Genomic DNA, 56867 nt, shown 5'->3' with positions numbered 1-56867 from the left:
TGGCCCGGTCAGACCGATGCCGGTGGGTTCTTCGCGGACAAGCACGTCAACGTCGTCATCCCGATGGAAGGCGCGTTCAGCTACTACACCGACTGGCGGCGACCCGACGCCGGCCTGGCGAAGAACCTCGAGAACAACGGCAACAACATGTGGACGACGTTCCTCACCCAGGAGCTGCCGCCCGTGATCGACGCGGCCTTCGGCACCAACGGCGTCAACTCCCTCGCCGGGATCTCGATGGCGGGAACCTCGGTCCTCGATCTGGCGATCCAGGCGCCCGACCTGTACCGCAGCGTCTCCGCCTACAGCGGGTGCGCGATGACCAGCGATCCGATCGGCCGGGCCTTCGTCTCCCTCGTCGTGCGGATGGGCGGCGGCAACACCGAGAACATGTGGGGTCCGGAGACCGACGCGGCCTGGCGCGAGCACGATCCCTACGTGCAAGCCCATCGTTTGCCGAATATCCCGATCTATATTTCCGCGGGCACCGGATTGCCGGGACCACACGACACGTTGTCGAATCCGCGCGTGCATATCAACGGAAAGAATCCGACCTCGATTCTGACGAATCAAATGCTCGTCGGCGGGGGCATCGAGGCCGCGACGGCGTATTGCACCGCGAATTTGGCGCAGCGGACCCGAGAACTCGGCCGCACGAATATCACCTACAACATCCGGCCGACCGGTACTCACTCGTGGGGCTACTGGGAGGACGACCTCCACGCGTCCTGGCCGATGATGGCGACAGCCCTGGGCATATGAGCGCCGAACTCCGGGTGCGCTCCCGGCGGCTGAGTCCGCGCGACGCGGTGTTCGTCTACGACGAGACCGACCGGCATCTGTCGAACATCGTCGCGGTCTACTTCGCCGACGCGTCGGGCCACGCCCCGCTGACGATCGAGCGGGTACTGGACTGGGCACGCGCGAGCATCGGGCACGCGGAACTGTTCCACCGGCGCTTGCGGCACGTCCCGATGGACCTCGATCTGCCCTACTGGGAGCCCGACCCGACCCTGTCCGTGCGCGACCACGTCAGCCTGGACATCCCGGGTTCGTGGGATGACGCCCGCGCCCGGATCGCCGAGATCACCTCCGCCCGAATGGATCTGACACGACCACCATGGGAGATCCATGTGCTGGACCGCGTCGAGGGCGTACCGGCGATGCCGGGCACGACCACCGTCGTGGCGCTGAAGTTCCACCACAGCGTCGGCGACGGCGTCGCGACCCGGGCACTCGAGCGGCGACTGTTCGGCACGGAGCCCGCGCCCGCGATCCGGCTCGACCAGCCGCGGCCGCTGACCACCGCCGTGCGCACCGCGGGCGCGCTCGCGGCGGCGCCGGCGCGCTTCGTCGCCGGTCTGCGCCGTGCGCGCAAGGCGCAGGACGAACTGCGGGCCCTGATCGATGCGGGCACCGTCCACGATCCCGTCGCCGAGCGCCCGGCCACCCGATTCAACCGGGACATCGACGCGGAGCTGACCTTTCACCTGTCGCCGATCCCGATGCTCGAGGTGCTCGCCGCCAAAACCGCGGCGCCCCATCGGGTCACGATCAACGACCTGATGCTCACCGCGATCTCCGGCGCACTGGCCGCCTACCTCGCCGAGCACGACGAAACGCCCGACGGCGCGCTGGCCGCCATGGTGCCGATGTCGATGCGCGGTGTCGCCGAATGGGATTCGGCGAATCAGCTCAGCCAGATGATCGTCGACCTGCACACCGATATCGGCGACCCGATCGAGCGGCTGGCCGCGATTCAGCAGTCGGCGGGCCGCGCCAAACAGCGCACCGCCGACCCGGTGGTGCAACGCACCGACCGGCGGGTGGAGACCGCGCCCGCGTTACTCCTGCGCGCCGCCGGATGGGCAAGGGCGCAACGGCGTTTCGACGACGCGGCGACGGTGCCGTTCTGCAACACCACGATCAGCAACGTGCCGCCGGTGACCGACACCCTGGTCTTCTGTGGCAGGCCGGTTCGCCGAGCGGTCGGGTCACTGCCCATCCTCGACGGCGACGGCCTGCGTCACCTGATCACCTCGCAGGGTGACGAGATCGTCATCGCGGTCACGACGAACGCCACGATGATGCCGGACCCGGAGCATTACGGCGAGTTGATTCTCGCCTCGTTCCGCGCACTTGCCGCCGCCCTGCACACCCTCGGGAAAGTGGCGCCTACCAGCGCGTGAGCGGCGGCCGCCCGACCACGCCCGCATACGCGATCACCGAATTCGCGCGGCGGATACCGGCATGAGATCCTGGTGATCAACCGTCCAGATCTGGCTAGCGCTGCAGGCAGCTGCTGCGGCGCACCGGGAGGCCGCGTTCCTCGAAGGCGCCGAGCAGGAGCTGGCCGCGGCGCGCGCCCGCGGAGACATCGGCGCGTGCCAGATCGGGAACGTAGGTCGCCGCGCCGATGACGGATTCGCCGACGAGGGTCCAGAAACGGCGAGCGGGCAGACCGGAGCAGCGAGTGAGGACCGATTGCAGCGGGATCAGCGACGACGCGCAGCGTTGGGCGAGCCAGACCGCCATGGCGGCTTCGCAGGGGAAGGCGACCGCGCCCGGCTCGGGATCGCAGTCGACGACGCGAATCGTGGTGTCGGTCAAGCCCGCCCAGTCGATGCCGCCGTCGTTGTCGTGGTGGATCCACAGGTTGTCGCGACCGGGATCCCACGCCTGCGCGTCCATCACGAACAGTGCCGTGACGCGGCCCGCCACGGCGTGGATGAGCGCGGTGGCCACCACTTCGGCGGCGATCTCGTCGTTGATCATCTCCGCGGCGTGACGTCGGTACATCAGCTCGACGCGACCCTCGGACAGCCCGTTGGGCACATGCCACCATCGCCGTTTGCCCTGCCCGCTCATCGCCGCGACGGCATACACGCGCGGATGCTCGGGTTGCAGCGATTGCAACCTGGCACAGGCGCGGTCGAACGCGGCGGTGGTGCGGGAAGTAGCGGTGGTGACGGGCTCGGACATCGAACCTCCTCGAACGTTGGTTCCCGTGACGATGATGTCTCGGAACATAGGTTAGGCTTACCAGACTTCACAAGTCGTGTCCGGTTTCGAGGCAGGAGAAGTTCGTCGCCGTGATCCACCCTGGCACCGTCAGACGTCGTCGTCTGACCGGGCTTCTGCTGCTCGTTGTCTTGCTCACCGTGGCGGTGGTGGCGAGCATTGCCATCGGCACCCGCTCGCTCGCACCCACCACGGTGTTCGACGCCGTCACACACGCTTTCGGCTGCGACGGCGGCCCGTTCCGATGCCCGGCCCGCTCCACCGCCGAGGAAATCGTGCGTGAGCTGCGTCTGCCGCGCACCGCATTGGCCCTGTTCGCCGGGATGGCGTTGGGCGTGGCGGGCGCGCTCATCCAGGGGTATACCCGGAATCCGCTCGCTGATGCCGGATTGTTAGGACTGAATGCGGGCGCGGGCTTTCTGGCCGCGCTGAGCATCTTTCTGTTCGGGTTCACCGCACCCGCGCAATACATCTGGTTCGCCTTCGCCGGCTCGGCGATCGCGGGGGTGATCGTGTTCGGGGTCTCCTCGATCGGCGGGGGCAAGGCGAGCCCGTTGAGCCTGATCCTGGCCGGCGCGGCGGTCACCGCCTTCCTCCAGGCGATGACGAACGCGATCATCGTGCTCGACAACGCGGCGCTCGATACCTATCGGTTCTGGGTGGTCGGCAATGTGGCCGGGCGCGAAGCGGAAGTGTTCTGGGAGGTCCTGCCGTTTCTGGTGATCGGCATCGGCATGGCCATGGCCGCGGCGCCCAGCCTGAATCTGCTGAGCCTCGGTGACGATGTCGCCCGCGGACTCGGCGTCGACGTCACCCGGGCGCGGGCCTTCGGCCTGTTGGCGGTGGTGCTGCTCAGCGGCGGGGCGACCGCGGCGATCGGGCCGATCGCGTTTCTGGGGCTGGTGGTTCCGCACATGGCCCGGACCATCACCGGACCGGACAACAAGTGGCTGATCCCCTACTCCGGGCTCCTCGGCGGGCTGCTGCTGCTCGTCGCCGACGTCGCCGGACGGGTGATCGCCCGGCCCGGTGAACTCCAGGTCGGGGTGATGCTGGCCGCGATCGGCGCGCCGTTCTTCATCGTGTTGGTGCGTCGCAAGAAGTTGGTGGCGCTGTGAGTGGGGTCGAGGTGGGCAAGGCCGCCGACCGGGTTACCGCCGAATCCCCGAGCGCCGACCGAGCGGATCACGCGGTGACCGAGCTGCGCCGGGTGCGCCCCGCGCTGCGGGTCGGGCCGGTGTCGTTGGTGCTGCGGCCGGTCGTGTTCGGCATCGTGGTGGCATTGGCGGTCGCGGTGTTCGCACTGTTCTGCCTGGACATCGCCGTCGGCGATACGCATATCCCCCTGGGACGCGTACTCGACGTGCTCGGCGGCGGCGGCACCAGATCCCAGCGCTTCATCATCATCGAATCGCGATTGCCACGGGCGCTGACCGCCGTGGTCGTCGGAGCCGCGCTCGGATTGTCGGGCGCGCTGATGCAGTCGATCCTGCACAACCCACTGGCCGGGCCGGACGTCCTCGGCATCACCACCGGCGCCAGCGTCGGCGCCGTCGCGGTGCTGGTCGGCAGCGGTGGTGCGACGACCGGCCTGGTCGCGACCGTCGGAGCCCCGATCGCCGCGCTGACCGGCGGCCTGTTGACCGCGGTCGTCATCTATCTCCTGGCGTGGGGTCGCGGGGGCGGCGGCGAGCGTGGTGTCACCGGGTTCCGGCTCGTCCTGATCGGCATCGGCGTGAACGCGGTCCTGATGTCGGTGATCAGCTGGCTGCTCACCCGTGCCAGCCTGACCGATGCCGCCCGTGCCCAGCTCTGGCTCACCGGGTCGCTCAACGGAGCGGACATGTCGAAGGTCGTGCCCGCCGTCATCGCGCTGTCCGTGGTGACCGTGGTGTCGCTGGTGTCGGCGCGCACGCTGGCCGCGCTGCGTCTCGGCGAGGACTCCACCCGGGTGCTCGGTGTGCGGATCCAGTCGCAACAGGCGCTGCTCATCGGCGCGTCGGTGGTGGCGGCCTCGGTGGCGACCGCGGCTGTCGGGCCGGTCGGATTCGTCGCCCTCGCCGCACCGCAGATCGCGAGAATGGCGCTGCGGACCGCAGGCGAGCCGCTGATCGCCTCGGCGTTGACCGGCGCCGCACTGGTCGCGGGGGCCGACGTCATCTCGCGGGCGCTACTGCCGGTGGACCTGCCGGTCGGTATCGTCACCGCCGCGCTCGGCGGACCGTTCCTGCTCTACCTGCTCGTCCGCATGAATCGGAAGGCCACGCTCTCATGACCAGCCCCGCCCACCGCCTCGCCGCCGACGCCGTTTCCCTCGGCTACGGCGAGCGAGTGATCGTCGACGAGCTCAGCCTCGACATCGCGCCCGGCGTGGTCACCACGGTCATCGGCCCCAACGGCTGCGGCAAGTCGACACTGCTGAAATCACTGGGCAGGCTGCTGCGCCCCAGCGCGGGACAGGTCGTCCTCGACGGTAAGGCCATCTCGTCGATGAAGACCAAGGACGTGGCCAGGGTGATCGGCATGCTGCCGCAGACTCCGGTCGCGCCCGAAGGGCTCACCGTCGCCGACCTGGTCGCGCGGGGACGTCATCCGCATCAGTCCTGGTTGCGGCAGTGGTCGGCCGACGACGAGACCGAGGTCGCGGCCGCGCTGGCCCAGACCGGTATCGCCGACCTGGCCGACCGGACCCTCGACGAACTCTCCGGCGGCCAACGCCAGCGCGCCTGGATCTCCATGGCCCTGGCCCAGGGCACCGACATCCTGCTTCTCGACGAGCCGACCACCTACCTCGATCTCGCGCACTCGCTGGAAGTCCTCGACCTCGTCGACCGCCTGCACGCCGAGTTCGGGCGCACGGTCGTGATGGTGCTGCACGATCTCAACCTCGCCATCCGCTACAGCGACGAGCTCGTGGTGATGCGCGCGGGCGCGATCGTCGCGCGGGGCAAACCGGCCGACATCGTCACTGCCGAGCTGCTCGCGGAGGTCTTCGGGCTCGAGGCCACCGTTCTGACAGATCCAGTCTCGGGGCGGCCGATGATCGTCCCGATCGGGACCCGGCACGTGCGCGGCGCGGTCGGGTATGACGAATGACACACAGCAAACACCCCGTTACGACAATCTGTAGTACGCATGTTTGTCGTTGAGGCCGTAAAATCGGTGGGATGGCAGGTCTCGGCGAACTCGAAAAAGCGGTCATGGACCAGTTGTGGTCGGCCGATGAGCCACTGACGGTGCGGCAGGTCCACGAAGCGCTGGCCGCGCGGCGCGAGCTCGCGTACACCACAGTGATGACGGTGCTCCAACGTCTGGCGAAGAAGGACCTGGTGGTTCAGCGACGCGACGATCGCGCGCATCGATACGCACCGGTTCACAGCCGCGACGAATTGGTCGCGAGCCTGATGGTCGACGCCTTGCAACAGGCCGACGCCGCAGGTAGTCGCGCCGCGGCGCTGGTGCACTTCGTGGAGCAAGTGGGCAAGGACGAGGCCGATGCGCTGCGCGAAGCACTCGCCAAGCTCGAATCCGACGAAAACAGCGGCTAGACTCCCTGGCGGCTCTCACAATGGAGTGAGCGCCCCTGGCCCCACAACGCAGTGAGCAGAGTCGATGAACGCAACCGCGGCAGTCTTTGCTGGTCTCGCCTTGCTCCTCGCAGGGCCCGTACCAGCGCTGCTCAGTCGCGCTACCTGGGTCCACCGCAGCCCGCGCGCGGCGCTGGTGTTGTGGCAGGCGATCGCGCTGGCCGCTGTGCTCAGCGCCTTCGGATCCGGGCTGGCCATCGCCAGCCTGCTGCTCGTCCCCGGCCCCGACGGTAGGCCCACCACCTCGCCCACCCAGGAGATCGACGCGCTCGGTCTGCCGCTGTGGACGCTGTACGTGCTGGTCTTCGCCCTGACCCTGATGGTCGGCGCCCGGCTGATGTTCTCGATCGTGCGCGTCGGTGTGCACACCCGGCGCCGCCGCTCCCGTCATCGCATGCTGGTCGACCTGCTCGATCAGAGCGGTCCGATGCGCCGCGCCGCCGACATCCGCGTGCTGGCCGCCACCGAACCCATCGCCTACTGCCTGCCCGGCCTTCGCCAGCGGGTCGTGATCAGCGAAGGCACGCTGACCAGCCTCGACGACTCCGAGGTCACCGCCATCGTGAGCCACGAGCGCTCGCACCTGCGCGCACGCCACGATCTGGTGCTCGAGGCGTTCACCGCCGTGCACGAGGCCTTTCCCCGGGTTGTCCGCAGCAAGGCCGCGCTCGGCCAGGTGAAACTGCTGATCGAACTGCTCGCCGACGACTCCGCGGTGAAGGTCACCGGCCCCAAGCCGCTCGCCCGCGCCCTGATCGCCTGCGCCAAATCCACCGCACCACAGGGGGCGCTCGCCGCAGGCGGACCGACCACTCTGATCCGCATCCAACGACTCGCGAGCACCACCGGAGACGTGAGAGTCGCCACCGCCGCCTACCTCGGCTCGGCCGCGATTCTGGTCGTGCCCACACTGGCCGTCGCGGTGCCGTGGCTGCAGGAGCTCAACCGGCTCTTCCACGGCTGACCTGGCGATCCGCCGCCAGTTATCCCCCGCGCGTCCGGCACGACAACCGCCCCATCGCTCCCCGATTCGCGGCGGCACAGACCTTGCCACAACCGCTTCGCTGACCAGCCTGTTTACCCACCCGAGCCCGAACACGCCTATCCTGGGAGACCGGTCCTTCCTGCTGGGCCGCACCCCGCTCACGCCGAGGCGCGTATTCGGGTAATCGGCGCCGATCATCGTTCGGCGCGATTCGCAGCCCAACGAAAGGCCACCTTGACCAACTCTGCCGTGCCCAACGAACCGACCTTCGCCGAACTCGGCCTGCCCGTCGAACTGGTGCAGACCCTGCGCAACGCGGGCATCGACAAGCCCTTCCCCATCCAGGCCGCCACGATCGGCGACGCTCTGTCCGGGCGCGACGTGCTCGGTCGCGGCCCGACCGGCTCGGGCAAGACCCTGGCCTTCGGCCTGCCGATGCTGACCCGCCTGGCCCAGGGTTCGCCCTCCAAGCCCGGCCGCCCGCGCGGCCTCGTGCTGGTACCGACCCGCGAGCTGGCCACTCAGATCGAGAAGGCCCTGGAAGACGCCGCCCGCTCGCTGGGCCTGCGCGTGGCCTCCGTCGTCGGTGGCGCACCGATCAAGCGTCAGGCCGATCGCCTGGCGCGCGGCGTCGACCTGCTCATCGCGACCCCCGGCCGTCTCGACGACCTGATCAAGCAGCGCAACGCCGACCTGTCGGACGTGTCGATCACCGCGCTCGACGAGGCCGACCACATGGCCGACATGGGCTTCCTGCCCCAGGTCACCCGGCTGCTCGACCGCACCCCCAAGCAGGGCCAGCGCCTGCTGTTCTCGGCCACCCTCGACGGCGACGTGGACAAGCTGGTCAAGCGCTACATGCACAACCCGGTGACCCACTCGACCGCGCCCGCCGAGGCCTCGGTGAGCACCATGACCCACCACCTGCTCTACGTGCGCGACAAGAACATCAAGCGCACCGTGGCCACCGAGATCGCCGCGCGGGAGGGCCTGACCATCATGTTCGTGCGCACCAAGCACGGCGCCGACCGCCTGGCCAAGCAGCTGCGCGGCGCCGGTGTCGACGCGGGTTCGCTGCACGGCGGCAAGGCCCAGAACAACCGTGTACGCACCCTGGCGGCCTTCGCCGACGGGTCGGTGCCGGTGCTGGTCACCACCGATGTCGCCGCGCGCGGCATCCACATCGACGGCGTCTCGCTGGTCGTGCACTTCGACCCGCCCGCCGAGCACAAGGCCTACCTGCACCGCGCGGGCCGCACCGCGCGCGCCGGTGAAGACGGCGTCGTGGTCACCCTCGTCACCGACGAGGAGCGCAAGGACGTCGCCGCGATGACCCGCAAGGCAGGCGTGCGCACCGACGGTGTCGACGTACGCCCCGGCGACCGGAACCTGGTGGAGATCACCGGCGCCCGCAAGCCCAGCGGGATCGCACTGGCCGCGCCGGTCGCCCCCGCGCAGCCGACCCGCTCGGCGAACGGGGGCGGGCGTACTCGTCGTCCGCGCACCGGTGGCGCTCCGGCCGCCGAAGCGGGACGTGGTGGCGCTCCGCGCCGCGAGCGTCCGGCGCACGAGCCGCGCACCCGCGCCGGTGGACACGCCCGCACGGGCGACACGCCGACGAATTCTCGTCGTCGCGCCGCGCGTCCGGCCGCTCCCGCCGTGCACCGCAACCGCACGGCAAACTGAATCAACGCGTGGCCGAACCGATTACGGTTCGGCCACGCGCCTGTTTCCAGGTACCCGAACACCGCGACTCCCGTTCGTAGATCAGCGCCGACGAGGGCCGGATCCCGCACACTGAGCCGGTGACGAACCACGAGATCGCCACCATCGTGTGCGCGCTGATCGCGGCCATGTTGATCGCGCTGGGCGCCGTAGCGCAGCAGCGGGCGGCCGCGGCAGTGCCCGAAGGCACGTCCCTGCTCGGCGGACTGCTCCGCAGCCCACGCTGGTGGTCCGGAATCGTCGGCGACACCGGCGGTTACGCGATGCAGGTTCTCGCGCTCGCGTTCGGCGCGGTGCTGGTGGTGCAACCGATTCTGGTGAGCGCCTTGGTCTTCGCGCTCCCCCTGTCCGCGCGACTGAACGGGCAGCGCATCACCGCGCGCGCCGCCACCACCGCGCTGATCCTCGTCGCGGCGCTCGCGCTGTTCCTGATCGTGGGCGATCCGACAGCGGGCGAGGACACCGCACCCTTCCGGGAATGGTTGGTGCCCTTGGCGATTCTGCTCGGCGTCATCGTGGCCGCGACCGTCGCCGGGCTGACGATCAGCAGCCGATCGGGACAGGCGCTCGCTCTCGGTCTCGCCGGTGGCGCGCTGTTCGGAATGGCCGCCGCACTCACCGATCGCGTGGTCACCCTGTTCGGTGACGGGATCGGCGCGGTGCTCGGCGGGTGGCAGACCTGGATGCTGGTGGCGGCGGGACTGCTCGGCGTGTACCTGCAACAGCGCGCGTTCCAGGCCGGGCCGCTGTCGGCCTCGCTCCCCGCGGCGACCATCGCCGAACCCTTGGCCGCCGCGTTCCTCGGTCTCACCGCTCTCAACGAGCATTTGCGCACCAGCGGTCTCGGACTGGTCGTCGTCGGCGTCTGCGTCGTGGTGATGTGCGCGGCGACCGTGGCCCTGTGTCGCACCAGAGCGGTCACCGCCGAGCCCACGCGCTGACACGTCGCGGGATTTGCACGCCGCGGTGCTCACAGGGCTACTATCAATCAAGTGCGATTTCTTCCGGGACCCCAGCCGCCGTACGACCTGACCTACGACGACCTCTTCCTGGTCCCGAACCGGACCGATGTCGCGTCCAGGTTCGATGTGGACCTGGCCAGCGTCGACGGGACCGGTACCACCATCCCCCTCGTGGTCGCGAACATGACCGCGGTCGCGGGCAAGCGGATGGCCGAGACCGTCGCTCGCCGCGGTGGCATCGTGGTACTCCCCCAGGATTTGCCCATCCCCGCGGCCGCCGACACCATCGCGTTCGTCAAGAGCCGCTCGCTCACCGCCGACACCCCGGTCACCCTCGACCCCGATCGTTCGGTGTCCGACGCGGTGGCGCTGATGCACAAGCGCGCACACGGCGCCGTCGTGGTCGTCGAGGGCGGCAAGCCGGTCGGCGTGGTCACCGAGGCCGCCTGCGCCGATGTCGACCGGTTCGCGCGCCTGCGCGAGGTGGCGTTCACCGATTTCGTCCAGGTGGCCGTCGAGGCCTCCCCGCGCGACATCTTCGACCGCCTCGCCGAAGCCCACGCCCAGCTCGCGGTGCTCACCCACCCCGACGGCACCCTCGCGGGCGTGATGACCCGCACCGGCACCGTCCGCGCCGGCATCTACACCCCCGCGGTCGACGCGAACGGCAAGCTGCGCGTCGCCGCCGCCGTCGGCATCAACGGTGACGTGGCCGCCAAGGCGAAGGCCCTGGCCGAGGCGGGAGCCGATGTGCTCGTCCTCGACACCGCGCACGGCCACCAGACCAAAATGCTCGAATCCCTGCGCACCGTCGCCGATCTCGGCCTCGGCCTGCCCCTGGTCGCGGGCAACGTGGTCTCCGCCGAGGGCACCCGCGAGCTGGCCGAGGCGGGCGCGACCATCATCAAGGTCGGCGTCGGCCCCGGCGCCATGTGCACCACCCGCATGATGACCGGCGTCGGTCGCCCACAGTTCTCCGCCGTGGCCGAATGTGCCGCCGCGGCAAAGGAACTCGGTGTGCACGTGTGGGCCGACGGTGGCGTCCGGCACCCCCGCGACGTGGCGCTGGCGCTGGCCGCGGGTGCGTCGAACGTGATGATCGGTTCCTGGTTCGCCGGCACCTACGAGTCCCCCGGCGACCTGCGCATCGACCGCGACGGCAACAAGTACAAGGAAAGCTTCGGCATGGCGTCCAAGCGTGCTGTCGCCGCCCGCACCGCCGCCGACAGTAGCTTCGACCGCGCCCGCAAGGCACTGTTCGAAGAGGGCATCTCCAGTTCGCGGATGCGTCTGGATCCCGAGCGTCCCGGCGTCGAGGATCTCATCGACCACATCTGCTCGGGTGTGCGCAGCTCGTGCACCTACGCCGGTGCTCGCTCGCTGCCGGAATTCCACGACAAGGCCGTGCTCGGCGTCCAGTCCGCCGCCGGCTTCGCCGAAGGTCGGCCGCTGCCCAGCGGCTGGTGAACCTCGCCCGCAGCGGCCGATCGAACCCTTCGATCGGCCGCCGTCGGGATGCCGGGGGCCGCGCCGCTGACACATCATGGTTGGGCACGGATTACTATGGAGTTGCCGATCACGGCACATGCTCCACTCCCGCCTCGAAAGGATCCAGTTGTCACCCGCGTCCAAGGGCGCCACACAGGAGGGCTCCTCTACGGAGCCGGGTGACAAACCCGGCGTCCTCCTTTCCGCAGCGTCCGTTCGATCCCCCGGTTTCCCTCCCGCGCCCCCACTCGGGTGGTGCTGAGGATGTCCATCGTTCTGACCGTGCTCAGCCTGCTCGGCTTCGTCGCACTCACCCTCGGAACGGCACTGTTCGTCGCCGCCGAGTTCTCCCTCACCGCACTGGAACGCAGCACCGTCGAAGCGGCCGCTCGTGAAGGTGACACCCGGTCACGGCTGGTGAAACAGGCCCATCACACCCTGTCGTTCCAGCTCTCCGGCGCCCAGCTCGGCATCACCATCACGACGCTGATCACCGGCTTCATCGCCGAACCCGTCCTGGCCCGGTTGCTCGATCCGCTGTTGCACGGCATCGGGTTGAGCGAAAACGCTTCGCACGGCATCGCCTTGGCGCTGGCCCTGATCATCGCGACCTCGCTGTCGATGATCTATGGCGAATTGGTGCCCAAGAACATCGCGATCGCCGAGCCGATGAAGGTCGCCCGGCTCACCTCGGGCCCGATGATCGGCTTCTCCGCCCTGTTCAAGTGGCTCATTCGTTTTCTCAACGGTGCCGCCAACTGGGTGGTCCGCAGGCTCGGCATCGAACCCGCCGAGGAACTGCGCTCGGCCCGCTCGCCCCAGGAACTCGGTTCACTGGTACGCACCTCCGCCATGCGTGGCGCGATGGATCAGCGCACCGCGCAGGTGATGGACCGCTCCCTGGAATTCGGTGAGCGCAGCGCCGAGGACCTGATGACACCGCGCGTGAAGGTCGAGTCGCTGGACCGCCACGACACCATCGCCGATCTCATCGCCGCCGCGGCGCGCACCGGCTACTCGCGGTTCCCGGTGGTCGACGGCGACCTCGACAACACGCTCGGCGTGGTGCACGTCAAGCAGGCGTTCACCCATCCGGGTGAGCTGCGCAAGCAGATTCCGCTCAGCGACCTCGCCGTCGCGGTGCCGATCGTGCCCGCCAGCCTGGACGGCGACGAAGTCCTCGAGCGCGTCCGCGCCGACGGCATGCAGGTGGCCCTGGTCGTCGACGAATACGGCGGCACCGCGGGCATGGTGACCATGGAGGACCTGATCGAGGAGATCCTCGGCGACGTGCGCGACGAGCACGACGAGGAGGAGCGCGATGTGCGCCGGGTCTCCGACGGCTGGGACTGCTCGGGTCTGATGCGCATCGACGAGGTGTCGCGCGCGACCGGCTACGACGCGCCCGAGGGCGAATACGAAACCCTCGGTGGTCTGGTACTGGCCCAGCTCGGCCGCATCCCGGTGACCGGTGACGAAGTGGTGCTGCCCGCATCCCGCGGTTCCGGGGGCGGCTGGATCGCCCGGGTGGAACGGATGGACGGACGGCGCATCGACCGGGTGCGGTTGATCCCCGTCGACGCGGCCAACCTCTCGGCACGGGAGAACGCTCATGGGTGACCTGTTCGGAATCTTGCTGACCGTCGTCCTGCTGGCGGGCAACGCGTTCTTCGTCGCCGCCGAGTTCGCCCTCATCTCCGCCCGCCGCGATCGGCTGGAAGCCCTTGTCGCCCAAGGCAAGAAGAAGGCCCAGACGGTGATCGAGGCGGGCGAGAACCTGTCGATCATGCTCGCCGCGGCTCAGCTCGGCATCACCATCTGCTCGATCCTGCTCGGCCGCGTCGGTGAGCCCGCGATCGCGCACCTGATCGAGCGCCCGTTCGAACTGCTCGGCCTGCCCGATCAGTTGCTGCACCCGGTGGGCTTCGCGCTCGCGCTCACGGTGGTGGTGATCCTGCACATCCTGCTCGGCGAGATGGTGCCCAAGAACATCGCCTTGGCCGGTCCGGAACGCTCGGCGCTGCTGCTGGTGCCGATCCACCTGATGTGGTTGCGGATCGCGCGACCGCTGATCGCGCTGTACAACCTGGCCGCGAACATGACGCTGCGGATGATGCGGATCGAGCCGAAGGACGAGCTCGACGCCACGGTCTCGACGGTGGAACTGGCCGAGATGATCGGCGAATCCCGCTCCGAGGGGCTCCTCGACGAGGAGGAACACCGCAGGCTCACCCAGGCTCTCGGCACGTCCGACCAGGTCGTCGGCGATGTGATGGTGCCGTTGGCCCAAGCCAGGTCGGTGCCGCTGATCGGCAACGGCACCACCCTCGGCGAGGTCGAGGAAGCGGTGTCCGAAACCGGCTTCTCCCGCTATCCGGTCGCCGCCTCCGACGGTTCCCTGGTGGGTTACCTGCACATCAAGGACGTCCTCGACGAGGTCGCCGACGACAACGCGGGCCCCGACACCGTCATCCCCCGCACCGATATCCGCCCGCTGCCCACGGTGAGCACCGGAACTCCGCTGTACGAGGCGTTGGCCCGGTTGCGCCGTACCAGTAGCCATCTGGGACGGGTGGTCGACAGCCGCGGCAACACCGTCGGCGTGGTCGCCCTGGAGGACCTGATCGAAGAGTTCGTCGGCACCGTGCGCGACGGAACCCACCGCCTCGCCGAATAGCCCGATCTCGTACTCGACGCCACACACGCTCCGGCGCATCGCGAAACGGCCCGACCGACTGGTCGGGCCGTTTCCGTGTTCCGAGGCCACCACCAGCGGTTCACTCTTGACTATTGGTAACTCATCGGTTACCAATTAAGGGGTGGACGTGTTCGAAGCACTGGCCGACTCCGTGCGCCGCGACCTGCTCGAACGGCTCGCCGGCGCACCCGCCAGGGTCGTCGATCTCGCCGCGGAATACCCCATCAGCAGGCCGGCGATCAGCAAACATCTCCGGATCCTCACCGATGCGGGCCTGGTCTGCGCCGAACCGCACGGCCGCGAACGCCACTATCGCCTCGCCCCCGCGGGGCTCACGCCGTTGCACGACTATCTGGAAAAACTACGACCGCCACAGCCGCCGATTCCGGAGCACGCGCTCGACGGTCTCGACCTCGAAGTCCGCCGCACCACCCGGGAACGCCGAGCCACGACCAGCACCGACAGCGACAGCGACAAGGAGCAGACCGCATGACCACACCCACCGCGACCGGACACCGCCGCGACCTCGCCGACGGCATCTACTGCGAATGGACCCGAACCTTCCGCGCACCGATCGAGGACGTCTGGGCCGCCGTCACCGAGCCGCAGCGACTGGCACGCTGGCTCGGCACCTGGACCGGCGACCCGGCGTCGGGCGAAGTGAAGTTCCAGATGATCTTCGAGGGGGAGATGCCCCCCGAGCGATTCCGGATCGACGAATGCGATGCCCCGCACCGGCTGCGGGTCACCACATCGATGCCCTACGACGGGGAGAACCCCGAACACTGGCAGCTGCGCCTCGACCTCACCGAGGAAGGCGGCGTCACCACCCTGACCTTCGCCCAGAACGTGCCCGACCCCACCATGGCGGAGAACGTCGGACCGGGCTGGGACTACTACCTCGACCGTCTGATCGCCGCCGAGGCCGACCGCGACCCGGCCACGGTGAATTTCGAGGACTACTACCCCGCGCTGTCCGAGCACTACCGCGGGGAATTCGGACGCGCCGACTGATCGCGGACTCGGCTATACCTGTTCGCCGGGTCGGCGCTCGAGGGTCCCGAGGCCGTGGATCAGGATGCTGACGGCGACGTCGATCAGTTCGTCGAGCGGCAGCGGTGTGTCGGCGAGCGTCCAGTCCACCATCAGCTCGGTCATACCGCCGGCGAACAGCATCGCCGCGATCGCCAAGCGATCGGTGGCGGGTATATGGAAATAGGTGTCGGCGAAACCGGCGATCAGCTGGGCGAATTCGTGCATGACCGCGCGCCGGTGCACCTCGAGCTCGGCGCTGACTCCGACGACCTCGATGAAGATGACGCGGGCACGGCGCGGGTCGGCGGCCACGGTCCGAACGAAGGCGTCGACACTGGCGTGAGCCTGGGGAGCCAGATCGGGCTCGGCCCCCGCGAGCGCCGCCAAGGTCGCGGCGCGGACCTGTTCGATCTGACCGTCGTAGACCGCGCGCAGCAGCGCCTCACGATGAGTGAAGGACTCGTAGAAATACCGTTCGGTCAAACCCGCGTGGTCGCAGATCTTCTTCACCGAGGACGCCGGATAGCCGATGGTGCCGAACAGTTCCAAGCCGGCCGCGAGGAGAGCGGCTCGACGCTCAGCGCTTCGACTCGCCTTGTCCCGTCCGCCGTAACGGCGCGACGGAACTCGGTTCTCGGACGGAGCGTCGGTCTCGGTCACTGTCCTCCCGCATCCGGCTACCTGATCTAGAAGGTCTCCATCCTAGTCATCGGCCCGCGGCGGGATCGCGATCGTCCCGTAGTCGAGTCCGCCGTGGGTGAAGGTCGGCACGACCGGCCACTGCCGCTTCCAGTTCGCGCATTCGGAGGAGGGAACGACTTGCAGCCAGCGCGGATCGCGCGGTGACCGGGAAGCCATGGTCTTCTCCTTGACCATGGAATCGTACTGATCCAGCGAGTCTTCGAGAGTGTTCGCGTTGAGGACGACTTCGCGGCCGTAGAACTGCGCCTGCTGCCGGACCCCGGGAATCTTGGACAGTTCCGGTTGCCAGCTGTCGGCGGCCATCCCGTTCTCCGAGGACACCCACACACCGTCGGGCGTGTTCACACACAGCGAGTGGTTACCGTCGGTGTGGCCGGGTGTCCACAGCAGGCTCACCCCGATACCCAACTCGACGTCACCGTCGAGGACCCGCAGTCGCTCGGCGGGGACGCCGTCCATGCCACCGTCGACGTACCACGCCCACTGCATCGGGTGCACCGATTCCAGCGTGCCGAGTTCGGTGCGCTGCACGAGCATCCGCGCGTTCGGGAACAGCGGGTCACGCGGGCCCGACTCACCGTCGATCGGCTCGTCGCTGCCCATGATCATGCGGATGTCCTGCACATGCAGATGGTCGAAGCTGACGTAGTCGACATCCTCGTTGCGCAGGCCCAGGCGGGGCAGCACCGCCTCGGGATCGTTGTAGTACTTGACGAACAGCGATTCCGCGCGCAAGGTGCGCGAGAGTTTCTGCAGCTTCGCGTAGAACGGGGCCTTGCCCGATCCCGCCGCGACGGTGGGCTCCCAGACCAGCGTTCGGAGAGCGCCGTCGAATCCCTCGAATTGGACCACGAACATGCGGTTGATGATCGAGATCATCGGGTTGGGGCCGATCGAATAGCCCTGGAAGGCGAATCGCTGCGGATACGGGGCGGCGGCGATGTCGAAGCTCTTGACCGCCCGCACCTGCCCCTGCCGGAGGAACCGCTCGCGGTAGCGGAGCGCGCCTTCGCGCACCGCCTCGAGCCGGTCGCCGCGCGGCCACACGTCATGGACACCGGCGAACTCCGGTATCGGCCGAATATCGCCGAGCGCGTCGGTCGTGGTCATTTCGGGGTTCCTGTCGTAGGCGTGGACGGAGGTTCGGTGGGGTCACAGACCTTGTGTTCGTAGTCGGCCCGGCTCGATGAATCATTTACGGCGGCAACTTGATCCGGAACCATGCCGAGAAGGACACGGTCGCGCAGGGCGGCCGGGAGGACGTTCACCGCGCGCAGCAGCGGTCCGATGTAGCGGGGCACTGTCACCTCGAATCGAGGGTGTTCGATCGTCCGGGCGACGGCGCGGGCGACATCGGCGGGCTGGAGCAGCGCCACCGCGCCGGTGTCGGTGCCGGTCGCCAGTTCGGTGTCCACCACGGTCGGCATGACCACCGAGAGTTCGACCCCGCTGCCGCGCAGTTCAGCGCGCACCCCGCTCAGGTAGCCGAAAACGGCGTGCTTGGTCGCGGCGTAGGAGGACTCACCGGGCGGGGCGAGCTTCGACGCGGCGGAGGCCACGGTGACGATGTGCCCGGCGCCGCGGGCACGCATGGCCGGTGCGGCGAGGGTCACCCCGTTGATGACGCCGTGCACGTTCACGTCGAACTGGCGCCGCCGGGCGGCCTCGGGTTCCCGGTCGAACGGGCCGACCCACATCACCCCGGCGTTGTTGACGAGCACATCGAGTGGTCCCCACTCCTGCTCGACGGCGGCGAGGAACGCCGCGAACGAATCCCGGTCGGCGACATCGAGGCCGAAGCCCCGCACCCGCGCACCCAGTTCGGTGGCGGTGGCGCGTGCCGCCGATTCGTCGATGTCGCCGATCGCGACGCGCGCACCCGCGCGGGCGAGCTGCGCGGCGATCTCCCTGCCGATCCCACGGGCGCCGCCGGTCACCGCGATGACCTGCTCTGTCATTGGCTGTCCCTCTTTTGACATGAAGTCATGTCAACAAAGTACAGGACCGTCGAGCCTTTTGACATGAGTTCTTGTCAGTTGCCCTGTTGTCCGAGCATGATGCAGCCGGTCGCGTAGCAGTGCGTACGTCTCCTGCTCGCCGGGCACCCACCGTGGCCTGGTCGGGCGGGTGGGTCGCGCGTGTGGACACCCCGTTTTCTCCCTGCGGTACCGGCTCGCGCCCGAGGCCCCGTTTCCCGCGGCACACGAGGACGCGCTGCAGGGCTACCGCCGACTACTCGCCGGCGGACATCGACCCGCCGACATCGTCGTCGCGGGCGACTCCGCGGGCGGGCACCTGGTCGGCAGGTTCGTCACCGAAGTCGACGGCGCGATCGGATGCTCGCGTGATCTCAGCCGGCGACCGAGAGGACCCTCACCGGTGTAGCAGCGGCTGGGCGCTGTGCGTGCCCGCCCGCCGCCCGGAGAAGACGCAGTCGGCCAGCGAGAGTCCACTGATGTAGGAGTTCGAACAGACCCCGACCGCCGCGCGCCCCGCGGCGAAGAGTCCCGGCACGACTCCCCCGTTCTCGAGGCGGACAGCGCCGGTGTCCTCGTCCACCAGCAGGCCGCCGAGAGTGAGCATCGGCATCGGGTAGGTCAGCCGCGCCTTGAACGAGATATCCAGCAGGGCAAACGGTCCGGTGCGCAACGGGCGGCGGATGTCGTCGGGCTTACCCAGCGGATCGGGGCGGTCGTCCTCGATGGCACGGTTGTGCGCGTCGACGGTTGCACGCAGGGCGGACCGGTCGATCCCGGCACGTGCGGCCACTTCCTCGACGGTGCTCCCCGAGACGCGCCCGATCCGCAGCAAACGCTCGGTCTGCATGCGCTGGAACCACACCGACTGCGTACCGATCTGACCGCGAGCTTCGGCCTCCAGCTCCGCGTCGACGAGCAGCCACGCGCGATGACCCGGACTGGCGGCGATGGCCGCGCCGAGAGCCGCGCCGTAGCGGGACTCGTCGATCATGCGCTCGCCCAGGGCATTCACCGCGATCGCTCCGAAGAAGGCGCTGGGCGGCGCGATGAACCGCCAGGTCGACAGCGCGTCCATTTTTCCACTCGCCGCACCGATGTCGAGCGCCATGGTGATGCCGCTGCCGTCGTCACCGGCGCTCCCCAGCGGCAGTCCCTGCGACCACGGATACGCGGGGGCGTGCCGGGCGACCATCTCCCCGTTCGCGATGAACCCGCCCGTGGTGAGTACCACGCCGGATCTCGCCTGGATCCTGACCGGCGCACCGTATCTGCGCTCGATCCGGGCGAGCAGCTTTTCCACCGCCCGGCGCAAACCCTGGTGGTACACACCGGGTTTCGCCGAGATCCGAGCGAGCGCGGCGAATCGGCGACGTACCGCCGCGGGCGCGGCGGCGATCGTGAGCGCCTCGATGCCCGTCACGCGCCCGTCCTCGACAACGAGCCGAGTCGCCCTGGTGCCGGTCCGGACGCGAACGCCGTGCTCGGACGCCGACGCTGCCAGCGGCCCGAACAGCGCCTTGCCCGAGACGCCGGGGCCGTGCGTACGGTGACCGCGTTGACGCGGTGTCGCGAGATCCCGGTAACCGCCGGAGTTCTCGCTGCCCGAGTAGTACAGGTAGTAGTCATCGGTCGGATAGGACGTCTTGTACGGGCACACCGAGGGCTGGAAGGGCACGCCGTGCCCGGTCAGCCAGTCGATCATCGCCGAGGACTCTTCGCAGAATCGGCGCAGCGTCGCGGCGCTCACGGCGTCACCGACCTCGGCCTGCAGATACGCCAGCATGGTGTCGACGTCGTCGTCGATGCCCGCGTCGCGTTGCACCCAGGTGCCGCCGCCCGCGTACACGATGCCACCCGACAGCGCCGTAGCGCCGCCACCCAGATACCGGTCCATTGCCAGCACATCGGCGCCGGATTCCCGCGCGGCCAGCGCGGCGGCCACTCCCGCTCCGCCGTATCCGACGACCACGACATCGGCTGCGTCATCCCACGCCCGCACTTGTCCACCCTTCCGAGCACGGGCCGACCGCATCGTCGCCCGACCACACCGTTATCGGCAGAACTATAACGTGTTCTAGATTTTCGGCACGCGTCGAGTCGCGGAACAGCGGGCAGTCAGGACATCAGCCCACGGCCGGTGGTGAGGGGCAGATCAGTGGCGGTCAGCAGGCCGGGGCGGGCTTCGACCACGGCCGAGACGGCACTGACCAGGCGGGCGGCGGTGCCGACCACACCGGCGAGAGCGTGGTCACCGTCGCTGGTGAGCTGAAGGTCCAGTCGGTAGTCCGGTTCGCCCTGGATTTCGACCCGATAGCCACCCTTTCCGGTCGGCTGCGGCCAATCGGGAGCCAGATCTGGGTGCAGGCGGGTGACGTGCTCGAGGGTCAGTACCTCGCGGTCGGCGCGGATGCCGTGGACTTGGAAGCGCAGAGCGGCGGCCGTACCCGCGGCGATGGTGCGGTCGCCGACGGTGAGGTCACCGGTGGCCGGTAGCCGTTCGAAATGTTGTGTGACGGAATCGAGTTCGATATCGAGCGCTGCGGCGAGCTGCCGGATGACGCTGCCCCAGGCAAGGGTGAGGATGCCGGGTTGCAGCAGCATGGGCAGGACGTCGAGATCGCTGCCGAACCCCATGATGTCGAAGACGACCTTGGGATTGTCGTAAGTGGAGTAGTCCATGATCTCCGAGCAGATGATGCGGTCGATCCGTTCGGAGCCGCTGGAGAGCAGCAGCGGCAGCCAGTCGTTGGCCCAGCCCGGGTCGATGCCGTTGACCCACAGGGACGCGCCGCCCTCCTCGGCGGCCGCGACGATCGGGGCGATCGCCTCGTCGGGCAGGGTTCCGTACGGGTATTGCAGGAAGACAGGGCTGCTGGAGACCACGTTGATGCCGGCGCGCAGGAACCGTTTCAGGTCCTCGACCGATTCCATCAGCCGGTCGTCGGCCATGGCGGTGTGCACGATGCAGTCGGGTTTCATGGCCAGCAGGGCGTCGGCATCGGTGGTGGCGATGATGCCGGTGTCGACGGAGAGCCCGGCGAGTTCGCCCGCGTCCTTCCCGGCTTTGGCGGAGCTCGATACCCAGACGCCGACGAGTTCCAGTTCGGGCCGGGCGATGATGGAACGCAGTGCTCGCGCACCGACGTTGCCGGTGCTCCATTGGATTACACGGTAGGTCATGTCAGATCCTTTGCGCGGGAGTGGATCACAGGTCGGGCAGGCCGAGTTCGAAGTTCGGGCTTTCGATGCCGCCGTCGACTTCGACGATCTTGCCGGTGACGTAGCTGCCCGCCCGTGAACTGAGGTAGACGATGGCCGCCGCAATTTCCCAGGGCTCGCCGAGTCGACCCAGCGGGGTCGCGGCTTCCATCGTGGCCTTGATCTCGGGCTGACTCGCAACGACATCCAGCGCGGAGGTCAGTACCGACCCGACCGCGATGGCGTTGACGCGGATGCGTGGCGACAGGTCGGTAGCGGCCAGCCGGGTCCAGTGCGCGAGGGCGGCTTTGGCGGTGCCGTAGGCGAGGAAGCCACGGCCCGCGGTGCGGCCCATCATCGAGGAGATGCTGACCACCGAGGCGTTGTCCGACTCCAGCAGGTGCGGCACCGCGGCCTGGGTGAGGACGTGCGCGGTGGACACATTGAAGCGGAAAGCGTCCTCCAGGAACTCCGGGGAGGTGGTCATGAAGGTGTTGGGCATGGTGCCGCCGACATTGTTGACCACGATGTCGATGCGGCCGAGTTCGGCGGCGGCGGTGTCGGCGAAGGCTTTCACCGCGGCCAGGTCGGACAGATCCGCCGACACGGTGACGGCACGGCGGCCCAGGGCGCGGATCTTCCCGGCGACCTCATCGAGCTGTTCGGTGGTGCGGGCGGCGATGGCGACGTCGGCACCGGCTTCGGCGAGCGCGAGCGCGGTGGCCGCGCCTATGCCGCGGCCCGCTCCGGTGACGATGGCAACGCGACCGTCGAGCCGGAAGGTATCCAGGATCATGGCGCAAGTTCCTCTCCGAATGTCGCCGCATGTGTCTGCGGTCACACGCAGTTTTAAGAACTATTGCTTAACTGTCAAGGATCAGTTCTCATTCTTGCCGTGGGACGGCTACTGTGCGGACTGTGGCAGGGACAGCAGCGCGGGAACGCATCATCGTCGCGGCGGAGCGTCTGATCGCCGAGCACGGACGGTCGGTACCGCTGCGCGATATCGCCGCCGCCGCAGGTCAGCGAAACAATTCCGCGATCCAGTATCACTTCGGATCCCGCGACGGACTCATCGAAGCAGTGGTCGAGTTCCGGCTGGCGACGTTGGAGGTGCGGCGACTGGAACTGCTCGCCGAACAAGCGGGCGCGAGCCGACCGCCGGGCCTGCACGGGCTACTCGAAGCCCTGGTGGTGCCCATGTTCGAGCTCGGCGAGCGGCACGGGATCCGCCACTACGCGCGATTTCTCGAACAGATCCACCCGCACCCGGCCGTCTCCGACGCGGCCAACCTGGACAGTGCGGGCCGCACGTCGGTGCGCGTCATCATGCAGGGCTTGGACCGAGAGCTCACCACCCTGCCACCACGGCTGCGGGTGCGCCGATTGCGAGCACTGACCACGATGCTCTTCGCACTCCTGGCCGACCACGAACGTGCGGCGGAGGCGGGTGAGGCGCGGGCCGCGGACGCGCGGGCATGGGCAGAGATCATCGACATGCTCGCCGGATCATTGTCCGCTCCCGTCAGCACCCCCGGCGCGCTGACGCACGAGGCCGGGGCCGAGTTCGGAGACTGACCCCGAGCGCCCAGCACACCACCCTTCACCGGCCGTGCTGTGGCCCGCGGCCGCCTGTCAGGGCGAATCCACCAGGGAAAGCCGGTGCGGGAGAATGTCCAGGTGAGCAAGGACTGCGACCTCGACAACGCTCTCGACCTGCGGGTATTGCCGGCGGTCGAGTGGCGGGTCGCCGCGCGCGCACACCGAGACCGGCTCGATCGGCTGGTCGGGCCGTATCTGGAGCGGCGGGCGGCGGGAACCACCCACCCGGTGATCGATTTCTTGTTTACTTATTACGGCAACAAGCCGTCGCAGCTGCGTCGGTGGCATCCGGGGTTCGGGGTCGGGCTGCGCGACGCGGGTGACTATCGGGGTGCGCGGGGGTACTGCGAGCTGCCGGACGAGCCGGGTGTCTTCACTGCCGACCCGGCGTATCTCGCCAAGCGGCGCGACACGATCGGGTTCGTGTCCGGACTACTCGCCGCGACAGCGAGTCGTCCGGCGCAGTTGTCGTGTTTCGGGCTGCACGAATGGGCGATGGTCTATCGCACCGATGACGTGCGGCATCAGCAGGTTCCGCTGCGTCTGGGACACGCGGGGACGGATACGGTGGTGGAGTCGATGTCGTTGCGGTGCACGCACTTCGACGCGTTCCGGTTCTTCACCCCGGAGGCGGTGGGGCGCAATGCCGAACCGCTCACTCGTGCGGACCAGGTGCAGCGGGAGCAGCCGGGGTGCCTGCACGCGAATATGGATCTCTACAAGTGGGGTTTCAAGCTCGCGCCGCTGATCTCCTCGGACCTGCTGCTCGATTGCTTCGAACTCGCCTGCACCGCACGCGAACTCGACATGCGCGCCAGTCCTTACGACCTGTCCGACTTCGGGTACGAACCCGTCCGCATCGAAACCCCCACCGGCCGAGCCGATTACGTCCGCGCCCAGGCAGCCGTTGCCGAATCCGCGGAGGCACTGCGCGATCGCCTGCGCCTGGCCTGCGCCGAGTTGTCCTCGGCGCAGGCCGGATTCGACGCTAGCGACTAGCCTCGATCAGCGGACCGGGGCTCGCCCTTGTCGAGGGTCGGACCTTGCGGCTCCTCCGCCGACGGTTCGGTGACGAGGGCAAAATCCCCGTCGTGCAGTTCGGTGCCCTGGTCGACCGCACCCTCGACCAGCTCGATGCCACGATCCATGCGCAGGATCAGCGGGTCGTCGCGCAGATCCTTGTACAGCGACACGCACATCGCCACCATCACCACCAGGAACGGCAGTGACACCACGGTGGTCAACGCCTGGAGGCCGGTCAATGCGCCGCCGAGATTGTCGGAATCGGCGATCACCAGCATGATCGCGGCGACCGCGCCGGTGGCCGCGCCCCAGAAGATGACGACCCACTTCGACGGTTCGATGCTGCCGCGTTCGGACAGGGTGCCCATCACGATGGAGGCCGCGTCGGCACCGGAGACGAAGAAGATCGCGACGAGGATCATCACGACCACCGTGGTCACCGAGGTGATCGGGTACTGGTCGAGCAGGTGGAACAGGGCGAAGTTGGAGTCGACCGAGCCGTCGGGTTCGGTGAGGTCACCGTTCTGCGCCTGTTCGAAGATGCCCGCGCCACCGAAGATCGCGAACCACAGCAGGCTCACCACGCTCGGCACCAGCAGCACGCCGGTGACGAACTGACGAATGGTGCGGCCGCGGCTGATCCGCGCGATGAACATGCCGACGAACGGCGTCCACGAGATCCACCAGGCCCAGTAGAAGATGGTCCAGCTCGACAGCCACGTCTGCATCGCGTCGTCACCGGCGCCGGTGCGCGAGGCCATGGTCGGCAGGTACTCGATGTAGTCACCGATCGAGGTGGGCAGGATATTGAGGATGAACAGTGTGGGGCCTGCGATGAACACGAACGCCGCGATGGCAAGGGCCAGCACCATATTGATGTTGGACAGCCACTGGATGCCGCGTTCGACACCCGAGACCGCCGACAGCACGAAGGCCACGGACAGGCCCGCGATGATCGCCACCAGACCGATCTTTCCGATGCCGTCGATCCAGCCGTTGAACTCCATGCCCGCGCCGATCTGCAGGGCGCCGAGGCCGAGGGAGGCTGCCGAGCCGAACAGGGTCGCGAAGATCGCCATCATGTCGATCGCCCGGCCGCCGATGCCGTCGGCGTGCCGGCCCAGCAGCGGGCGGAACACCGAGGAGATCAACTGCGAGCGGCCTTTTCGGAACGTGCCATAGGCAATGGCCAGGCCCGCGACGGCGTAGATCGCCCACGGGTGCAGTGTCCAGTGGAACAGCGTGGTGGCCATGGCGACTTCCGCGGCGGCCGGTGAGCCGGGCTCGGCGGTGTGCGGCGGCGGGTTCACGAAGTGCGACAGCGGTTCCGCCACACCCCAGAACATCAGGCCGATGCCCATGCCGGCGCTGAACATCATCGCGATCCAGGACACGGTGCGGAATTCGGGCTTCTCGTCGTCGGCGCCCAGCGGGATCCGGCCGTAGCGGCTGACCGCCAGCCAGATCACGAACACCACGAACGCGGTGGCGGTGAGCACGAACAACCAGCCCGTATTGGTGATGACCCATTTCTGCGCGCCGCTCGCCGCGGAGGCAAGGCCCTCGTCGTCGAGGACACCCCAGGCGACGAAGGCGAGCGCGCCGATCGCGGTGGCGCAGAAGATGAGCAGATCCAGCCTGGGCTTGCCCGGCGATCCGCCGGTTACCGATCCGCCCGGCGGCGGTGCGGTGCCGGAACTTCCTACGACATCGTTCGACATGGGTCCGAGTCCTCTCCGATCGCGGAAACTCCCCGCCTTTTCAGACGCGCTGGTCGTGCAGAGCAACCGTACAGCGTATGGGCGGCGACCCGAGGTAAGCCCGAGCCCCGCCCAACACCCTGTTCCCCGAAACACCCCTCGGCAACCATTCGACCGCCTTACTATTCGTGATGCGGCACAACTGTCTGAGCCAGTTGCGTTGTCCGCGTCATTGATTCGGGAGGGCAACGATGCCACCACGTCCGCACACCGACACCCCACCACACGCCGAGCACGCGATCCGGCCGGGCGACCACGGCGCGGCACCGCCGCGTCGCCTGCGACATTCGCTGGTGCGGTCTGTGGCGGCAGCCGCGATCGCCGCACTAGTGGCCGTCGGCCTGCCGTCCGGTGCGTCTGCCGATTTCGGCGCCGACCTCAGCGGCGCGGTGCAGGAATTCCTCGATGTGGGCCGAACGGCGGTGCCGCGGGCCGACTGTGGACCCGGCTCGCTGCCGGAGACCGGATTGCAGGGCGACGTCCCCGCCGGTGACCGAGACAGCGGGCGCAGCACCCAGGGCTATCGCTGCAATATGTCGATGGTCGGGGGCTACGCCGGGCGCGGAGCGGGCATCACCTCCACCAGTTTCGAGCACTGCGCCTACATGGGCACCTTCTTCCCCGGCAACATGCTCAGCGAGCACCCCGGCGTCCAGGTCCTCGATGTCTCCGATCCGGCGAATCCGAGGCTGACCGCGACGCTGGCGGAACCCGCCATGCTGGCGGGCACCTGGGAGACGTTGAAGGTCAACACGACTCGCAAACTGCTCGTCGGGACAGGTGTGCCGGTCGGCATCGGAGCCGGATACCTGTCGGTGTACGACATCTCCGATTGCGCGCATCCCCGGCTGCTCAATCCCGGGACCGGCTCGAATCTGCTGATGCCGCTGCCGATCACGACACACGAGGGCGGCTTCTCCCCCGACGGACGCACGTATTGGGCGTCGGGCCTGGTGCCCGGCTTTCTCAGCGCGATCGACCTCACCGATCCGGCGAATCCCCGGGTGATCTGGCAGGGGCTGACGGGGATCGAGGCGCACGGGCTCGGAGTGAGTCCCGACGGAAACCGGCTCTACATCTCCGCACTGGGCGGATTCACCGTGCTCGACGTGAGCGCGGTACAACGCCGCGACCCGAATCCACACGTGCCGCATCTGGGCCGCACGTTCTGGACCGACGGCTGGGCCACCCAGCACAGCGTGCCCGTGACCTATGACGGTGTGCCCCACCTGTTCACCGTCGACGAGGGCGGCTCCGGTGGCGTGAAACTCATCGATGTATCCGACGACGGCGCGCCCAGGATCACCGCGAAGATCAAACTCGAGATCAACCTGCCCGGCAATATCGACGCGGGCATCGGTTCCTCGATGGGCGGTTCGGCGTTCTCCTACGAATCGCACTACTGCACCGCCGACCGACCCGACGACCCGACCGCACTGGCCTGCGGCTGGATCTCCTCCGGTATCCGGGTGTTCGACGTCCGCGATCCCGGCGACATCCGCGAGATCGCCTACTTCAACCCGCCTGCCCGCACCGGACGCAATCTCGAGATCTGGAACTCACCCCACGCCCTGGCCTCGATCATCGGCATCCCGGTGATGAGCGCCCCGGCGGCACTGCGGTCGATGGCCGAAGGGCTGTTCGATCCCGCGCAGGTACTGACCGCTCGGGCAGGCGATATCGCGTTCGGCGACCTGTCCACGGACTGGTGCCTGTCGCCGCCGGAGTGGCGTGGCGATCAGCTGTATGTCACCTGTTCCGACAACGGGTTCATGGTGTTGCAGCTCGACAACGCGGTGTACACACCGCCCGCGAATCAGCAGTCCACGGTCGGGTCGTGACCGTGAACCGGGTGATCCGCCTGGCGTTCACCGGGGCCGCCGTCCTCTTCCTGCTGGCACTCGGCGCGGCCCTGCGACCGCTCTTCGTCACCGAGACAGCCACGCCCGCACCGGTTCTCACCACGACGGAGCTGGGCTTCGTCCAGGACATGACCGCTCACCACCAGCAGGCGCTGATCCTCACCGAGCGCCTCGACCCGGCCGTGGATCCCACCGTGCGCAGGCTGGCCGACCAGATCGCCGACACCCAGCGGGTGGAGATCGGCACCTTGCTCGGCTGGACCCAACTCGCCGGCGCCGCACCCACCGCCGACGTCCCGATGACCTGGATGGCGGGAACCCACCACCACTCGACCGCCGCGCCGACCACGATGCCGGGCATGGCCACCATCGCCGACCTCGACACCCTCGCCGCGGCCCGCGCGGCCGACGCCGAAACCCTGTTCCTGCAACTGATGTACCGCCACCACGCGGGCGGCGTCACGATGGCCCGCGCCGCCGACACCCTGCTCGCCTCGGGTCCGGTGAAACAGGCCGCCCGCGCCATGGCCCAATCCCAAAGTCAGGAAATGGGGTACCTCGGCATGCTCCTCGACCTGCGAGGTGCCCGCCCTACTTCCTGATCGAGACCGACGAGCGGGTTCACCGCTCAGGCGCGGTCGGTGAAGTGGGCGTTGAGAGCCGTCTGGGTGAGTTGGGCGTCGCCGTAGGTGAAAGTGCCGTGCTCGGACAGCTCGGTGGCCGCGTCGAGGAGGTGGCGGTAGAGCAGGCGGGCGATGCTGCCGCCCACGGTGACCCGGCGGACGCCGAGGTCGGCGAGTTCGGCCATGGACAAACCGCCACCGGTCAGGCCCATGACGACGTTGAGTGGTCCGTCGAGCGCGTCGACGAGGGTGGCGATCGTGGCGGCGTCGGCCGCCCCGGGGACGAAGGCGCAGTCCGCGCCGGCGGCGAGGTAGGAGTTGGCGCGGCGGATCGCCTCGTCGAGACCGGCGTCCACGAGCAGCGCGTCGGTGCGGCCGACGAGCACGAACGGCGCACCGCTGGCGGCCACCGCCGCGCGCGCCGCCCGGACCCGGTCCACCGCGTGTACCTCGTCGAACAGCGGGGTGGTGCGATCACCGGTGAAGTCCTCGATGTTGCCGCCCGCCGCACCGGCGTCGATGGCGAGGGAGAGGGTGGTCGCCACTTCCTGGGCGTCCGGTCCGTACCCCTCCTCGAGGTCGGCGCTGACCGGCACCCGCACGGCACCGGTGATCTCGTGGATCCGCCGCATCATCGTCGACCGATCGACGCGACCGTGCGCACCGTGCTCGGTGAAGAAGTCGTGATCGGGGCGACCGAACGAGAAGGCGACCCCCGCACTGGTGGTCGCGATGGCGGGGAATCCCACCGACTCCAGGATCCGCGCGCTCCCCGCATCCCAGGCATTCGGCAGCAGGAAGCAGCCTTCGCGGTGCAGATCGACGAAAGCCTGTGCGCGCGTCCGCTGTTCACTGTCCACGAGTGCTCCTGGTGGGAGTCGGGGGTGTTCGTACGCGTCCATTCTGCCCGTCACGCACCATCGCCTCGCACCTCGCCCGCTCCCCGGTCGGCCCGACGGACAGACGCGACAACCGGGGACAACGTAGCTAGCGGTCGCGCAGGCGTCGCACCGCGTCGTCCATGTGCTCCACGAGCAAGGCGCGGGCCCGCTCGGGCGAGCCCGCGCCGATCGCCTCGTGGAGTTCGACGTGTTCGCGGGCTTGTTCGCGCAGGTCGGGGTAGGTGGTTTGGAGAGCGCCCAGGCACATGCGGGTTTCGATGAGCAGGGTGCGGGCGGCGCGGACGAGGCGCGGGCTGTCGGCGGCGGTGACGAGGGCTTCGTGGAAGGCCTGGTCGGCGTCGGAGACACCGGCGGCATCGCCCGCTTCGGCGGTGAGCCGCATGGCGGTGACGCTGGGTCGCAGCGCGGCGTAGGCGAGGTCGCGGCGGCCGTCGAGGATGAGGTCGAGTGCGCCGCCCTCCAGGGCGGTGCGGGCGCGGTAGATATCGATGACGTCATCGGTGGTGAGTTCGATGACGAAGATGCCGCGGTTGCGGATGCTGAACAGCAGGCCCTCCTGCACGAGGCGTTGCATGGCCTCGCGCACGGGTCCACGGGAGACGCCGAAGCTGGTTGCCAGGTCGGCTTCGCCGAGCTGGGCGCCGGGCGCCAGCGCACCGCGCATGATCGCCTCGCGCAGGCGGTCGGCGATCATCTCCGCGGTGGACTGCTGGTTGACCGGCTCGAAATCAATGATCGACATGGCGACTCCCCTCCGCGAACAACGCGCCCAGCTCGGGAGCGACCGCGGTGACCCCGGCCAGCCGCAGACCTTCCCAGATGGTGACCTGGTTCGCCGTCAGCACCGGCTTGCCGAGCGCGGCTTCGAGTTTCGGGAGCACCTCGAGAGTATGCATCGCCGTATCCGGGATGAGCAGTGCCTGGGCGTCGGGGTGATCGTTGGTGACGGCCAGGGTCAGGACCTGATCGGGAGTGAGGGTGCCGACCTCGGCGGCGGTGTCGATCCCGGCGCTCGACATCGACACCACCTCGATGCCCGCGTCGGCGAGGAAGTCGACGAACAACCGCGCCACCTCCTCGGGGTAGCTCGCGACGACGGCCACGCGCCGCACGCCGAGCGCCCGGGCCGCTTCGACGAACGCGAAGCTCGTACTCGAGGCGGGCACTCCCGCCGCCTCGGCAAGGCTCGCGACCTGACCGCGCGCACCCTCCTGCCCGTAGACGAAACTGCCCGAGGTGCACGCCCAGACAACGGCGGCGGGGTCGGCGGCCGCGAGCAACGACGCGCCGTGGCTCAGCTTCTCCGGGCTGCCCAGATCGAGCAGTTCGGGGACGGCGTGCAGGTCGGTGCCGTAGATGTGGGCCACCGGCAGCGCGGCGCCGAGCAGGGCCGCGGCGCGGGGGTAGTCGTCCTCGGCGGCGTGGTCGGGGTAGATGAATCCGATGGTCGGCGTGTGCATCTCGCTCCGTTCAGAAGACATTGACGAGCCACTTTCCTGGGCCCATCATGGGGAGTTTCATCCGGCCGAGGCAGGCCCACATGGTCAGTTGATTGGCGGTGAGGACGGGTTTGCCGAGCGCCTGTTCGAGTGGCTCGATCACGTCGTAGGTCGGCAGGTTGGTGCAGCTGACGAAGATCGCTTCCGAGCGGGGGTCGTCGGCGCCGAGTATCCGTTCGGCGATGGTGCGGTAGTTGACCTTCCAGATACCGCCGCCGAGCCCGAGGTGATCGGACTTGATCGTGGTGCAGCCCGCTTCGTCGAGGAAGTCGTGCAGTTTGCCGGTGAGGATCTCGTCGTACGGGGTGATCACCGACATGCGGGTGATGTTGAGGTGCTTGATCGCTTCCACCAAGGCTCCGGAGGTGGTCACCGCGTCCGGCGCACCGGCCAGGCAGATCGTTTCCCGCAGGGATCGCTCGTAGGCGAGCCCGTTGATGAAGCTGCCCGAAGTACACAGGTAGGCAACGACTTCCGGTTCCACGTGCAGCACGTCGTGGGTGGCCGCCGTGAGATGCAGCGGGTTGGACACGAGTTCGGCCATCGCCAGGGAGACCGGCACCGGTTCATAGGGTGTTCGGGCCAGGTGCAGACTCACCTCGAGGGGCGCCCACCGCCACAGTTCCCGTTCGAGGGCGAGGTCGAACGGCGCGATCACGCCGATACCTCGTTGGGCTACCGGCCCGTCGATGTCCGGGAAGCTGAACTCCACTGCGGCCCCTCTCGCGCTCAGCCGGGCAGACCTCCGAACACGATCGGATTGTTGACAATCATACGATCTGATCGTACGGTGTCAATGTGGAAAACGGGCCGATTGTCACCGTCCTACATCGTGACAGCGTGCCCGAATCGGACCTCATGGCCCCCGTTGCCGAGCGCGCCGACGTGCGCTACACCGAGGCCGACGGGCTCGCCGATGCGCTACACGGCGCCGATGTGCTGTTCGTCTACGACTTCCAGACTCGCGCCGTCCCCGGCGCGTGGCACAGCGCCGATCGCCTGCGCTGGCTGCACATGGGCGGCGTCGGCGTGGATCCGGTGATGTTCCCGGAACTGCGCGCATCCGAGGTGGTGGTCACCAATACCCGCAACGTCTTCGATACGGCCATCGCCGAATATGTCCTCGGACAGATCATCTCGTTCGCCAAGGACCTGCCCGGGTCGATCCGGTTGCAGCAGCGGCACGAGTGGCGGCACCGAGAATCCGAACGCGTGGCCGGGGCAACGGCACTGATCGTCGGGACCGGCTCGATCGGCCGGACCATCGCGCGATTGCTGCGCGCCGCGGGCATGACGGTGCGCGGGGTCGGGCGCCGCGCCCGCGCCGGTGACCCGGATTTCGGCACCATCAGCGACGACCTGCACGCCGAACTGCCCGGCGCGGACTACGTGATCGCGATCGCGCCGCTCACCGCGCAGACCCGGCACATGTTCGATGCCGCCGCGTTCGCGGCGATGAAACCGCATGCCAGGTTTGTCAATGTCGGACGCGGGGAACTAGTGGTTACCGACGCTCTCGTGGCCGCGCTCGGCAACGGTTCGATCGCCGCGGCCGCACTGGACGTGGTGGATCCGGAGCCGCTGCCCGCCGGTCATCCGCTGTGGGATCTGCCGAATGTGGTGCTCACGCCACACAATTCGGGCGATTTCCAGGGCTGGCGCACCGAGATCGTCCGCGCATTCACCGACAATTTCGGCAGGTGGGCAGCCGGACTGCCGCTGGACAACGTTGTCGACAAGACGCTCGGGTACGTGCCCGGCTGAAGGAGCCCCGCCATGACGCAGCCCGATCTCCCCACCGATCCCACCGTGATGACGGCGGTTCAGTTGGTCTCGGCCTATGCGGCCGGGCAGCTCTCCCCCGTCGAAGCAACGCAAGCCTGCCTGGACGCCATCGCCGCCCGCGACGGCGCGCTCAACGCCTTCTGCCTGGTCGATCCGGACCGGGCGCTGGTGCAGGCGAAGGACTCCGAGGCGCGCTGGCAGTCGGGCCATCCGCGCGGCTTACTCGACGGTGTGCCGATCTCCATCAAGGACATCTTTCTGACCGAAGGCTGGCCGACCCTGCGTGGTTCCACCTGCGTCGACGCGGGCGGGCCGTGGCTGGTGGACAGTCCGGTCGCCGCTCGACTGCGCGAGGACGGGATGGTGTTCGTCGGCAAGACGACCACCCCGGAGATCGCCTGGAAGGGTGTCACCGACAGTCCGCTCACCGGCATCACGCGCAATCCCGCCGATCCCGCGACGACCGCGGGTGGGTCGTCCGGGGGCAGCGCGGCGGCGGTGGCGGGCGGGATGACGCCGGTGTCGGTGGGCACCGACGGTGGCGGCAGCATCCGGATTCCGGCCTCGTTCTGCGGGATCGTCGGCTTCAAACCGACGCACGGGCGGGTGCCGCTGTACCCCGCCAGCCCGTTCGGACCCCTCGCCCACGCCGGGCCGATGACGCGCACCGTCGAGGACGCGGCGCTGCTGATGGACATCCTCTCGCTGCCGGATCCGCGGGACCCGACCGCGCTGGCGCCCACCTTCACGACCTTCCGCAGCGAGATGCAGCGGGATGTGCGCGGGCTGTCGGTCGGCTACTCCGCCACGCTCGGGTACGCACAGGTGGACTCCGAGGTGGCCGAGATCGTCGAGCGCGCGGTGCAGCGGCTGGCCGAGGCCGACCTGACCATCGACGCGGTCGATCCCGGCTTCGCCGACCCGCGCGAAGCGTTCGAAACCCTCTGGGCCGCAGGTGCGGCGACCATGCTGTCGAAGTTCCCGGCCGGCTCCCGTGCGAAGGTGGATCCCGGCTTGGGCGCGGTCTGGGCTCGCGGCGAAGCCGTCAGCGCCGTGGACTATCTCGACGCCCGCCATGTCGCGGCCGAAGTCGGCATCACGATGGGCACCTTCCACACCGCCTACGACGTCCTGATCACCCCGACCATGCCGATCACCGCGTTCGAAGCCGGACACGATGTCCCGCCGGGCAGCGGACTGCACGGCTGGCCCGACTGGACCCCGTTCACCTACCCGTTCAACATGACGCAGCAGCCCGCCATCAGCATCCCGGTCGGCACGACGCGCGCCGGAATGCCGGTGGGCTTGCAGATCGTCGGCCCCCGGCACTCCGACGACCTGATCCTCGCGGTCGCCAGGCACGCCGAGTTCGTGCTGAACTCCTGAGAGATCGCTCGCTCAGGCGCGGGCGAAAGCCAACGTCTCACCCTCGACGCCGCGTAACCACAGCCCGTTGCAGGCTGCCGCCAAGTCCGCGAGGCCGTCCTCGATGGTGGCGAAAACGCTGCCGGGAACCCAGCCGAGGTCGCCGTTGATCAGCAGATTGTTGCGGCCGTAGAACAGGGCCAGGTCGGTGGCGCCCTGGGCGTGATGGGCGGCGGAACCGGGTTCGTAGCCGTAGGCGGGGTTACCGATTTCCCACGGTTCGAAGTCGAAGAGGCAGACATCGCCGGGAATCGGTGTGACGGTGGGGTTTTCCCGATGCGGGGCCGCCGTGATGCGGGGCACCAGCGCGTAGACCTCGTTGCGGGCGTATTTGGCGTGGAAGGCGTCGCCCTCCTGCGGGAGCGCGTCCCAGACGGCGGCACACGTGCGCGGCGCTTCGTCGTCGAGCAGGCGCGCCCGGCAGGTGACGCCGGCTTTGGTGAGGGTGATGCTCATGTAGCGGGCCATCGGCTCCTGCTTCCTGTGCGGTGCGGGATTCCGGGATTGCCCCGGGTGTGGTGCGAGTCCCCGCTCGCAACCGAGCGGGGACAGCGCGGCGGACTACAGCTCGGCGAGGACGTCCGACCAGATCGCCAGCGCATCCTCGACCTGCGTTTCGGTGACGATCAGCGGCGGAATCATGCGCACCACGTTCATGTGCGCGCCGCAGGTGAGCAGCAGCAGCCCCTTGTCGACGGCGGCCTTCTGGGCGGCTGATGCCGTCGCGGTGTCGGGTTCGCCGGTCGGCGTGGTGAACTCGGCGCCGACGAGCAGACCGAGGCCACGGACGTCCCCGATCGCCTTCGTGGCGAGACTCTCGACGCCGGAGAGCAATTGCGCTCCACGGACGGCGGCGTTGTCGACGAGACCCTCGGCCTCGATCACCTCGAGTGTCGCGACCGCGGCGGCACAGGCCACCGCGTTGCCGCCGTAGGTCCCGCCCTGGGAGCCCGGCCAGGCCTTGGCCATCAACTCCCGCGACGCCGCGATGCCCGACAGCGGGAAGCCACTGGCCAACCCCTTGGCGATGGTGATCACGTCCGGGCGCACGTCGAAGTGCTGGTGGCCGAAGAACTTTCCGGTCCGGCCGAAGCCCGTCTGGATCTCGTCGAAGACCAGCAGGATGCCGTGCCGGTCGGCGCGCTCGCGCAGGCCCTGGAAGAACCGGGTGTTGCCGGGGATGTAGCCGCCCTCGCCGAGCACCGGTTCGACGATGAACGCGGCGGTTTCCGCGGGCGAGGTGAGGGTGGCGAGCAGATAGTCGAGCTCGCGCAGCGCGAAGTCGGTGGCCTCGGCTTCGCTCCAGCCGTAGCGGAAGGCGGTCGGAAACGGGGCCACGTGCACCCCGGACATCAGCGGGCTGAACCCCGCCGAGAACCGGGTCCCCGAGGTGGTCATGGTCGCCGCGGCGACGGTGCGGCCGTGAAAACCGCCGTGGAAGACGATCACGTTCGGGCGCCCGGTGGCTTGGCGGACCAGACGCAGCGCGGCCTCGACCGCCTCGCTGCCGGAATTGGCGAAGAACAGCGCGTCCAGGCCCTCGGGCAGCACAGCGCCGAGGCGCTCGGTGAGCTCGAGCAGCGGCCGGTGCAGCACCGTGGTGTATTGGCCGTGGATCAGGCTGGCGACCTGGGCCTGCGCCGCCGCCACCACGGTGGGGTGACAGTGCCCGGTGCTGGTGACGCCGATCCCGGCGGTGAAATCCAGGTAGCGGCGACCGTCGGTGTCGTAGAGGTAGCAGCCTGCGCCGTGGTCGACGTGGACGGGCGTGGCCTGCTTCAGGACGGGAGACAGCTCGGTCATCAAGGACTCCCCAGATTGTCTATTGTCGGATTGTTGACAATATGCATAACATGGCGGCAGGGTTCACAGCAATGGGTGATCCACCGCGTCGGGAGGCAGGCACCGCATGGACGAGTCCGGGGGCAGCGCGCAGCTGCTCGACAACCTGAGCGCCGCCGAGCGGGCCGCGATCGACAGCGTTCCGCGGGGGTTGTTCATCGGCGGCCGATGGCGTGAGCCCGTCGCCACGCTGCCCGTACTCGATCCCGCGACCGGCGCGCGGCTGGGCGCGGTGGCGGACGCGAGTCCGTCCGACGGACTCGACGCGCTCGCCGCGGCCGCCGCCGCCCAGCCGGCCTGGGCCGACACCCCGGCACGTACCCGCAGCGACATCCTGATGCGCGCACACCACGCGCTGCTGGCCGACACCGAACGCCTCGCCCTGGTGATGACGCTCGAGATGGGCAAGCCGCTCACCGAGGCACGCGGCGAAATCGCCTATGCCGCGGAGTTCTTCCGCTGGTTCGCCGAGGAGGCCGTTCGCCTCGACGGCGGGTACCTGCCCGCGCCGACGGGTGGTTCCCGGTTTCTGGTGACCAAGCAGCCGGTGGGACCGAGCCTGCTCATCACGCCGTGGAACTTCCCGATGGCGATGGGCGCCCGCAAGATCGCGCCCGCGCTGGCCGCCGGATGCACCTGCGTGGTGAAGCCCGCCGAACAAACACCGCTGTCGATGCTGGCGCTCGCGGCGATCCTGGCCGAGGCGGGTGTGCCCGACGGTGTGGTCAATGTGGTGACCACCGCCGACCCCGGCGCGCTGATGACACCGCTCATCGCCGATCCGCGCTCCCGAAAACTGTCCTTCACCGGGTCCACCGCCATCGGGAAACTCCTCCTGGAACAGTGCGCACGCACCGTCATGCGCACCTCGATGGAACTCGGCGGCAACGCACCGCTACTGGTGTTCGACGATGCCGATCTCGACGAAGCGGTCGAGGGCGCGCTCGCCGCCAAGATGCGCAATATCGGCCAGGCATGTACGGCCGCGAACCGAATTCTGGTGCAGCGCGGCATCGCTGAGGAATTCGCCGAACGACTGGCCGCACGGATGGCGGCCTTGCCGATGGGTCGTGGCACCGAGCCCGGCGTTGTCGTCGGGCCGCTCATCGACGCCGATGCCGTGGCCAAGGTGGAACACCTCGTGGCCGACGCCCGGCAGCGGGGGGCCGAGGTGCGGCTCGGTGGCACGGCGATCGACGGACCGGGCACCTTCTACCCGGCGACCGTGCTCACCGGCGTCCCCGACGACGCCGAGTTGTGCCACACCGAGATCTTCGGACCCGTCGCCGCGATCGCCACGTTCGACACCGAGGACGAGGCGATCACCCGCGCCAACGACACCCCCTACGGGCTGGTCGCGTACGTGTTCACCGAGAACCTGCGTCGCGGCCTGCGCGTCTGCGAAGCTCTCGAAACGGGGATGGTCGGCCTGAACCAGGGCGTCGTCTCCAACCCGGCCGCGCCGTTCGGCGGGGTGAAGGAATCGGGGCTCGGGCGTGAGGGCGGATTCACCGGAATCGACGAATTCCTCGAGACCAAATACATCGGCGTCAAGGTTTAGGGAGACAGCGTGCGCACATACCGGATCGCGACCATTCCGGGCGACGGAATCGGCGTCGACGTGACCGTCGAGGCGGTGAAGGTGCTCGACCGGGTCCTGCCGGGAATCAGCTGGACCGAGTTCGACTGGTCCTGTGAGAACTATCTGCGGACCGGTGCGATGATGCCGGCCGACGGGCCCGACCAGCTCGCGGAGTTCGACGCGATCCTGTTGGGCGCCGTCGGATTCCCCGGGGTGCCCGACCACATCTCGCTGTGGGGCCTGCTGATTCCGCTGCGGCGCGCCTTCGGCCAGTACGTCAACCTGCGGCCGGTACGGCTGCTGCCCGGCACGGAATCGGCGCTGCGCGACCGCACCGCCGAGGACCTCGACATTCTCATCGTGCGGGAGAACTCCGAGGGCGAGTACTCCGAGATCGGCGGCATCCACAACCCGGGCAGGCCGGACGAATTCGTCCTGCAGGAATCGGTGTTCACCCGCACCGGCTGCGAACGGATCATCCGCTATGCCTTCGACCGCGCCGCCGAACGCTCGGGCAAGCTCTGTTCGGCGACGAAATCCAACGGGCTCATCCACTCGATGCCGTACTGGGACAGCGTTTTCGAGCGCGTAGCCGCCGAGTACCCCACGGTGCGGACCCGGCAGATGCACGTCGACGCCCTCGCCGCCGAAATCGTGCTCCACCCCGACCGCCTGGATGTGATCGTGGGCTCGAACCTGTTCGGCGACATCCTCTCCGACCTCGCCGCGGCCGTCACCGGCGGACTCGGGCTCGCGCCCTCGGGCAATATCAACCCCGCGGCGGACGCGCCGTCGATGTTCGAGGCCGTGCACGGTAGCGCGCCCGACATCGCGGGCCTTGGCATCGCCGACCCCGTCGCCCAGATCCTCGCCGGGGCCATGCTGCTCTCCCACCTGGGCGAGCACGCGGCGGCCGCCGCCGTCGACCGCGCGGTCTGCGATGTCCTCGCCGCGGGTACGGTCCGCACCCCGGACCTGGGCGGCACCGCCACCACCGCCGACCTGGGCACCGCCATCGCCGACCGCGCCGCCGAGCTCGCGAACGCCCTCACCGAAGCATGAACCGAACTCGTCGGCCCTGCCCCTGCTGCTGACCGCCCGGACGTCGGGGCACGCAACCCGCGAGCACCCACTCGTGACGCCGAACTGCGCACCGCGCCGCATGCGCTGCCGTGAGCACAACGTCATCGCGAGGCAACTGCCCAGAAAATCGCAGGCAATCGGTGATGCGCACGATGAGTCGCAGTATCGGTGACGGGTCCTCGGAAGGCGGAACGTAGTGACGAGCGCACGGGTGGGCGTAGTTCCGGCGGTGCAATGCGGGCTGGGTCTGGTACGCGCGCGAATAGCCGCCGACCTCGAGCCGGTCGCGGTGCGTGAACGACCCGTGGCCGAGGCCGTGGGGGCGACCCTGGCTGTCGCCCTCGCCGCGGGCACTCCCCTGCCGCGAGTGGACAGCGCCGCCATGGACGGATACGCGGTCGCGGGGCCCGGACCATGGTGGCGGCTACACCAGCAGGTCAGCTACGCCGGACGCGGCTGCTCGGTGGTGCTGGCACCCGGCGAGGCGGTACGGATCGCGACCGGCGCGGCGACCCCGCTGGGCACCACGGCGACCCTGCGCGACGAACACATCGTCACCACGAGCGTGTCCGGCAAACCGGTGGTGATGCGCGCGCCCGGCGCTCCGGTGCGCGACGACACCCGCCGCCAAGGCGAACACTGGAGCAGCGGAACGGAATTGGCTCGCGCCGGTGCCCGCGTCTCACCGGCACTCGCTTCGGCAGCGCTCAGCGCCGAAGCCGAAACCGTCACCGTGCGTGGCCCTTTGCGCGCCGACGTGGTGATGACCGGCGACGAGATCCGCGCTGTCGGCCCACTCGGCCCGGGCGAGACCCGCGACTCCCTCGGCCCGGTCATGCCGGAGTTCCTGCGCTGCTGCGATATCGAGAGCACCGGCCTGTGGCACCTCGCCGACAGCCGCGACCTGCTGCGCTCCTGGCTCACCCTGAAATCCCACGCCGACCTGGTCGTCATGGTCGGTGCCACCGGTCGCGGCGCCGCCGACCACCTGCGCACCCTGCTCGCCGACCTGGGCGCCCGCATCATCGTCGAACGGATAGCGATCCGCCCCGGCGGCTCCACCCTGGTCGCCCAGCTCCCCGACGGCCGAGTCCTCCTGGGTCTGCCCGGCAACCCCTTCGCCGCCGTCGCGGCGCTCTTGGCCGTCGGCCCGGCCATCGTCGACGCCCTCACCCTGCGTACCCCCGGGCCCACCATGTGGGGCCGCCTCTCCGACGCCGGCGTCATGGAAGGCGAAGCCACCCGGATTGTCGGCGTCCAGCAACACCCCGGCGGTGTGTGGCGCAGCACGGGCCCCGCTCACACCCCCCACCTGGCCGGTCTCATCCCCTGCCAAGCCCTGGCCATCCTTCCTCCCGGCACCGGCCGAGGCTCCCTCGTGGAACTCCTTCCCCTCCCCCACTGAGCCGACAATGTTGCCGCACGACAGAAACGGCCCCGGTGTGGAAGTCCACACCGGGGCCGTTTCTGCTGGATTCGACAGGATCAGCCGTGCTGCGGCGGCTGCCAGGGGCGACCGTAGGGATCGTCGGGGCGCGCGGCGGGGCGTTCCGCCGGGGTGATCGGGGGTGGGGTCGGGAGTTCCGGGTCCCCCTTGGCCACTGAGGTTTTCGGCCGGGCTACGGGGGTATCGAAACCTTCGACGGGGGTGCGGGCGGTGGCTTCCGCGGCACGGACGGCTTCGGCGATCTTGGGGTCCGAGGCGGTTTCGAACCAGTCGGCCACGTCGGTGTCGTCTTCGATCTTCACCGGGGCTTCGTCGGTGGACGGTTCGTAGCGGAAGACACCGTCCTCGCCTTTGGTGGCGAAGTTCTGGGCGAAACCTTCGAGCGCCTTGCCGAAATCGCTGGGGACCAGCCACACCTTGTTCGCATCGCCCTTGGCCACCATCGGCAAAGTCTGCATGTACTGGTAGGCAAGCAGTTCCGGCGTCGGCTTGCCGTTCTTGATGGCGGCGAACACCTTCTCGATCGCCTTCGCCTGCCCCTGGGCCTGCAGGTAGGAGGCGGCACGTTCACCCTGGGCGCGCAGGATGCGGCTCTGGCGTTCACCCTCGGCCGACAGGATCGAGGACTGCTTGCCGCCCTCGGCGGTCAGGATCGCCGCCTGCTTGGCGCCCTCCGCGGTCTTGATCTGCGCTTCGCGGTTACCTTCGGCGGTGAGGATCGTCGCGCGCTTCTCACGATCGGCCTTCATCTGCTTCTCCATCGATTCCTGGATCGACGGCGGCGGATCGATGGACTTGAGCTCCACGCGGGCCACCCGAAGGCCCCAGCGGCCGGTGGCCTCGTCGAGCACCCCGCGCAGCTGATTGTTGATCTGATCGCGCGAGGTCAGCGTCTCTTCCAGGGTCATGCCACCGACCACATTGCGCAGCGTGGTGACGGTGAGCTGCTCGACGGCGGCGATGTAGTTGCTGATCTCGTAGACAGCGGCCTGCGGGCTGGTGACCTGGAAATACACCACCGAGTCGATCTGCAGGGTGAGGTTGTCCTGGGTGATCACCGGCTGCGGCGGGAACGACACGACCCGCTCGCGCAGGTCCACCTTCGCGCGGACGCGATCGGCGAACGGGACGAGAAACGTCAGCTGACCGGACACGGTGCGCGAATACCGCCCGAGCCGTTCGATCACCGCCGCCTCGGCCTGCGGGACGAGGGCGATCGATTTGAACACCACCACCACGACCAACAGGACGAGGACGGCGGCCACGATCAAGGCAACCATTGCTAGGGACCCTTCCAGACGACGGCGGTCGCGCCATCGATCTTCATCACATAGACAGTCACACCGGCTTCGTACACTTCACTCGGGTCGAGCGGACGCGCGGTCCAGACCTCGCCACCGAGCTTGACCTGACCCGAATACTCCGCGACCTGCTCGAGCACCAGCGCCGACTTCCCCGGCAGCGCATCGGCATTCGTCGGGGTGGGCGGCGGGGTGCCGAACTTGCGGCGCAGCAGCGGGCGCACCCCGAGGAACAGCACACCGGCCATCGCCGCGAACACCAGCGCGTCGCCCCACACCGGTAGGTCGGTGGCGGCGCTGACACCCGCCGTGGCGAGTGCGGCCACGCCCAGCGTGAGCAGCATGAGATCCCCGGTGAGCATTTCCGCCGCCGCGAGAACGATGCCCGCGATCAGCCAGACTATTGCGGCCACCCTGCCAGCCTAGCCCCGATGACCGGTTTGCGGGCGGGCTCGCGTGATCGCCGGTCCCGGTGCGGCGGTGCGGCGCACTCCGTTCTGTGCGCGGTAGTTTCGGGGGCGTGAGTGCACGAGACAGCTACGGTGACATCTATTCCGGACACGATCGGACCAAGAAGAAGCCGGTGCCGACAGTGAGTGCCGAACGCGACCTGGTGGTGGAGGACGCGGCGAGCGGATTCTGCGGTGCCGTAGTCGGTTTCGATCGCAGCTACGACGGCGAATTCGTGAAACTCGAGGACGCGCGCGGGGCGGTGCGGTTGTTCGCGATGCGGGAGGCCGCGTTCCTGATCGACGGGAAACCGGTCACGCTGACCAAGCCCACCACGACGGCGCCGAAACAGCCGACGAGGTCGGCGTCGGGTTCCACCCGCGTCGAGGGCCTGCGGGCGAGAGTCGCGCGGACCAGCCGGATCTGGGTGGAGGGCGTGCACGACGCGGCGCTCGTGGAACGGGTATGGGGCCACGACCTGCGGGTCGAGGGCGTGGTCGTCGAACACCTCGAGGGCCTCGACAATCTCGGCGCCCGGCTCACCGAGTTCGAACCCGGCCGTGGCGCGCGGGTAGGGGTGCTCGTCGACCATCTGGTGACCGGCTCGAAGGAGACGCACCTGACCACCGGTCTCGGCCCGCACGTGCTGGTGACCGGCCATCCCTACATCGATGTCTGGCAGGCCGTTCGCCCCGCCGCGCTCGGCATCGACGCCTGGCCGACAGTGCCGCGCGGCGAGGACTGGAAGACCGGAATCTGCGCGCGCCTCGGCTGGGGAACGCCACAGCAGGGCTGGCGCCGTGTCTACGATGCGGTCGGCTCGTTCCGGGATCTGGAAGCCCCACTCATCGGCGCCGTCGAGCGGCTCATCGACTTCGTGACCGAGCCGGAGTGAACGCACAGCAGGTCAGGCGGGTCCTCGCGCCGAAATCGGTGACCCGCGTAGGCACCATCGACCACCTCGGTGCGCGCACGCGATCGCGGGCGAACCTTTATGCTCGATGATTATGTGCTCTCCCAGTGCCACGCTGACGCTGTGGGCCGGCTCCTGGCTGGCCGGTACCAGCGCGCCCGACGACGTGCTGGAGGCACTGCACGCCTGGGCGCCGCGCCACACCATAGCGGCGGGCGACCCGGTCACCGGCGGACGCACGGACCTGCCGTGGACCTCGCGCGGCGCGGCGGGCAACGGAGCCATGCCACTGCTCAAGGTGATCCGCGAGGCGATGGCGCCGGCCGGGGCGCAGCTGCGTCTGGTCCTGCCCGCACCGGGTGACGTCCGCGGGCTGCCGGTCGGCACCGCCTTCGCGGCCGACGCGATCGATGCCGAGGAGGGCCTGCTGCTCGGTGTTCCCGGCGAACCGGGAACCGGCCTGATCCCCCAGTGGGACGACGACGACACCCTGCAGTGGACGGTCTACGGCGTCGATCTGCCCCGTATCGCGGGTCACGACATGTCGCTCGGCGAGGCCGAGTACACGATGCGCGAATCGGTGCGCGACGCCGCCGACGCCCTGATGCAACTGCACACCACCTCGGTCGGCAACGGCGACGACGATCCGCGTGAACAGATCGAGGCCCAGCTCGCGGCCTACGCGCGCCACGCCTACCCCGACTCGATCCCGTTGCGCGCCAAGCGGATTCTCGACACCGCCGATCACGTGGCCGCGATCCTCACCGTCGCTCAGCACGAGCCGGCGTCCTCACCTACCTCGGCCACCGCGCTCGGGGCGCACGAATCCCTGCTGCGCCCACTGTGGAACACGATCCGCGAGGCCCGCCTCGTGGCGGTCCACGCCGCTGCCCGCCGCGACGGCTGACCTTCCCGCATTCGGGACGGAAGGCGTAGGCACCGAGTCCGGTGGCGCGCGCCGGAGCCGATCCGTCAGTGTCGGTAAGGCTGCTGGTACTGCGGCTGTTGTGGATACGGCTGCTGCTGCGGATACGGCATCGGCTGCTGCTGCGGATACGGCTGCGGGTACTGACCCTGCGGATACTGCGGCGGGTACTGCGCCTGCGGGTAGCCGGGGCCGGACGGCTGCTGCTGCTGCGGATACGGCTGCTGATATTGCGCCGGGTACGGCTGGGGTGCCATCTGCTGATGTGCCATGTGCTGTGGCGGCATCTGTTGTGGCGCAGCCTGATCGGAGGAACCACTGAACGTGCGGATCACCACGATCAGCACGATCAGCACAACAACGCCGATGATCAGGTACCAGACCCACTCCGGGATCCCGCCACCACCGACGCTGACGCTGCTACCGCCCCCACGACGGGCCAGCACCGTCTCCGCATCGCCTGCGAGAATGTCATCGCCGGTGAGAAGACCACCTCCCCGAGCCAGTGCGGTCAGCATCATTTCGGCATGGTTCATCGGGCCCTCCCCGTAACATCACCCGACCTTCGGGCGAAGGTCTGCGGCGATGCTAGCGCAGAGATGCGCCGAAGGGGGAAGTGCCAGTTCAGAATCCGCCGAGGGCGACCTTCAGGTCGGGGACATCGAGTGACTTGATCGTGGCGTCGCGAACCTGCGGGCAGGTGCTGATGGTGACGGTGTCGACGATGTGGCGGTTGTAGGCGATCGCGGCGTTGGCGACGGTGTCGTTGACCGTCCACAGCTTCATCGCGCCGGTGAACGCCACCCGCGCGACCCGCGGGCCCAGCGCCTTCCACGTCCCCTTCTGCCCGTCGAGGATGCCGCACAATTCCTCGACGGATGCCTGCGAGATCGTGGGCTCGGTGGGCTGCGGGGGCTGGGTCTGGTAGCCGGAGTCCCCGCCACACCCGGTCAGACCGAGCGCGGCGGCGGCCAGCACCAGGGCGAACCCGGCAGCGCGGCGCGGCGTTGGCGAAATCATCGACAAATCCTCCGATCAGTCGAGCGCAACTGTGAAAAGGCTACTCCTCGAACCGGGGGCTACCGAAGAATGGTTATCCGGTTGTGTTCAGCGCCGGACCGGTCGCGCGGGCAGTTCGCAGCAACCGGGAGCGCACAGGGCACCGTCGACGGTGCAGCCGTACCCGGGCACCGTGCCGAGTTCGCGTACCGGACCGGCGCTCACGCGCTCGGCGATCAGTTCGACGATCATCCGGGAGAACCGCGGATCGGTGCCGGGCGTCCCCGCGCGGGCGAAGGCCATGCCGAGCTCGGCGGCGCGGGTCGACGCTTCGTTGTCGAGGTCCCAGATCACCTCGAGATGATCGGAGACGAAACCGACCGGGCACACCACCACGGCGTCGATTCCCTTGCCGTGCAGCACATCCAGGTGGTCGACGATGTCGGGTTCGAGCCACGGCACCTGCGGCGGGCCCGAGCGCGACTGCCACACCACGTCGTACTCGGCGAAACCGGTTGCCGCGGCACACAATCGGGCGGCTTCGGCGACCTGCCTGCTGTAGAGGCGGCCGCCGTCGGCCGGCGGGCCCGCCGACAGGTCGGCCGAGACGGGGATGGAGTGCGCGGTGAAAACCAGGCGCACACCGTCGCGGCGATCGGCCGGAATCTGGTGCACCGCAGCGGTGATCGCGTCGGCGAACGACTCGATCAGCAGCGGGTGGTCGAAATACTGGCGCAGTTTCACCAGCTCGGGGGCACCGGCACCGACCGCCGTGCGGGCACGGGCGATGTCTTCGTCGTACTGGCGGCAACCGGAATACCCACCCCACGCCGACGTCGGGAAGACCAGCGCCGAGCGCACGCCGTCGGCGGTCATCCGCGCGACCGTGTCCTCGACCATGGGATGCCAGTTGCGATTGCCGAAATAGACCGGCAGATCCAGCCCGGCATCGGCGAGGTCGGCCTCCAGCGCCGCGATGATCTGCTGATTCAACGCGTTGATCGGCGAGACCCCGCCGAAATGCAGGTAGTGCTGTGCGACCTCGGCGAGCCGTTCGGGGGGTACCCCACGGCCCCGAGTGACGTTCTCCAGAAAGGGGATCACGTCCTCGGGGCCCTCGGGACCACCGAAGGACAGCAGCAGCAGGGCGTCCGGCATCAGCTCAGGGACATGTTCTCCGGGAACCACATGTTGTGGCTGGCGCCGCCGTCGACATAGATGATCGAGCCGGTGGTGGCGGGCAGCCAATCCGAGAGCAGCGCCACGATCGACTTGCCGACCGCGCGCGGATCGTTGCCGTCCCAGCCGATCGGCGACGCGCCGTCCCAGTACTGGTCGAGCTGGACGAGCTGCTTGGCATCGTCGGTCGCGGTGCCCGCGATGGCCTTGGCCGCGAGGGTCTTGATCGGGCCCGCGGCGATCAGGTTGGAGCGCACCTTCTTGGCGGCACCGACCTCACGCGCCACATAGCGGTTCACCGACTCCAGCGCGGCCTTGGACACGCCCATCCAGTTGTAGTACGGCATGGCCACGCGCGGATCGAAGTCCATGCCGACCAGCGAGCCGCCCTCGTTCATGACGGGGAGCACGGCGCGCGCGAGCGAGGCGTAGCTCCACGCGGAGATCTCGAACGACTTGGCGACATCGGGGCCGGGGCCCTCGAGGAACGGCAGCGCGCCGGGGCCCATGATCGAACGCGGCGCGAACGCGATGGAGTGCAGCGCGCCGTCGATGCCCTCGGGCGCCAGCTCACGCAGCTTCTCGGTGAGCGCGGCCAGATCCTCTTCGTTGGTCACGTCGAGGCCGATGGCAGGCGGCACTTCCTGCGGCAGCCGCTTGGCGATGCGGTCGATGAGCCGCAGTCGGTCGGGAATACCGGTGATGATCACCCTCGCGCCCTGCTCCTGCGCGATCGCGGCCGCGTGGAACGCGATCGACGAGTCGGTGATGATGCCGGTGACCAGGATGGTCTTGCCTTCGAGCAGTCCGCCCATGAGTTTTCGGTTCTCCTGAAATCAGTATGGTTGCCGCCACCTTGTCGGTGGCGCGGGGCAATCCGTTAGCGGATCAGTGACCCATGCCCATGCCGCCGTCGACCGGGATGACCGCGCCGGTGACATAGCGGGAGTCCTCGGAGGCGAGGAAGCTGACGACGGCCGCGATGTCTTCCGGCTGGCCGAGTCGCTGCAGCGGAATGAACTTCTTCGCCATGTCCTTCAGATCATCGGGCAGATCCTTGGTCATATCGGTCTCGATGAAGCCGGGCGCGACCACGTTGGCGGTGATCGAGCGCGAACCCAGCTCACGACTGATCGAGCGAGCCATACCGATGACGCCGGCCTTGGAGGAGGCGTAGTTGATCTGCCCGGCCTGACCGCTCAGCCCGACCACGGAACCGAGGAAGATCATCCGGCCCCAGCGCCCCCGCAGCATGTTGCGGTTGGCGCGCTTGGCACAGCGGAAAGCGCCGGTCAGGTTGGCGTCGATGACCTTCGTGAACTGCTCCTCGGTCATGCGCATCAGCAGGGTGTCGTCGGTGATGCCCGCATTGGCGACCAGCACCTCGACCGGACCCTGGTGCTCTTCGACCTCGGTGAACGCACGATCGACCGAATCACTGTCGGTGACATCGCATTTCACACCGAACAGGCCCTCGGGCACCCCCGATCCGCGATGGGTGACGGCGACCTTGTGGCCGTCGGCCTGCAGACGCTGCGCGACCGCGAGACCGATACCGCGGTTACCGCCGGTGACCAGGACCGACCGGGATGTGACGTTCGACATAGGGTCCAACCTATCTGTTCCGATTCGTGCGCCCCGCGTCAGGGTCGCGCCGTTGCGACAGCTCACAACGCGGGGCGGTGGGAGCTAGGGCAGGCGTTGACGATAGAGCAAACTGACCACGACTCCCGCCGCGATGGCCAACATGCCGAACAGCAGCCACGGCCTGCTCGCATCGCCGCGCGTGGTCTCGTAGCCGATCTGTTCCTCGAGGGTGTCGTAGACCGCGGTGAGTTCGGCCAGCGACGACGCGGTGTAGAAGTCGCCGCCGGACAGCTCGGCGATCTCGCGCAGCGAGTCGTTGTCGACCGGCACCTTCACCCGCTGTGAACCCTTGCCGTCGGAGTCCGGGATCTCGACCGTGCCCCATTCGGTGCCGAAGGAGATCGTCGAGACCGGGATGCCCTTGTTCTTGGCCAGGCGCGCGGCGGTGAAACCGTGCCGCGGGTTGTCGACGTCCTTGTCGTCGGGCACGGTCTGCTTGCCGTCCGACATCAGCACCACCCGCGCGGGGGGTGGCGTCTCGGCGCCACCGAGCACGGCAGCCAGGGTGTCGATGGACTGCAGGGCCGTGAGGACGCCCTCGCCGGTGGCGGTGCGCTCGGCGAGCTTGATGTTGTCGATCGAGTGCTTCACCGCCTCGCGGTTGGTCGTCGGCGACACCATCACCGAGGCCGTCCCCGCGAACGTGACGAAACCGAGGTTGATACCGGGCGTCAGACCGTCGACGAAATCCTTGCCTGCCTTCTGCGCGACCTGCAACCTGTTCGGCTCCACGTCGGTGGCTTCCATCGACAGCGAAACATCCATCACCAGAACAACAGTCGCGCGGTTACGCGGCACCTTCTGCACGGCGGTCGGACCGGCCGCGGCGATCGTCAGCAGGACCAGGCCCGCCAGGATCAACGCGATCGGGACATGGCGCATCGGGCTCGGTCGCGACGGGGCGACCCGCTCCAGGATGGCCATGTTGCCGAACTGCAGCATCCGCTTGTGCCGGGCGCGCTGCACCAGCACGTAACCGAGCACGAGCAGGGCGACGACCGCGAGGAAACCGAGCCAGACGACGGCCGTGAAATGCGAAATACTCACTGGCGAGGCACCCGCCCGCTCGGGGCGCCGAGGCTGTGGCGCCGGGTGGACACGAACCGGACCACGTCGGCGATCCAGTCCCGATCGGTCTGCAGGGTCAGCACCGGCGCGCCACAGCTGCGCAGTGCTTGGGCCACCTGCTCACGCTGGGCCCGAGCCGCGGCCGCGAAATCGGCGCGCAGCGTGGGAGTGACGCTGAACTCGCGGGTGCGGCCCGATTCGGGATCGTGCAGCACCACGTCGCCACCGTCGGGCAGCGCGACATCCAGGGGGTCGAGCACTTCCACCGCGAGCAGGTCGTGGCGGGCGGAGATCGCGCGCAGGGAGCGCTGCCAGTCGACGTCACCGAGGAAGTCGCTGATCACCACGGCCAGACCACGTTTGCGTTGCGGACGGCGCAGCGATTCGATCCCGGCCTTGAGATCGCCGCGCACGCCGTCGCGGGCGTGCGGGGTGGTGGCGATGCCGCGCAGCAGGGTCTGGGCGTGCATGCGTCCGCTGCGCGCGGGGATGCGCACCAGGTCCTGACCGGTCGCGACGACGGCGCCGATCCGGTTGCCGCCCCCGGAGGTGAGGTGGGTGATCGCCGCGGCCGCCGCGATCGCGAGATCACGCTTGTGCACCCGGCCGGTGCCGAAGTCCAGGCTCGACGACAGGTCGACGACGAGCCAGGTCTCGAGCTCGCGGTCGGCGATCATCTGCCGCACATGCGGATGGGTGGTGCGGGCGGTGACCGACCAATCCATCTGTCGCACATCGTCACCCGGCTGGTACAGCCGCGCCTCCCCCGGTTCCGAACCCGGTCCGGGGATCAGCCCCTGGTGGTCGCCGTGCAGCACGCCGTCGAGGCGGCGCCGCACGGTCAACTCGAGGGTCTTGAGCGCGGCGGCCAGCTTCGGGTCGGTCAGTTCACCGGCACGGAACGACGGCGGAGCATGAGACGACACGGGCACGCGGACAACGGGTTCCGGCGCACTCACTGGGGCGCGACGGAGCCGGCGGGCTGGGACTGCTGCCCGTTCACCGCCTGCGGCACAGGCTGCTGCTGGGGCGGCTGGGGTACCGGCGGTTGCTGGGCGGCCTGACCGTTGGCCTGTGGGGCGACCTGCGGCAGGCCGACCGTCTGCAGCACGCGCTTGATGACGTCCTCGGGCGAAACCTCGTCGGCCAGAGCGTCGTACGAGAGCACCAGACGGTGCCGCAGCACGTCCGGGATGACCTCGACGACGTCCTGCGGAACCACGTAGTCGCGGCCACGGATCAGCGCGACCGAGCGCGCCGCGGCGATGATGCCCAGGCTCGCGCGGGGGGACGCGCCGTAGGAGATCCAGCTCGCCACGTCCTCCATGCCGAACTCGGCGGGCGTGCGGGTCGCGGTGATCACGCGGACCACGTAGTCGACGAGCGCGTGGTGCACGAAGACGTTGGCGGCCACCTTCTGCAGGCGGATGATGTCCTCGGGATCGAGAATCTGGTTCGGCTCGGGCGCGCTCACACCCATCCGGTAGATGATCTCGCGCTCTTCCTCGACCGAGGGGTAGTCCACGACGACCTTGAACAGGAAGCGGTCGCGCTGCGCCTCGGGCAGCGGGTACACGCCCTCGCTCTCGATCGGGTTCTGGGTCGCCATGACCAGGAACGGATCGGGCATCGGGTAGGTCTTGCCGCCGATCGACAGCTTGCGCTCGGCCATCACCTCGAGCAGTGCCGACTGCACCTTGGCGGGCGCGCGGTTGATCTCGTCGGCGAGCACGAAGTTCGCGACGACCGGGCCGAGCTCGGTGTCGAATTCCTCGCGGCCCTGCCGGTAGATACGGGTACCGATGAGATCGGTCGGCACCAGGTCCGGGGTGAACTGCACCCGGGAGAACGAGCCGCCGACGACCTTGGCGAAGGTTTCCACCGCAAGAGTCTTCGCGACGCCCGGCACACCTTCGAGCAACACGTGTCCGCGCGCAAGAACGCCCACGAGCAAACGCTCGACGAGCCGGTCCTGACCGACGATAACCCGCTTGACCTCGTAGATCGCCTTCTCGAGAGTCTGGACGTCACGCTCCAGGGTGCTCGGCGTGGCCGTACCGGCGTCCTTCGCCAGCTTCGGCCCGCTCACACCTTCCGTCGAAGTCACCAACATCCCCGCTTTCGCTTTGGTCCTGTGCGTGCGGCACCAACTATTCCATTGAATCGCCTGGCGTGCCGCAACCGGCCAGGACTACACAGCAATTCTTCATATCAACCGGTCGTCGTCCGGGCGCGTACCCACGCCACGTCACCCACCAGATGACCCCTTTGAACAGTGCAGACACAGGAACAACCGGCGCCGGGCGATCTCGACGGGCGCACCGCAGACTGTGCCCACATCACGTCCAGTCGTATTCCGAGTCTTGGCAGGCGTTGGCTACCAGCTTGTCCAACCACAGGCTTCAGTGTATGAATCTCCAGCCTGCCCGAGCCCGGCGACCACTCACCCCTCACAGCCGATGGGCAGATGCTGCGCACCAAGCGGAGCGACGGCCCGGCCGCCTGGGACGGCAGCAGCGAGCAGCCCTCCTCACAGACCAAACCGACTGTTATGCACTGTTTTTCAGCCCAGAGATGCTTGCGCAACCCTCCATGCGCGCAGTAACGTGAGCTCACCGATCGACAATCTATTTCATTATAGATTTGGGATCGGACACTGACCCGCAGGGAAAGGCCAGCCCCTGTTGGTGGATCGCTGGATCGAGCCCAGAACCCGCAAGAAGGCGAGTCACGCACGGCAGCGCGCACGGCCCGAATTGCTGCGACTGGGGAGAGAAGCCCGCTGGACAGGTTTCGCTGGCTGGAGAACACACCCGCGTGCGTCATAGAGCTGCGGCCGGAAGAGGCCGGAGTGATCGCTGATCAGCTCGGCCGTACCAAAAATCGATAATGCCGCAATGGAGTCCGGCCTCTGCCGTCCCCGCAGGCCAGCTGAGGGGCAGACCATCGTTACGCACAACGTGGCCGACTGCAAGCGTCACTCGGGGCCAGTGGATCGCTGACATACAGGATCCTCGCCATAACCGTTCATGTCGGTAGCCAGTGATAGACCGTGGTCCATCCGAGAAGGGGTTCAGATCCAGTGAAGTTTGTCGAATTCGCGCAGCGTGCGACAGGTTCAAGCGACGTTCCGTACCCGTATCAGCAACGCTTGGCCGAGCAAGGGCTACCCGACCTACTCGAAGTCCCCACCGGCTCAGGCAAGACGCAGGCCGCAGTCTTGCCTTGGCTGTATCGACGCCTCCACACCGGCTCTGACGCACCCCACTGGCTGGTGTTCGTTCTACCTCAGCGGACATTGGTGAACCAGACCCACGGAGTGGTGCGGAACTGGCTCGACAACCTGGGCGCCGACACCGGTCTACACCAGCTGATGGGTGGCGTAGACCCAGATCGAGACGAGTGGGTAATGGATCCGGCGAAGCCTAGAATCTTTATCGGCACTCAGGATATGGTCCTGTCCCGGTTGCTGATGCGTGGATACGCCGAGTTCCGGACCACCTGGCCGATCAGCTTCGGACTGCTCAATTCCGGCGTTCAGTTCGTCTTCGACGAGATCCAGCTGATGGGTCCTGGACTGCCCACTTCCCTCCAGTTGCAAGGGCTTCGCGAGAAGCTAGGAACAGCGATTCCCTGCCATTCGATGTGGATGTCCGCGACGGTCGACCATGCCGCGCTCCGCACCATCGATTTCAGCCGCGAGTTCACACACGTCACGCTGGCCGAAGCGGACAGGGCGAGCTCCCTGCGTGGCCGCCTCGAAGCCGTCCGCCGAATCGTCCGCCTGGGGCTCGATGGCGCTGACAGCAAGACATATCCGCATCTGCTGGCAGCACAGGTTTTGTTCGAGCATCGTCCCGCGACAAGAACTCTTGTTGTCTTGAACACCGTGGATCGTGCGATAGCCGTCTACCGCGACCTCGTCGCGCGGAAGCCGGCCGCCGGGGTCGTGCTTCTTCACTCGCGTTTCCGTGCCGACGACCGCGAACGCCATATCGATGCCGCTACCACCAAGGCCCTGTCCGAAGCAGGACTGATCGTCGTCACTACTCAGGTTCTCGAAGCCGGTGTCGACATCACCTCAGAAACCCTGATTACCGAAGTAGCACCATGGCCGTCGATCGTCCAGCGTGTTGGCCGGTGCAATCGGTACGGCGAATCCACTGCGGCCCGAGTCCTGTGGGTCGAGCCGGCGGACGACAAACCAGCACTGCCCTACAACGAGGCCGACACTGCTGCATCAGCGCGAAAGCTTCTCGAACTCGAAGGCACGGAAGTGACGGGCGAGGCTCTCGGTACTTGCGGCGTTTCGGTTTCCGCTGTCGTACATCCGGTATTGCGCAAGCGAGACCTGTTGCAACTCTTCGATACGTCGCCGGACCTGTTCGGCAACGACATCGATGTGAGCCAGTTCATTCGCGACCAGGACGACCGCACCGTATCCGTCGCGTGGCGTAGGGCGCCAGACACCAAGAGCGAGGACGCTGATCGACGGCCCGTATCGCGAGACGAACTGTGTCCGTCTCCGGTGATCAAAGTTCGTGATCTCATCGCCAAAAAGACTGTTGCCGCTTACATCTGGGATCAAGAAGACGGCAGCTGGCGTCAAGCACAAACGGGTGACGTCCGACCCTCCGCCGTCCTGGTTTTCGACTGCCATTCTGGCGGCTACCGGCCGGAAATCGGTTTCGATCCGACCAGTCGTCAACCTGTCGTGCCGGTCGCAGTCGCTGACCAGCCGACCGCGGATGATTCCGAAGCCCGCGACAACGACCCGCTGAGTATGAGTAGCGCGGGCTGGATCGACCTGGCAACGCACCTGAACGACACACGGGTACAAGCCGTTCGACTGATCGAGGACCTAGGTGCCGCCCGCTTCCTACCGAGCGCCTTCCTCGATGCCTGCATATCCGCCGCAGCACTGCACGATATCGGCAAGGCCCACAACATATTTCAGGACTCAATTCGCAAAGCCTCGGTTGACACACCTCCACCAACCGGCGACACGGTGTGGGCGAAATCGCCGAGCAGAAAACAGCTCCGCCACGCTCGACCTGGATTCCGACACGAGCTCGCAGGCGCACTAGTTCTCCACTCCCCCGAATGCGAGCTACTCGCCGACCAGAAGGAGCCAGAACTGATCGTCTACCTTGTCACGGCTCATCACGGCAAGATCCGGCTGACCGTTCGGCCGCTCGACGGAGAAGACGCGAAAACGATTCTCGGCATCCAGAGCGGCGACAGGGTTCCTGCGGTGACCTTGGCCGACGGCACCGAGATTCCGACCGCTGATCTCACTTTGGCGCCGTTGAGGCTCGGACAGGGTTCGCTGACCCAGCGCGCCCTCGACCTGCGTGACCGGCCCGACCTCGGCCCCTTCCGGCTCGGGTTCCTCGAGGCCGTCGTCAGATCCGCTGACTGGCACGCTTCTCGCGAAGGAGAGGACTGCACATGCCGGTAATCGATCTCCCTGGCTGCCGAAACACCTCCCTGGGTGGCTACCTGTCCGCGCTGGGAGTCCTGCGCACGGTCACACGCCAGTTCGATGCCGAAGCGACGGGGCATTGGCAGGGCGATGAATTCGCTCTGACAAGCAGGTTCAGTAATGTCGCCGAGTTGATCAGGGAACTTGCCGCTGAGTTTCAGCCGTTGCCGATCGTCTCGCCCTGGAACGCCGGTTCTGGATTCGCGGGAAACGGCAAGAGCGCCACAGCCGAAGGTCTCATCGCGTGGGTCGAGAACAGTTCCGATCCTCGGCTCGTCCAACTACAGGCGGCGGTGCGGGCTTGTCGCCTCATCGTGACAGAAGGTGCCCGGCACGGACTGCTGGGTGATTCGACGCTGTGGAGCAAGGACGCCAAGGACGACGTGCTGCGACTGTCGCGCAACCTGTTGCCCGACGATGCCCTCGAATGGCTCGACACCGCCGTTGCACTCACTGATGGCGATCCGGTCTACTCCCGCCTCGTCGGAACTGGTGGAAACTTCGGCCGCCTCGAGCTTTCTGCCACCTACATCCGTTTCAGCAAGCTTGTGCTGGAGAATCGCAACAGCGTGGACTGGCTCGACGCCGCACTGACCGGTCGAGCGGATGTTCAGCTCCCCAAAGAGTCTCTCGGACAATACGATCCATCCGGCGTTGGCGCTCCCGAAGAGTCTAATTCGATCGGCAACCCGTGGACCTTCCTGTTGCTGATCGGTGGAACGACCTCCTTTTCGACAGCGGTTGTCCGTCGCCACGGCAGTGCGTATGCCAGAGCCGCTCTGCCGTTCCAAGTCCGCTCGACCGCAGCCGGATTCAACTCCGCGGCGCTCGGCGAGAAGGCACTTGCTGAACAGTGGACACCCGAATGGTCCGAGCCGATGACCGCAACCGAAATCGACCATCTTCTGACCGAAGGTCGGGCCGACTGGAGAAACCAGCCCGCGCATACGGCCCTCGACATGATCCGATCGTGCGGGACGCTGGGGACCGCCCGCGGAATTACGGCTTTCGGCCGACACATTTTCGTCGAACGTCTCGGCCGAAGCCCTCTCGCGGTCTACGGGGGCCGAATCAAGATCGACGAGCATCCGGGAATCCGTACCCTCGAACCGCTGGACCGCTGGATCGAGACCGTAACCCGGACTAAACCACCCCGGGCGATCGAGACGACCCTCAGCACGTTGAAGGAAGCTATCTATCAACACGCCGGCTCCGGCAAACCCTCCGATCTCGTCGCTGTATTCGCATCGATCGGTCAACTTCGTCGCGCACTAGACCGTTCGACCACCAGCCGAGAAGCCTTGGCCGGTCTCAGGTTCCCTGATCCACACCGGGTCCTGACAGGTCTCATGCCCGCCCGACAAGAAGACATCCATCTCAGAATCGCGCTGTCCATCGTGACCGGCCACGACCGGAAGGGTGATGTCAACGCTGTTCGACTCGCCGACCTGAATGCCGGTCTTTACGCAGCCTTGCTGTCGGCTGTAAAGCGGCGGGCTCAACCACGGCCTGTCGCCGAACCAACAGATCATTCGGTACCGAAATCAGCGGTGAAGGGTGCGCGGATCGCCTACCGCAAAGGTCTGGATATCGATGTCGGTGACATCGTCGCGGTAGCACGAGGCGAGATCGAGTCCGAGCGGATCGCGAACCTTCTAGCTGGACTCGACGCGGTCCGGTGGCCGGAGGCTCCCAACGCAGCATGGACGCAGGTCGACGACCGACACACAGACCGCCAGGTCAACAGCGACCCCGCCATCGACCTACTGCTGCAATTCACCACTACCGAGCAGGTCATGATCGGCAAGAAAGACGGCAGCCGACGCCTCGCCACTCTGTGCCCTGGCTTCGAGTGGCCATCGTTGCTGGCTGCCGGCCGCACATCCGAGGTACTCGAAGACGCCGCTCAACGACTTCGCCTAGCTGGCCTCCGATTTGTCGCGACCCCTAGCACTGCGCTGAACAGCGACCACCTAGCGGCAATTCTGCTATTGCGCAGCAAGCGCCGCGACCGGTTTCAAGCGCTGACGCGGATCGCCGTACCACTCGAAGACCGTCCCACCGCTGTCGAGCTCGAATCCCACTCTGACGAGGAGATCACCGCATGACCAACCGCTATGTCTACGATGTCGAGCTCGCACCGCTGTTGGGTAGCACCTTCCAGCCGACCGGATTCCCCGATATCGGTGCCGCCGTGTTCAACCGGTTCGAGGATGGGAAGGAGATCCCCTCGTTGCTGGTGGAATCTGTGCAGTCGATGGCCAACCGATTGGAAGCAACCGCCTGGAACATCGCGGCGAACGCCCCGCGGGACGAGGTTTCGGGGCTCCCCTGGGTCCGCGTCGTCCGGTCTGGCACCGACGACTTCCTCACCTCGAGTCGACTCGAAGCACACCGCCTAGCGTCACCCTTCGTACACACCGCGACGCTGAACGGCAAGACGATCCGGTCCCTGATCGCCGAAAGAATGAATCTCACCAAGGACACTCCGCTCGACCGTGCCCGGATCGTCCGCACAGTGGCCGAATTGGATCCGTTCTGTCTGCTGCACGGCGTCTTCTTCGCCCATAAGGATTGGTTGGGACAGCCGAGATTCCCTCGGGTTACGTCGGCGGTGATCGAAGCCCACCATGTGCAGAAGGCTGTCAGCGGCGGCCGCAAGGCAGACATCGTCCGACACCAGCTGGACAAGGACGGTGACGGAGGTGGCACCAGCGAGGGCTACGGTTCGGTGCCGTTCACCCGCGTCGAGTGGACCGCCAAGGAGATCGTGGCGTCGTTCGCGGTGGATGTCGGGTTGATCCGGTCCTACGGCTTGCCGCAGTCGGCGACCGAGCTGCTGGAGTCGTTGGCGCTGTGGGAAATCCGCCAGTTCCTCGACGGTGATCTGCGCTTGCGCACCGCGTGCGACCTGGAGATGATCAGCGAAACCCGACCACGCCGCGATACGACACCGCCATTGCCCTCCGCCACAGAGCTCGAGCAGCGAATCACAGCCGGGCTGGCTGCCGCGGCTGGTTCCTTCGGCGACGGCGAGCCGATCACCGTCGAGTGGTCGGGAAAGAAGAGCTGAAATGCCCACTGT

Annotated in this window: 53 protein-coding genes and 1 pseudogene (2 of these 54 running past the window's edge); 30 read left to right on the top strand and 24 right to left on the bottom strand. The window is 68.0% G+C overall.

Annotated features, from left to right (window positions below):
- A protein-coding gene (locus ACFVJ5_RS02090; RefSeq protein WP_379218073.1) for an alpha/beta hydrolase crosses the window boundary here: on the top strand, positions 1-762 show its 3' portion. Its footprint begins 276 nt before the window's first position; 762 of the gene's 1038 nt are visible here — the last part of the coding sequence; its start codon lies off the left edge, out of view; it ends in the stop codon at positions 760-762.
- Positions 759-2189 carry a wax ester/triacylglycerol synthase family O-acyltransferase gene (locus ACFVJ5_RS02085; RefSeq protein ID WP_379218072.1) on the top strand — a complete coding sequence of 477 codons (1431 nt, stop codon included), beginning with the start codon at positions 759-761 and terminating at the stop codon, positions 2187-2189. The genes ACFVJ5_RS02090 and ACFVJ5_RS02085 overlap by 4 nt, the downstream gene beginning before the upstream one ends.
- 94 nt (positions 2190-2283) lie before the next feature.
- On the opposite strand, the gene ACFVJ5_RS02080 is transcribed toward ACFVJ5_RS02085, so the two are convergent.
- The gene (locus ACFVJ5_RS02080) at positions 2284-2982 is read right to left on the bottom strand and encodes a hypothetical protein (RefSeq protein ID WP_379218071.1); all 699 of its coding nucleotides are present in this window, start codon (positions 2980-2982) and stop codon (positions 2284-2286) included.
- A gap of 110 nt (positions 2983-3092) precedes the next feature.
- On the opposite strand from ACFVJ5_RS02080, the gene ACFVJ5_RS02075 reads away from it, so the two are divergent.
- The 12 genes from ACFVJ5_RS02075 (at position 3093) to ACFVJ5_RS02020 (ending at position 15480) form a co-directional block, all read left to right on the top strand.
- Positions 3093-4139, top strand: coding sequence for a FecCD family ABC transporter permease (locus tag ACFVJ5_RS02075; protein WP_379218070.1), 1047 nt, complete (start codon positions 3093-3095; stop codon positions 4137-4139).
- Positions 4140-4213: 74 nt separating this feature from the next.
- Positions 4214-5296: a FecCD family ABC transporter permease gene (locus ACFVJ5_RS02070; protein ID WP_379219747.1), complete on the top strand. Its 1083-nt coding sequence runs from the start codon at positions 4214-4216 to the stop codon at positions 5294-5296.
- Entirely contained in the window at positions 5293-6117 is an 825-nt protein-coding gene (locus ACFVJ5_RS02065; RefSeq protein ID WP_379218069.1) for an ABC transporter ATP-binding protein, read from the top strand. The genes ACFVJ5_RS02070 and ACFVJ5_RS02065 overlap by 4 nt, the downstream gene beginning before the upstream one ends.
- A gap of 62 nt (positions 6118-6179) precedes the next feature.
- Positions 6180-6569, top strand: coding sequence for a BlaI/MecI/CopY family transcriptional regulator (locus ACFVJ5_RS02060; RefSeq protein ID WP_279537543.1), 390 nt, complete (start codon positions 6180-6182; stop codon positions 6567-6569).
- A gap of 64 nt (positions 6570-6633) precedes the next feature.
- The gene (locus ACFVJ5_RS02055; RefSeq protein ID WP_379218068.1) at positions 6634-7572 is read left to right on the top strand and encodes a M56 family metallopeptidase; all 939 of its coding nucleotides are present in this window, start codon (positions 6634-6636) and stop codon (positions 7570-7572) included.
- 255 nt (positions 7573-7827) lie between these two features.
- Positions 7828-9279, top strand: a complete 1452-nt coding sequence (locus tag ACFVJ5_RS02050) for a DEAD/DEAH box helicase (RefSeq protein WP_379218067.1) — start codon at positions 7828-7830, stop codon at positions 9277-9279.
- 119 nt (positions 9280-9398) lie between these two features.
- On the top strand, positions 9399-10259 hold the full coding sequence (locus ACFVJ5_RS02045) for a DMT family transporter (protein WP_379218066.1): 861 nt from the start codon (positions 9399-9401) through the stop codon (positions 10257-10259).
- Positions 10260-10310: 51 nt separating this feature from the next.
- Positions 10311-11747: a GuaB1 family IMP dehydrogenase-related protein gene (locus tag ACFVJ5_RS02040; RefSeq protein WP_379218065.1), complete on the top strand. Its 1437-nt coding sequence runs from the start codon at positions 10311-10313 to the stop codon at positions 11745-11747.
- 285 nt (positions 11748-12032) lie between these two features.
- Positions 12033-13388 carry a hemolysin family protein gene (locus ACFVJ5_RS02035; protein WP_379218064.1) on the top strand — a complete coding sequence of 452 codons (1356 nt, stop codon included), beginning with the start codon at positions 12033-12035 and terminating at the stop codon, positions 13386-13388.
- Positions 13381-14445: a hemolysin family protein gene (locus ACFVJ5_RS02030; RefSeq protein ID WP_379218063.1), complete on the top strand. Its 1065-nt coding sequence runs from the start codon at positions 13381-13383 to the stop codon at positions 14443-14445. Before ACFVJ5_RS02035 ends, ACFVJ5_RS02030 begins: the two co-directional genes overlap by 8 nt.
- A 142-nt stretch (positions 14446-14587) precedes the next feature.
- Positions 14588-14959 (top strand): ArsR/SmtB family transcription factor, encoded by a 372-nt coding sequence (locus ACFVJ5_RS02025; RefSeq protein WP_379218062.1) that lies wholly within the window; start codon positions 14588-14590, stop codon positions 14957-14959.
- Positions 14956-15480 (top strand): SRPBCC family protein, encoded by a 525-nt coding sequence (locus ACFVJ5_RS02020; RefSeq protein ID WP_379218061.1) that lies wholly within the window; start codon positions 14956-14958, stop codon positions 15478-15480. Before ACFVJ5_RS02025 ends, ACFVJ5_RS02020 begins: the two co-directional genes overlap by 4 nt.
- Positions 15481-15492: 12 nt before the next feature.
- Here ACFVJ5_RS02020 and ACFVJ5_RS02015 read toward each other — a convergent pair whose 3' ends face one another.
- The 3 genes from ACFVJ5_RS02015 to ACFVJ5_RS02005 are packed head-to-tail and all read right to left on the bottom strand — an operon-like array spanning position 15493 to position 18161.
- Positions 15493-16161 carry a TetR/AcrR family transcriptional regulator gene (locus ACFVJ5_RS02015; RefSeq protein WP_379218060.1) on the bottom strand — a complete coding sequence of 223 codons (669 nt, stop codon included), beginning with the start codon at positions 16159-16161 and terminating at the stop codon, positions 15493-15495.
- Positions 16162-16203: 42 nt separating this feature from the next.
- On the bottom strand, positions 16204-17313 hold the full coding sequence (locus ACFVJ5_RS02010) for a hypothetical protein (protein WP_379218059.1): 1110 nt from the start codon (positions 17311-17313) through the stop codon (positions 16204-16206).
- Positions 17310-18161: an SDR family oxidoreductase gene (locus ACFVJ5_RS02005; RefSeq protein ID WP_379218058.1), complete on the bottom strand. Its 852-nt coding sequence runs from the start codon at positions 18159-18161 to the stop codon at positions 17310-17312. Before ACFVJ5_RS02005 ends, ACFVJ5_RS02010 begins: the two co-directional genes overlap by 4 nt.
- A gap of 130 nt (positions 18162-18291) precedes the next feature.
- Between ACFVJ5_RS02005 and ACFVJ5_RS02000 the strand changes: the two are divergent.
- Positions 18292-18588, top strand: a pseudogene (locus ACFVJ5_RS02000) (alpha/beta hydrolase fold domain-containing protein); the annotation flags it as partial.
- On the opposite strand, the gene ACFVJ5_RS01995 reads toward ACFVJ5_RS02000, so the two are convergent.
- The 3 genes from ACFVJ5_RS01995 to ACFVJ5_RS01985 all read right to left on the bottom strand — a co-directional run bounded on the left by ACFVJ5_RS01995 (position 18577) and on the right by ACFVJ5_RS01985 (position 22176).
- Positions 18577-20214, bottom strand: coding sequence for an FAD-binding protein (locus ACFVJ5_RS01995; RefSeq protein ID WP_379218057.1), 1638 nt, complete (start codon positions 20212-20214; stop codon positions 18577-18579). The pseudogene ACFVJ5_RS02000 and the gene ACFVJ5_RS01995 sit on opposite strands and share 12 nt — an antisense overlap.
- 83 nt (positions 20215-20297) lie before the next feature.
- The gene (locus ACFVJ5_RS01990) at positions 20298-21362 is read right to left on the bottom strand and encodes a diacylglycerol kinase (protein ID WP_379218056.1); all 1065 of its coding nucleotides are present in this window, start codon (positions 21360-21362) and stop codon (positions 20298-20300) included.
- Positions 21363-21387: 25 nt separating this feature from the next.
- The gene (locus ACFVJ5_RS01985) at positions 21388-22176 is read right to left on the bottom strand and encodes an SDR family oxidoreductase (RefSeq protein ID WP_379218055.1); all 789 of its coding nucleotides are present in this window, start codon (positions 22174-22176) and stop codon (positions 21388-21390) included.
- A gap of 122 nt (positions 22177-22298) precedes the next feature.
- Here ACFVJ5_RS01985 and ACFVJ5_RS01980 point away from each other — a divergent pair, with 122 nt between their 5' ends.
- Positions 22299-22958: a TetR family transcriptional regulator gene (locus tag ACFVJ5_RS01980; protein WP_379218054.1), complete on the top strand. Its 660-nt coding sequence runs from the start codon at positions 22299-22301 to the stop codon at positions 22956-22958.
- A gap of 84 nt (positions 22959-23042) precedes the next feature.
- Positions 23043-23981, top strand: a complete 939-nt coding sequence (locus tag ACFVJ5_RS01975) for a 3-methyladenine DNA glycosylase (RefSeq protein ID WP_379218053.1) — start codon at positions 23043-23045, stop codon at positions 23979-23981.
- On the opposite strand, the gene ACFVJ5_RS01970 is transcribed toward ACFVJ5_RS01975, so the two are convergent.
- Positions 23978-25726 (bottom strand): BCCT family transporter, encoded by a 1749-nt coding sequence (locus ACFVJ5_RS01970; RefSeq protein WP_379218052.1) that lies wholly within the window; start codon positions 25724-25726, stop codon positions 23978-23980. The genes ACFVJ5_RS01975 and ACFVJ5_RS01970 overlap by 4 nt on opposite strands.
- A 230-nt stretch (positions 25727-25956) precedes the next feature.
- Here ACFVJ5_RS01970 and ACFVJ5_RS01965 point away from each other — a divergent pair, with 230 nt between their 5' ends.
- The gene (locus ACFVJ5_RS01965) at positions 25957-27606 is read left to right on the top strand and encodes an LVIVD repeat-containing protein (RefSeq protein ID WP_379218051.1); all 1650 of its coding nucleotides are present in this window, start codon (positions 25957-25959) and stop codon (positions 27604-27606) included.
- A complete protein-coding gene (locus tag ACFVJ5_RS01960) occupies positions 27603-28229 on the top strand; it encodes a DUF305 domain-containing protein (RefSeq protein WP_379218050.1) in 627 nt (208 codons plus the stop codon). The genes ACFVJ5_RS01965 and ACFVJ5_RS01960 overlap by 4 nt, the downstream gene beginning before the upstream one ends.
- A 26-nt stretch (positions 28230-28255) precedes the next feature.
- Here the strand turns inward: ACFVJ5_RS01960 and ACFVJ5_RS01955 are convergent, their stop codons facing one another.
- The 4 genes from ACFVJ5_RS01955 to ACFVJ5_RS01940 all read right to left on the bottom strand — a co-directional run bounded on the left by ACFVJ5_RS01955 (position 28256) and on the right by ACFVJ5_RS01940 (position 31363).
- Positions 28256-29110, bottom strand: a complete 855-nt coding sequence (locus ACFVJ5_RS01955) for an isocitrate lyase/phosphoenolpyruvate mutase family protein (protein WP_379218049.1) — start codon at positions 29108-29110, stop codon at positions 28256-28258.
- A 127-nt stretch (positions 29111-29237) separates the two neighbouring features.
- The gene (locus ACFVJ5_RS01950; RefSeq protein WP_379218048.1) at positions 29238-29894 is read right to left on the bottom strand and encodes a GntR family transcriptional regulator; all 657 of its coding nucleotides are present in this window, start codon (positions 29892-29894) and stop codon (positions 29238-29240) included.
- On the bottom strand, positions 29881-30612 hold the full coding sequence (locus ACFVJ5_RS01945) for a maleate cis-trans isomerase (protein WP_379219746.1): 732 nt from the start codon (positions 30610-30612) through the stop codon (positions 29881-29883). The genes ACFVJ5_RS01950 and ACFVJ5_RS01945 overlap by 14 nt, the downstream gene beginning before the upstream one ends.
- Before the next feature lie 10 nt (positions 30613-30622).
- Positions 30623-31363: an Asp/Glu/hydantoin racemase gene (locus ACFVJ5_RS01940; RefSeq protein WP_378995253.1), complete on the bottom strand. Its 741-nt coding sequence runs from the start codon at positions 31361-31363 to the stop codon at positions 30623-30625.
- 86 nt (positions 31364-31449) lie between these two features.
- Between ACFVJ5_RS01940 and ACFVJ5_RS01935 the strand changes: the two genes are divergently transcribed.
- Positions 31450-32415, top strand: a complete 966-nt coding sequence (locus tag ACFVJ5_RS01935; protein WP_379218047.1) for a D-2-hydroxyacid dehydrogenase — start codon at positions 31450-31452, stop codon at positions 32413-32415.
- Between the two features lie 12 nt (positions 32416-32427).
- Positions 32428-33822 carry an amidase gene (locus ACFVJ5_RS01930; RefSeq protein ID WP_379218046.1) on the top strand — a complete coding sequence of 465 codons (1395 nt, stop codon included), beginning with the start codon at positions 32428-32430 and terminating at the stop codon, positions 33820-33822.
- 12 nt (positions 33823-33834) lie between these two features.
- On the opposite strand, the gene ACFVJ5_RS01925 is transcribed toward ACFVJ5_RS01930, so the two are convergent.
- The gene (locus ACFVJ5_RS01925) at positions 33835-34329 is read right to left on the bottom strand and encodes a DUF3830 family protein (protein ID WP_358072207.1); all 495 of its coding nucleotides are present in this window, start codon (positions 34327-34329) and stop codon (positions 33835-33837) included.
- A gap of 93 nt (positions 34330-34422) precedes the next feature.
- Positions 34423-35664 carry an aspartate aminotransferase family protein gene (locus tag ACFVJ5_RS01920; RefSeq protein ID WP_379218045.1) on the bottom strand — a complete coding sequence of 414 codons (1242 nt, stop codon included), beginning with the start codon at positions 35662-35664 and terminating at the stop codon, positions 34423-34425.
- 106 nt (positions 35665-35770) lie between these two features.
- On the opposite strand from ACFVJ5_RS01920, the gene ACFVJ5_RS01915 reads away from it, so the two are divergent.
- The 3 genes from ACFVJ5_RS01915 (at position 35771) to ACFVJ5_RS01905 (ending at position 39773) form a co-directional block, all read left to right on the top strand.
- Positions 35771-37264, top strand: a complete 1494-nt coding sequence (locus tag ACFVJ5_RS01915) for an NAD-dependent succinate-semialdehyde dehydrogenase (RefSeq protein WP_379218044.1) — start codon at positions 35771-35773, stop codon at positions 37262-37264.
- A 9-nt stretch (positions 37265-37273) separates the two neighbouring features.
- Positions 37274-38347, top strand: coding sequence for a tartrate dehydrogenase (locus ACFVJ5_RS01910; protein WP_379218043.1), 1074 nt, complete (start codon positions 37274-37276; stop codon positions 38345-38347).
- 217 nt (positions 38348-38564) lie between these two features.
- The gene (locus tag ACFVJ5_RS01905) at positions 38565-39773 is read left to right on the top strand and encodes a molybdopterin-binding protein (protein ID WP_379218042.1); all 1209 of its coding nucleotides are present in this window, start codon (positions 38565-38567) and stop codon (positions 39771-39773) included.
- Between the two features lie 80 nt (positions 39774-39853).
- Here ACFVJ5_RS01905 and ACFVJ5_RS01900 read toward each other — a convergent pair whose 3' ends face one another.
- Together ACFVJ5_RS01900 and ACFVJ5_RS01895 are read right to left on the bottom strand one after the other, a co-directional pair.
- Positions 39854-41095 (bottom strand): SPFH domain-containing protein, encoded by a 1242-nt coding sequence (locus tag ACFVJ5_RS01900; RefSeq protein WP_379218041.1) that lies wholly within the window; start codon positions 41093-41095, stop codon positions 39854-39856.
- Between the two features lie 2 nt (positions 41096-41097).
- Positions 41098-41529, bottom strand: a complete 432-nt coding sequence (locus tag ACFVJ5_RS01895) for an NfeD family protein (protein ID WP_379218040.1) — start codon at positions 41527-41529, stop codon at positions 41098-41100.
- A 107-nt stretch (positions 41530-41636) separates the two neighbouring features.
- Between ACFVJ5_RS01895 and ACFVJ5_RS01890 the strand changes: the two genes are divergently transcribed.
- Entirely contained in the window at positions 41637-42461 is an 825-nt protein-coding gene (locus tag ACFVJ5_RS01890; protein ID WP_379218039.1) for a DUF3097 domain-containing protein, read from the top strand.
- 112 nt (positions 42462-42573) lie between these two features.
- Positions 42574-43386, top strand: coding sequence for a hypothetical protein (locus ACFVJ5_RS01885; protein ID WP_378627170.1), 813 nt, complete (start codon positions 42574-42576; stop codon positions 43384-43386).
- A gap of 65 nt (positions 43387-43451) precedes the next feature.
- On the opposite strand, the gene ACFVJ5_RS01880 is transcribed toward ACFVJ5_RS01885, so the two are convergent.
- The 8 genes from ACFVJ5_RS01880 to ACFVJ5_RS01845 all read right to left on the bottom strand — a co-directional run bounded on the left by ACFVJ5_RS01880 (position 43452) and on the right by ACFVJ5_RS01845 (position 50410).
- Positions 43452-43940, bottom strand: a complete 489-nt coding sequence (locus tag ACFVJ5_RS01880) for a hypothetical protein (protein WP_379218038.1) — start codon at positions 43938-43940, stop codon at positions 43452-43454.
- 88 nt (positions 43941-44028) lie between these two features.
- Positions 44029-44424 (bottom strand): hypothetical protein, encoded by a 396-nt coding sequence (locus ACFVJ5_RS01875; protein ID WP_379218037.1) that lies wholly within the window; start codon positions 44422-44424, stop codon positions 44029-44031.
- Between the two features lie 87 nt (positions 44425-44511).
- A complete protein-coding gene (locus tag ACFVJ5_RS01870; RefSeq protein WP_379218036.1) occupies positions 44512-45561 on the bottom strand; it encodes a ferrochelatase in 1050 nt (349 codons plus the stop codon).
- Positions 45561-46397: an NADH-dependent enoyl-ACP reductase InhA gene (inhA, locus tag ACFVJ5_RS01865; protein WP_266290283.1), complete on the bottom strand. Its 837-nt coding sequence runs from the start codon at positions 46395-46397 to the stop codon at positions 45561-45563. Before inhA ends, ACFVJ5_RS01870 begins: the two co-directional genes overlap by 1 nt.
- A 73-nt stretch (positions 46398-46470) precedes the next feature.
- Positions 46471-47187: a 3-oxoacyl-ACP reductase FabG1 gene (fabG1, locus tag ACFVJ5_RS01860; protein ID WP_301901290.1), complete on the bottom strand. Its 717-nt coding sequence runs from the start codon at positions 47185-47187 to the stop codon at positions 46471-46473.
- Positions 47188-47271: 84 nt separating this feature from the next.
- Positions 47272-48276, bottom strand: a complete 1005-nt coding sequence (locus tag ACFVJ5_RS01855; protein WP_056810311.1) for a VWA domain-containing protein — start codon at positions 48274-48276, stop codon at positions 47272-47274.
- Positions 48273-49229: a DUF58 domain-containing protein gene (locus ACFVJ5_RS01850; protein ID WP_378627164.1), complete on the bottom strand. Its 957-nt coding sequence runs from the start codon at positions 49227-49229 to the stop codon at positions 48273-48275. Before ACFVJ5_RS01850 ends, ACFVJ5_RS01855 begins: the two co-directional genes overlap by 4 nt.
- Before the next feature lie 23 nt (positions 49230-49252).
- The gene (locus ACFVJ5_RS01845) at positions 49253-50410 is read right to left on the bottom strand and encodes an AAA family ATPase (RefSeq protein WP_379218035.1); all 1158 of its coding nucleotides are present in this window, start codon (positions 50408-50410) and stop codon (positions 49253-49255) included.
- 969 nt (positions 50411-51379) lie between these two features.
- Here ACFVJ5_RS01845 and cas3 point away from each other — a divergent pair.
- The 4 genes in view from cas3 to csb2 are tightly spaced (at most 1 nt apart) and all read left to right on the top strand, a layout consistent with a single transcriptional unit that may run on beyond the window.
- Positions 51380-53758, top strand: a complete 2379-nt coding sequence (cas3, locus tag ACFVJ5_RS01840; RefSeq protein ID WP_379218034.1) for a CRISPR-associated helicase Cas3' — start codon at positions 51380-51382, stop codon at positions 53756-53758.
- Complete coding sequence (csx17, locus tag ACFVJ5_RS01835) at positions 53749-55890, top strand: type I-U CRISPR-associated protein Csx17 (protein WP_379218033.1); 2142 nt, start codon at positions 53749-53751, stop codon at positions 55888-55890. Before cas3 ends, csx17 begins: the two co-directional genes overlap by 10 nt.
- Positions 55887-56855 carry a type I-U CRISPR-associated RAMP protein Csb1/Cas7u gene (cas7u, locus tag ACFVJ5_RS01830; protein WP_379218032.1) on the top strand — a complete coding sequence of 323 codons (969 nt, stop codon included), beginning with the start codon at positions 55887-55889 and terminating at the stop codon, positions 56853-56855. Before csx17 ends, cas7u begins: the two co-directional genes overlap by 4 nt.
- A gap of 1 nt (position 56856) precedes the next feature.
- Positions 56857-56867 carry the 5' end (the start) of a type I-U CRISPR-associated protein Csb2 gene (csb2, locus tag ACFVJ5_RS01825; protein ID WP_379218031.1) on the top strand. 1423 nt of this gene lie beyond the right edge of the window, so only the first 11 of its 1434 coding nucleotides appear in the window; it begins with the start codon at positions 56857-56859; its stop codon lies beyond the right edge, outside the window.

Source organism: Nocardia sp. NPDC127606, assembly GCF_042671725.1.
Classification (GTDB): Bacteria; Actinomycetota; Actinomycetes; order Mycobacteriales; family Mycobacteriaceae; genus Nocardia.
Note: the sequence above shows the minus strand (reverse complement) of the source record. Positions and strands in the feature narration are given on the sequence as shown.

What these genes read in the sequence shown, in the direction of transcription:
- ACFVJ5_RS01915 (WP_379218044.1), top strand. Translation starts at nt 35,771, where the DNA reads ATGGACGAGTCCGGGGGCAGCGCGCAGCTGCTCGACAACCTGAGCGCC.
- ACFVJ5_RS02035 (WP_379218064.1), top strand. Translation starts at nt 12,033, where the DNA reads ATGTCCATCGTTCTGACCGTGCTCAGCCTGCTCGGCTTCGTCGCACTC.
- ACFVJ5_RS02055 (WP_379218068.1), top strand. Translation starts at nt 6,634, where the DNA reads ATGAACGCAACCGCGGCAGTCTTTGCTGGTCTCGCCTTGCTCCTCGCA.
- ACFVJ5_RS01930 (WP_379218046.1), top strand. Translation starts at nt 32,428, where the DNA reads ATGACGCAGCCCGATCTCCCCACCGATCCCACCGTGATGACGGCGGTT.
- ACFVJ5_RS02080 (WP_379218071.1), bottom strand. Translation starts at nt 2,982, where the DNA reads ATGTCCGAGCCCGTCACCACCGCTACTTCCCGCACCACCGCCGCGTTC.
- ACFVJ5_RS01965 (WP_379218051.1), top strand. Translation starts at nt 25,957, where the DNA reads ATGCCACCACGTCCGCACACCGACACCCCACCACACGCCGAGCACGCG.
- ACFVJ5_RS01985 (WP_379218055.1), bottom strand. Translation starts at nt 22,176, where the DNA reads ATGATCCTGGATACCTTCCGGCTCGACGGTCGCGTTGCCATCGTCACC.
- ACFVJ5_RS01995 (WP_379218057.1), bottom strand. Translation starts at nt 20,214, where the DNA reads ATGCGGTCGGCCCGTGCTCGGAAGGGTGGACAAGTGCGGGCGTGGGAT.
- ACFVJ5_RS02010 (WP_379218059.1), bottom strand. Translation starts at nt 17,313, where the DNA reads ATGACCACGACCGACGCGCTCGGCGATATTCGGCCGATACCGGAGTTC.
- csx17 (WP_379218033.1), top strand. Translation starts at nt 53,749, where the DNA reads ATGCCGGTAATCGATCTCCCTGGCTGCCGAAACACCTCCCTGGGTGGC.
- ACFVJ5_RS01875 (WP_379218037.1), bottom strand. Translation starts at nt 44,424, where the DNA reads ATGATTTCGCCAACGCCGCGCCGCGCTGCCGGGTTCGCCCTGGTGCTG.
- ACFVJ5_RS02005 (WP_379218058.1), bottom strand. Translation starts at nt 18,161, where the DNA reads ATGACAGAGCAGGTCATCGCGGTGACCGGCGGCGCCCGTGGGATCGGC.
- ACFVJ5_RS02065 (WP_379218069.1), top strand. Translation starts at nt 5,293, where the DNA reads ATGACCAGCCCCGCCCACCGCCTCGCCGCCGACGCCGTTTCCCTCGGC.
- ACFVJ5_RS01880 (WP_379218038.1), bottom strand. Translation starts at nt 43,940, where the DNA reads ATGAACCATGCCGAAATGATGCTGACCGCACTGGCTCGGGGAGGTGGT.
- ACFVJ5_RS01970 (WP_379218052.1), bottom strand. Translation starts at nt 25,726, where the DNA reads ATGTCGAACGATGTCGTAGGAAGTTCCGGCACCGCACCGCCGCCGGGC.
- ACFVJ5_RS02030 (WP_379218063.1), top strand. Translation starts at nt 13,381, where the DNA reads ATGGGTGACCTGTTCGGAATCTTGCTGACCGTCGTCCTGCTGGCGGGC.
- cas7u (WP_379218032.1), top strand. Translation starts at nt 55,887, where the DNA reads ATGACCAACCGCTATGTCTACGATGTCGAGCTCGCACCGCTGTTGGGT.
- ACFVJ5_RS01925 (WP_358072207.1), bottom strand. Translation starts at nt 34,329, where the DNA reads ATGGCCCGCTACATGAGCATCACCCTCACCAAAGCCGGCGTCACCTGC.
- ACFVJ5_RS01900 (WP_379218041.1), bottom strand. Translation starts at nt 41,095, where the DNA reads ATGGTTGCCTTGATCGTGGCCGCCGTCCTCGTCCTGTTGGTCGTGGTG.
- fabG1 (WP_301901290.1), bottom strand. Translation starts at nt 47,187, where the DNA reads ATGTCGAACGTCACATCCCGGTCGGTCCTGGTCACCGGCGGTAACCGC.
- ACFVJ5_RS01845 (WP_379218035.1), bottom strand. Translation starts at nt 50,410, where the DNA reads ATGTTGGTGACTTCGACGGAAGGTGTGAGCGGGCCGAAGCTGGCGAAG.
- ACFVJ5_RS01950 (WP_379218048.1), bottom strand. Translation starts at nt 29,894, where the DNA reads ATGTCGATCATTGATTTCGAGCCGGTCAACCAGCAGTCCACCGCGGAG.
- ACFVJ5_RS01870 (WP_379218036.1), bottom strand. Translation starts at nt 45,561, where the DNA reads ATGCCGGACGCCCTGCTGCTGCTGTCCTTCGGTGGTCCCGAGGGCCCC.
- ACFVJ5_RS01885 (WP_378627170.1), top strand. Translation starts at nt 42,574, where the DNA reads ATGTGCTCTCCCAGTGCCACGCTGACGCTGTGGGCCGGCTCCTGGCTG.
- ACFVJ5_RS01990 (WP_379218056.1), bottom strand. Translation starts at nt 21,362, where the DNA reads ATGACCTACCGTGTAATCCAATGGAGCACCGGCAACGTCGGTGCGCGA.
- ACFVJ5_RS02085 (WP_379218072.1), top strand. Translation starts at nt 759, where the DNA reads ATGAGCGCCGAACTCCGGGTGCGCTCCCGGCGGCTGAGTCCGCGCGAC.
- ACFVJ5_RS02020 (WP_379218061.1), top strand. Translation starts at nt 14,956, where the DNA reads ATGACCACACCCACCGCGACCGGACACCGCCGCGACCTCGCCGACGGC.
- inhA (WP_266290283.1), bottom strand. Translation starts at nt 46,397, where the DNA reads ATGGGCGGACTGCTCGAAGGCAAGACCATCCTGGTCACCGGCATCATC.
- ACFVJ5_RS01920 (WP_379218045.1), bottom strand. Translation starts at nt 35,664, where the DNA reads ATGACCGAGCTGTCTCCCGTCCTGAAGCAGGCCACGCCCGTCCACGTC.
- ACFVJ5_RS01945 (WP_379219746.1), bottom strand. Translation starts at nt 30,612, where the DNA reads ATGCACACGCCGACCATCGGATTCATCTACCCCGACCACGCCGCCGAG.